General features: G+C 71.4%; 50 protein-coding genes and 2 pseudogenes (2 of these 52 cut by a window edge). 26 read left to right on the plus strand and 26 right to left on the minus strand.

What is annotated here, in order from left to right; genetic code table 11:
* Positions 1-472: the 3' portion of a winged helix-turn-helix domain-containing protein gene (locus FEF34_RS03135; protein WP_138051751.1), read on the plus strand. 122 nt of this gene lie to the left of the window's left edge; the window shows 472 of its 594 coding nt (coding positions 123-594); its start codon lies off the left edge, out of view; the stop codon is at positions 470-472.
* A 33-nt stretch (positions 473-505) separates the two neighbouring features.
* A complete protein-coding gene (locus FEF34_RS03140) occupies positions 506-1,777 on the plus strand; it encodes an MFS transporter (RefSeq protein WP_138051752.1) in 1,272 nt (423 codons plus the stop codon).
* A 14-nt stretch (positions 1,778-1,791) separates the two neighbouring features.
* Here FEF34_RS03140 and FEF34_RS03145 read toward each other — a convergent pair.
* Positions 1,792-2,033, minus strand: a pseudogene (locus tag FEF34_RS03145) (Tn3 family transposase); the annotation flags it as partial.
* A 442-nt stretch (positions 2,034-2,475) separates the two neighbouring features.
* Between FEF34_RS03145 and FEF34_RS03150 the strand changes: the two are divergent.
* Complete coding sequence (locus tag FEF34_RS03150) at positions 2,476-3,213, plus strand: dienelactone hydrolase family protein (RefSeq protein ID WP_138051753.1); 738 nt, start codon at positions 2,476-2,478, stop codon at positions 3,211-3,213.
* A gap of 506 nt (positions 3,214-3,719) precedes the next feature.
* Here the strand turns inward: FEF34_RS03150 and FEF34_RS03155 are convergent.
* Both FEF34_RS03155 and ctaD read right to left on the minus strand, forming a co-directional pair.
* Entirely contained in the window at positions 3,720-4,088 is a 369-nt protein-coding gene (locus FEF34_RS03155; RefSeq protein WP_234042252.1) for a hypothetical protein, read from the minus strand.
* Positions 4,085-5,833, minus strand: coding sequence for an aa3-type cytochrome oxidase subunit I (ctaD, locus tag FEF34_RS03160; protein WP_138051754.1), 1,749 nt, complete (start codon positions 5,831-5,833; stop codon positions 4,085-4,087). Before ctaD ends, FEF34_RS03155 begins: the two co-directional genes overlap by 4 nt.
* Positions 5,834-6,112: 279 nt before the next feature.
* Between ctaD and FEF34_RS03165 the strand changes: the two genes are divergently transcribed.
* Genes FEF34_RS03165 through FEF34_RS03175 form a run of 3 tightly spaced genes read left to right on the plus strand, consistent with a single transcriptional unit; the run spans position 6,113 to position 10,019 of the window.
* On the plus strand, positions 6,113-6,973 hold the full coding sequence (locus tag FEF34_RS03165) for an ABC transporter ATP-binding protein (RefSeq protein WP_138051755.1): 861 nt from the start codon (positions 6,113-6,115) through the stop codon (positions 6,971-6,973).
* Entirely contained in the window at positions 6,970-7,947 is a 978-nt protein-coding gene (locus FEF34_RS03170) for an ABC transporter substrate-binding protein (RefSeq protein ID WP_138051756.1), read from the plus strand. Before FEF34_RS03165 ends, FEF34_RS03170 begins: the two co-directional genes overlap by 4 nt.
* A gap of 5 nt (positions 7,948-7,952) precedes the next feature.
* A complete protein-coding gene (locus FEF34_RS03175; protein WP_138051757.1) occupies positions 7,953-10,019 on the plus strand; it encodes an iron ABC transporter permease in 2,067 nt (688 codons plus the stop codon).
* Between the two features lie 198 nt (positions 10,020-10,217).
* On the opposite strand, the gene FEF34_RS03180 is transcribed toward FEF34_RS03175, so the two are convergent.
* Positions 10,218-11,027, minus strand: a complete 810-nt coding sequence (locus tag FEF34_RS03180) for a thioesterase II family protein (RefSeq protein WP_234042253.1) — start codon at positions 11,025-11,027, stop codon at positions 10,218-10,220.
* A 349-nt stretch (positions 11,028-11,376) separates the two neighbouring features.
* Complete coding sequence (locus FEF34_RS03185) at positions 11,377-13,779, minus strand: ATP-binding cassette domain-containing protein (RefSeq protein WP_138051758.1); 2,403 nt, start codon at positions 13,777-13,779, stop codon at positions 11,377-11,379.
* A 735-nt stretch (positions 13,780-14,514) separates the two neighbouring features.
* Between FEF34_RS03185 and FEF34_RS03200 the strand changes: the two genes are divergently transcribed.
* Complete coding sequence (locus tag FEF34_RS03200) at positions 14,515-14,988, plus strand: carboxymuconolactone decarboxylase family protein (RefSeq protein WP_138051759.1); 474 nt, start codon at positions 14,515-14,517, stop codon at positions 14,986-14,988.
* Between the two features lie 675 nt (positions 14,989-15,663).
* A complete protein-coding gene (locus FEF34_RS03205) occupies positions 15,664-16,836 on the plus strand; it encodes a PP2C family protein-serine/threonine phosphatase (RefSeq protein WP_138051760.1) in 1,173 nt (390 codons plus the stop codon).
* Between the two features lie 25 nt (positions 16,837-16,861).
* Here FEF34_RS03205 and FEF34_RS03210 read toward each other — a convergent pair whose 3' ends face one another.
* Both FEF34_RS03210 and FEF34_RS03215 read right to left on the minus strand, forming a co-directional pair.
* A complete protein-coding gene (locus FEF34_RS03210) occupies positions 16,862-18,088 on the minus strand; it encodes an amino acid aminotransferase (protein WP_138051761.1) in 1,227 nt (408 codons plus the stop codon).
* The gene (locus FEF34_RS03215) at positions 18,081-18,956 is read right to left on the minus strand and encodes a DMT family transporter (RefSeq protein WP_138051762.1); all 876 of its coding nucleotides are present in this window, start codon (positions 18,954-18,956) and stop codon (positions 18,081-18,083) included. The genes FEF34_RS03210 and FEF34_RS03215 overlap by 8 nt, the downstream gene beginning before the upstream one ends.
* A 258-nt stretch (positions 18,957-19,214) precedes the next feature.
* Here FEF34_RS03215 and FEF34_RS03220 point away from each other — a divergent pair, with 258 nt between their 5' ends.
* A complete protein-coding gene (locus tag FEF34_RS03220; RefSeq protein WP_138051763.1) occupies positions 19,215-19,703 on the plus strand; it encodes an Lrp/AsnC family transcriptional regulator in 489 nt (162 codons plus the stop codon).
* An 88-nt stretch (positions 19,704-19,791) separates the two neighbouring features.
* On the opposite strand, the gene putP is transcribed toward FEF34_RS03220, so the two are convergent.
* Positions 19,792-23,373 carry a sodium/proline symporter PutP gene (gene putP, locus FEF34_RS03225; RefSeq protein WP_138051764.1) on the minus strand — a complete coding sequence of 1,194 codons (3,582 nt, stop codon included), beginning with the start codon at positions 23,371-23,373 and terminating at the stop codon, positions 19,792-19,794.
* A gap of 411 nt (positions 23,374-23,784) precedes the next feature.
* On the opposite strand from putP, the gene FEF34_RS03230 reads away from it, so the two are divergent.
* The 5 genes from FEF34_RS03230 to FEF34_RS03250 all read left to right on the plus strand — a co-directional run bounded on the left by FEF34_RS03230 (position 23,785) and on the right by FEF34_RS03250 (position 28,749).
* Positions 23,785-24,006 carry a hypothetical protein gene (locus FEF34_RS03230; protein WP_138051765.1) on the plus strand — a complete coding sequence of 74 codons (222 nt, stop codon included), beginning with the start codon at positions 23,785-23,787 and terminating at the stop codon, positions 24,004-24,006.
* 1,377 nt (positions 24,007-25,383) lie between these two features.
* Positions 25,384-25,563 carry a DUF1015 domain-containing protein gene (locus tag FEF34_RS42505; protein ID WP_234042254.1) on the plus strand — a complete coding sequence of 60 codons (180 nt, stop codon included), beginning with the start codon at positions 25,384-25,386 and terminating at the stop codon, positions 25,561-25,563.
* Positions 25,551-25,721, plus strand: coding sequence for a hypothetical protein (locus tag FEF34_RS42510; protein ID WP_407698250.1), 171 nt, complete (start codon positions 25,551-25,553; stop codon positions 25,719-25,721). The genes FEF34_RS42505 and FEF34_RS42510 overlap by 13 nt, the downstream gene beginning before the upstream one ends.
* Positions 25,722-25,766: 45 nt before the next feature.
* Positions 25,767-26,498, plus strand: a complete 732-nt coding sequence (locus tag FEF34_RS03240; RefSeq protein WP_138051767.1) for a hypothetical protein — start codon at positions 25,767-25,769, stop codon at positions 26,496-26,498.
* A gap of 523 nt (positions 26,499-27,021) precedes the next feature.
* A complete protein-coding gene (locus FEF34_RS03250; RefSeq protein ID WP_138051768.1) occupies positions 27,022-28,749 on the plus strand; it encodes an IS1634 family transposase in 1,728 nt (575 codons plus the stop codon).
* A gap of 230 nt (positions 28,750-28,979) precedes the next feature.
* Here FEF34_RS03250 and FEF34_RS03255 read toward each other — a convergent pair whose 3' ends face one another.
* From FEF34_RS03255 to FEF34_RS41940, 4 genes are all read right to left on the minus strand, one after another.
* On the minus strand, positions 28,980-30,134 hold the full coding sequence (locus FEF34_RS03255) for an aminotransferase class V-fold PLP-dependent enzyme (protein WP_234042255.1): 1,155 nt from the start codon (positions 30,132-30,134) through the stop codon (positions 28,980-28,982).
* A gap of 442 nt (positions 30,135-30,576) precedes the next feature.
* Positions 30,577-32,187, minus strand: a complete 1,611-nt coding sequence (locus FEF34_RS03260) for a multicopper oxidase family protein (protein ID WP_138051769.1) — start codon at positions 32,185-32,187, stop codon at positions 30,577-30,579.
* Between the two features lie 83 nt (positions 32,188-32,270).
* Positions 32,271-32,687 (minus strand): hypothetical protein, encoded by a 417-nt coding sequence (locus tag FEF34_RS03265; protein ID WP_138051770.1) that lies wholly within the window; start codon positions 32,685-32,687, stop codon positions 32,271-32,273.
* Between the two features lie 291 nt (positions 32,688-32,978).
* A complete protein-coding gene (locus tag FEF34_RS41940; RefSeq protein WP_199800635.1) occupies positions 32,979-33,341 on the minus strand; it encodes an SbtR family transcriptional regulator in 363 nt (120 codons plus the stop codon).
* A gap of 191 nt (positions 33,342-33,532) precedes the next feature.
* On the opposite strand from FEF34_RS41940, the pseudogene FEF34_RS42515 reads away from it, so the two are divergent.
* Positions 33,533-33,658, plus strand: a pseudogene (locus tag FEF34_RS42515) (two-component sensor histidine kinase); the annotation flags it as partial.
* 169 nt (positions 33,659-33,827) lie between these two features.
* Here FEF34_RS42515 and FEF34_RS03280 read toward each other — a convergent pair.
* Positions 33,828-34,601, minus strand: coding sequence for a CbtA family protein (locus FEF34_RS03280; RefSeq protein WP_138051771.1), 774 nt, complete (start codon positions 34,599-34,601; stop codon positions 33,828-33,830).
* Between the two features lie 22 nt (positions 34,602-34,623).
* Complete coding sequence (locus tag FEF34_RS03285) at positions 34,624-34,845, minus strand: CbtB domain-containing protein (protein WP_138051772.1); 222 nt, start codon at positions 34,843-34,845, stop codon at positions 34,624-34,626.
* A 320-nt stretch (positions 34,846-35,165) separates the two neighbouring features.
* On the opposite strand from FEF34_RS03285, the gene FEF34_RS03290 reads away from it, so the two are divergent.
* Together FEF34_RS03290 and FEF34_RS03295 are read left to right on the plus strand one after the other, a co-directional pair.
* Positions 35,166-35,762, plus strand: coding sequence for a histidine phosphatase family protein (locus FEF34_RS03290; protein ID WP_138051773.1), 597 nt, complete (start codon positions 35,166-35,168; stop codon positions 35,760-35,762).
* A gap of 4 nt (positions 35,763-35,766) precedes the next feature.
* On the plus strand, positions 35,767-36,279 hold the full coding sequence (locus FEF34_RS03295; protein ID WP_267905174.1) for an IS630 family transposase: 513 nt from the start codon (positions 35,767-35,769) through the stop codon (positions 36,277-36,279).
* Positions 36,280-36,690: 411 nt separating this feature from the next.
* On the opposite strand, the gene FEF34_RS03300 is transcribed toward FEF34_RS03295, so the two are convergent.
* Positions 36,691-37,656 (minus strand): pirin family protein, encoded by a 966-nt coding sequence (locus tag FEF34_RS03300; protein WP_138051774.1) that lies wholly within the window; start codon positions 37,654-37,656, stop codon positions 36,691-36,693.
* A 146-nt stretch (positions 37,657-37,802) separates the two neighbouring features.
* Here FEF34_RS03300 and FEF34_RS03305 point away from each other — a divergent pair, with 146 nt between their 5' ends.
* A complete protein-coding gene (locus FEF34_RS03305) occupies positions 37,803-38,153 on the plus strand; it encodes a tetratricopeptide repeat protein (RefSeq protein WP_138051775.1) in 351 nt (116 codons plus the stop codon).
* A gap of 68 nt (positions 38,154-38,221) precedes the next feature.
* Here FEF34_RS03305 and FEF34_RS03310 read toward each other — a convergent pair whose 3' ends face one another.
* A complete protein-coding gene (locus FEF34_RS03310; RefSeq protein ID WP_138051776.1) occupies positions 38,222-39,673 on the minus strand; it encodes a dihydrolipoyl dehydrogenase family protein in 1,452 nt (483 codons plus the stop codon).
* Between the two features lie 151 nt (positions 39,674-39,824).
* Here FEF34_RS03310 and trxA point away from each other — a divergent pair, with 151 nt between their 5' ends.
* Positions 39,825-40,205, plus strand: coding sequence for a thioredoxin (gene trxA / locus FEF34_RS03315; protein WP_138051777.1), 381 nt, complete (start codon positions 39,825-39,827; stop codon positions 40,203-40,205).
* Between the two features lie 148 nt (positions 40,206-40,353).
* On the opposite strand, the gene FEF34_RS03320 is transcribed toward trxA, so the two are convergent.
* From FEF34_RS03320 to FEF34_RS03330, 3 genes are all read right to left on the minus strand, one after another.
* The gene (locus FEF34_RS03320; protein WP_138051778.1) at positions 40,354-40,623 is read right to left on the minus strand and encodes a hypothetical protein; all 270 of its coding nucleotides are present in this window, start codon (positions 40,621-40,623) and stop codon (positions 40,354-40,356) included.
* Positions 40,624-40,746: 123 nt separating this feature from the next.
* A complete protein-coding gene (locus tag FEF34_RS03325; protein ID WP_138051779.1) occupies positions 40,747-41,769 on the minus strand; it encodes a LacI family DNA-binding transcriptional regulator in 1,023 nt (340 codons plus the stop codon).
* Positions 41,770-41,906: 137 nt separating this feature from the next.
* Positions 41,907-42,752 carry a TIGR02452 family protein gene (locus FEF34_RS03330; protein WP_138051780.1) on the minus strand — a complete coding sequence of 282 codons (846 nt, stop codon included), beginning with the start codon at positions 42,750-42,752 and terminating at the stop codon, positions 41,907-41,909.
* A gap of 157 nt (positions 42,753-42,909) precedes the next feature.
* Between FEF34_RS03330 and egtA the strand changes: the two genes are divergently transcribed.
* The 4 genes from egtA to egtD are packed head-to-tail and all read left to right on the plus strand — an operon-like array spanning position 42,910 to position 47,202.
* Positions 42,910-44,178, plus strand: a complete 1,269-nt coding sequence (gene egtA / locus FEF34_RS03335; RefSeq protein WP_138051781.1) for an ergothioneine biosynthesis glutamate--cysteine ligase EgtA — start codon at positions 42,910-42,912, stop codon at positions 44,176-44,178.
* Positions 44,175-45,488: an ergothioneine biosynthesis protein EgtB gene (egtB, locus tag FEF34_RS03340; protein WP_138051782.1), complete on the plus strand. Its 1,314-nt coding sequence runs from the start codon at positions 44,175-44,177 to the stop codon at positions 45,486-45,488. Before egtA ends, egtB begins: the two co-directional genes overlap by 4 nt.
* Positions 45,488-46,243 (plus strand): ergothioneine biosynthesis protein EgtC, encoded by a 756-nt coding sequence (gene egtC, locus FEF34_RS03345; protein WP_138051783.1) that lies wholly within the window; start codon positions 45,488-45,490, stop codon positions 46,241-46,243. The genes egtB and egtC overlap by 1 nt, the downstream gene beginning before the upstream one ends.
* Positions 46,240-47,202, plus strand: a complete 963-nt coding sequence (gene egtD / locus FEF34_RS03350; RefSeq protein WP_138051784.1) for an L-histidine N(alpha)-methyltransferase — start codon at positions 46,240-46,242, stop codon at positions 47,200-47,202. The genes egtC and egtD overlap by 4 nt, the downstream gene beginning before the upstream one ends.
* Here egtD and FEF34_RS03355 read toward each other — a convergent pair.
* The 4 genes from FEF34_RS03355 to FEF34_RS03370 all read right to left on the minus strand — a co-directional run bounded on the left by FEF34_RS03355 (position 47,097) and on the right by FEF34_RS03370 (position 51,218).
* Positions 47,097-48,059, minus strand: coding sequence for a lysophospholipid acyltransferase family protein (locus FEF34_RS03355; RefSeq protein ID WP_138051785.1), 963 nt, complete (start codon positions 48,057-48,059; stop codon positions 47,097-47,099). The genes egtD and FEF34_RS03355 overlap by 106 nt on opposite strands.
* A complete protein-coding gene (locus FEF34_RS03360; RefSeq protein WP_138051786.1) occupies positions 48,056-48,832 on the minus strand; it encodes a GNAT family N-acetyltransferase in 777 nt (258 codons plus the stop codon). Before FEF34_RS03360 ends, FEF34_RS03355 begins: the two co-directional genes overlap by 4 nt.
* 194 nt (positions 48,833-49,026) lie before the next feature.
* Positions 49,027-49,575 (minus strand): hypothetical protein, encoded by a 549-nt coding sequence (locus FEF34_RS03365; RefSeq protein WP_138051787.1) that lies wholly within the window; start codon positions 49,573-49,575, stop codon positions 49,027-49,029.
* Positions 49,576-49,964: 389 nt separating this feature from the next.
* Complete coding sequence (locus tag FEF34_RS03370; protein ID WP_138051788.1) at positions 49,965-51,218, minus strand: extracellular solute-binding protein; 1,254 nt, start codon at positions 51,216-51,218, stop codon at positions 49,965-49,967.
* Between the two features lie 198 nt (positions 51,219-51,416).
* On the opposite strand from FEF34_RS03370, the gene FEF34_RS03375 reads away from it, so the two are divergent.
* On the plus strand, positions 51,417-51,641 hold the full coding sequence (locus FEF34_RS03375) for a dodecin (RefSeq protein ID WP_138051789.1): 225 nt from the start codon (positions 51,417-51,419) through the stop codon (positions 51,639-51,641).
* A gap of 233 nt (positions 51,642-51,874) precedes the next feature.
* Here FEF34_RS03375 and FEF34_RS03380 read toward each other — a convergent pair whose 3' ends face one another.
* On the minus strand, positions 51,875-52,381 hold the full coding sequence (locus FEF34_RS03380; protein WP_456113506.1) for a phosphatase domain-containing protein: 507 nt from the start codon (positions 52,379-52,381) through the stop codon (positions 51,875-51,877).
* Between the two features lie 667 nt (positions 52,382-53,048).
* Here FEF34_RS03380 and FEF34_RS03385 point away from each other — a divergent pair.
* On the plus strand, positions 53,049-53,786 hold the full coding sequence (locus FEF34_RS03385) for an SDR family oxidoreductase (RefSeq protein WP_138051791.1): 738 nt from the start codon (positions 53,049-53,051) through the stop codon (positions 53,784-53,786).
* A 160-nt stretch (positions 53,787-53,946) separates the two neighbouring features.
* Here FEF34_RS03385 and melC2 read toward each other — a convergent pair whose 3' ends face one another.
* Positions 53,947-54,774 carry a tyrosinase MelC2 gene (gene melC2, locus FEF34_RS03390; protein WP_138051792.1) on the minus strand — a complete coding sequence of 276 codons (828 nt, stop codon included), beginning with the start codon at positions 54,772-54,774 and terminating at the stop codon, positions 53,947-53,949.
* 17 nt (positions 54,775-54,791) lie between these two features.
* The gene (melC1, locus tag FEF34_RS03395; protein ID WP_138051793.1) at positions 54,792-55,199 is read right to left on the minus strand and encodes an apotyrosinase chaperone MelC1; all 408 of its coding nucleotides are present in this window, start codon (positions 55,197-55,199) and stop codon (positions 54,792-54,794) included.
* A 433-nt stretch (positions 55,200-55,632) separates the two neighbouring features.
* On the opposite strand from melC1, the gene FEF34_RS03400 reads away from it, so the two are divergent.
* Positions 55,633-56,320, plus strand: the 5' portion of a protein-coding gene (locus FEF34_RS03400) for a crotonase/enoyl-CoA hydratase family protein (RefSeq protein WP_138051794.1). It continues 92 nt past the right edge of the window; 688 of the gene's 780 nt are visible here — the first part of the coding sequence; its start codon is at positions 55,633-55,635; its stop codon lies beyond the right edge, outside the window.

Genomic DNA, 56,320 nt, shown 5'->3' on the forward strand with positions numbered 1-56,320 from the left:
GCTCGCCGAGCATGTCGACGAGACGCCTTCGCTGGTCAGTTACCACCTGCGCAAACTGGCCGAGCACGGCTTCGTGGCCCAGACGAGCGGTGAGAGCACCGACGGACGCGAGCGTTGGTGGAAGGTGGCGTCCGAGGAGGGCTGGGGCTTTCGCGACTCGGACTTCGCAGACACTCCGGAGGGCGCCGCCGCCGTCGGCGCGGTGACCCGAGGGATCTTCGATACCCGCGTCGCCCAGTACCGCGCGTATCTCGACCAGAAGTCCGCCTGGGGGAAGACGTGGACTGACGCGGCCTTCAGCTCAGAGTGGCTGCTCGACCTCACCCCCGCCGAACTCGACGAGATGAACGACGAGCTTGAGGCGTTGGCCCGGCGCTGGCGGGAGCGCGGCAAGGCCGCCAAGACTGCCGGCGACACCGAGGACCGCGAGCACGTCTCCGTGCACCTCTACGGCTTCCCCTTCCGGCCCTGACCCGGCCCATATCCCCACTTACCGGAGCCTGCCATGGCCACCTCAGAGACAATCCTGCCCGAACGCGCCACCACACCGGCCCACAGGGACGGCAACGTGCTGCGATGGCTCGCCGCGTACACCACCTCCCTCATCGGCGACAGCGTGTACTTCGTCGCCCTGGGCTGGTCCGCACAGAAGGTCGCCGGACCTACCGAAGTCGGCCTCGTCATGGCTTCGGGGGCGCTACCACGGGCGTTACTCATGCTCGGCGGGGGTGTGGTGGCCGACCGGTTCGACCCCCGTCGGGTAATCCTCGGCAGTGACGCGCTGCGCTGCCTCCTGATCCTGACGGCCGCCGCGGCCGTCGCGCTGACGGCACCGGCCGTGTGGATCCTGATCACCGTGGCGCTCGTCTTCGGTGCCGTGGACGCACTGTTCGTGCCGGCTGTCGGCGCCCTCCCGCCGCTCATCACCAGCCCTGACCAACTGGCCCGGGTCACCGGCATGCGCTCGCTGTCGATGCGCCTCAGCCAGATCGCGGGCCCGCCGATCGGCGGCTTGGCCATGGGACTCGGTGGACCTGCCGCCGCGTTCACCGCGGCCGGCCTGTTCATCGCCCTGTCCCTGCCACTTCTGCTGACGACACGGATACGGTCACTCGGGGCACGCAAGGCCGAGAAGCCGGAGCCCGGCACCGCGCGGCAGGACCTGCTCGACGGTCTGCGCTACATCCGCCGCCACCGGCTCATCGGCCCGCTCGTCGCCGTCGGCGCCATCTGCGAACTCGGGCTCGTCAGCACCCTCAACGTCGGCATGGTACTCCTCAACGCCGAACGCGGCTGGGGCCCTTCCGGCTACGGCTGGATCGTCAGCAGCTTCAGTGCAGGAGCTGCGGCCAGCGCCGCACTGCTCGCCATCGCCGGTCGGCTGCCCCGTGCCGGCCTGATGCTGGCCGGGACACTGCTCGTGGGCTGCGCGGGCGCAGCAGCCATCGCACTGGTGCCCACGCTCTGGCTCGCCGCGGTGCTGGCCGCGGTCATCGGGCTGACTGCGGGGGTCTTCGGCAGTCTGGACCACGCCCTCATACAGACCGCGGCGGACCCGGCCTATCTCGGCCGGGTCACCTCCGTCGTCATGCTCACCATGGTCGGTCTCGCGCCCCTCAGCTACCCGGTGGTCGGCGCTGCCATCGGAGTCTGGGGATCCGCTTCGGTATTCGTCGGCTGCGGCATCTTCGCCAGCCTGGGCGTCATCATCGCCCTGGCATCCGGCGCGGTGCGGCACGCCGAACTCCCCCGGCAGCGGCCAGGCGTGACCGCCTGAACAGCCCAACCCCAGCGGTCGATGTGCCACACCTTCTGGTCCGGCAGACCGTTCGTTGCGGCGCGTACGCGAACCCGGCCAGGGTGAGCAGGCCGAAGACGACGCCGCTGTACGAGGCAGTGTCCGTGACGATCGTCTCCGGGCGCTCGCCGCCGTCCCGGTCGTAGAGGGCATCCAGCACATACGGCGAGTCCCGCGGGGTGTCGGCCACCACCTTCCCACCCGGTCCCGCCGCCTGGTCGTTGATCATGTTCAGCGCGTACGCGGCGGCTTGCGCCTCCGTCAGAAACTCGACCGGCACCCGGACCTCCACACAGCCAATGATCAACACGGCTGTCGAAGGTTCCGCCCTTACAGAAGTCCAGGTCAGCCCTCTCGGACGCGCGAAGGGCTCAGCGCCGGTCTTCGTTCCGAAGTTCCTCAACCCCCGAGAGGTCCGTGGGTTCAGGGAAAGTGAAGGTTGTTCACCGCGAACCCACGGGTGGATCTCCTGATTCCGGCGGTTGGGCCCGCGGGTTCGTGGTCAACCCGCTGGGCCGGACTCGGGGTGTGACCGAGATACGCGCCAAAGGGGCAACGGGATGCTCTTGAAGTCCTGAGCGCCGGGCCCGTCCCGTATTTGAGAGGACACCGGTGCTGTTCCGCCAGCGGCAGAACACCGGCCGGACCGGGCTCGACGATCACTACAGTCCAGTCGCATGACGAAGATCACGACGCGTACGGTCGAGTACCCGGCCGACGGTTTGGCGATGATCGGGCACCTCGCGCTCCCGGCCGGTGTCGACCGCCGGCCCGCGGTGCTGCTCGGACCAGAGGGCATGGGGCTCAGCGACGTCGAGCGCCGCCGGGCCGACGCTCTCGCCGAGCTGGGATATGTAGCGCTGGCCTTCGACCTTCATGGCGGGCGCTATTTGGGTGACCCCGAGGAGATGCTGGCCCGTTGCATGCCCCTGCTCGCTGATCCCGACCGGATGCGGGGGATCGGCCATGCGGCGCTCGACGTGTTGCGCGCCGAGCCCCGGACCGACCCCGACCGGATCGCCACCGTCGGCTACGGAACCGGGGGCGCCGTCGGGCTGGAACTCGGGCGCGGCGGCGTCAACCTGCGCGCGATCGGGACAGTCAACGCACTGACCACGGGCCGACCGGGCGAGGCGGCGCGCATTCGCTGCCCGGTGTGGGCCGGGGTCGGGTCGGAAGACCCGATCATGCCGCCCGCGCAACGGAACGCGTTTACCGCTGAGATGCAGGCCGCGGGGGTCGACTGGCGCCTCGCGGTCTACGGCGGAGCCTTGCACGCCTTCCACCACCCGCCGGTCGACCACCCCGTGGTCCCCGGCGTCGGCTACCACCGACAGCACGCGCAGCGAGCCTGGCGCGACGTCGTCGACCTGCTCGCCGAGTGCCTGCCCGTGACGGAGGACCCGGGGGCATGACCCAAGCAGACATGCTGGTGCCAGGCCTGGTCGGCGTCGCGCACTGCCAGTCTCCTCCCCGCAAGCCCTCACAGCAGACCCGCATGCGGACAGTTGCACGGTCGCGGAGACGTATTCCCAACTACCGCAGTAGATACCGGATTCACTGCGGCGCAGCCCTGGCCGTGATCGTCGCGACCCGCGGCGGACCGTTCCGGCTGGCAGGGCGAGATGTACGCATTTACTGCGGCGTCACTGTGCTGACCGCGCGTAAAGCCGCATCAGGATCTACTCATTGCCCCCTTGCCGCGTCTCTCGGCCGACCCCCGACTCGGCGGCCTGTTCCAGCAGGGCTCGTGCGGAGTCCTCCTAGCACGTCGGGGTCTTCTCGTCGAGCCCGAAGACCTCCGCGATACGCGGAGGAGGGCGCGTCGCCGGAGCCGGCCGGCCGGGCCGAGGGCGCCGCGGGCGGCGAACCCGGGCCCGTCCCCGCGGTGCGGGTCGACAGGCCGGCACCGGCGACGCCGTCACCGGAGGACGGAGAGGACGACGGTGGTCGCGCAGAGCGCGAGGCAGGCGGCGAGGCAGGCGACTGTCCGGCACAGGAGGCGGCGCCTCAGTTGCCGGTAGCGGGCGTCGTACTGGGCCTCCAGTTCGCGCGCCCGTCCCGCCACCGCCTCGAACTGCTCCCGGGACGCCTGGATGCGGTCCGCGGTGCTGAGGCGTACGAGCTCCGTACGCTCGTCGGCCGTCAGCCAGGGCATCCGGTCGGCGAGCCCTTCGGCCGCCGTCCGGGCCGCGACGACATGGGCGTTGGCCATCAGATACCCCTCCAGCCGGGCGAAGCCCGCCGCCATGTCGGCGCTGTCGCGGGCTCCGCCCCCCGCACCCCTCACCGGCCGTCCTTGTCGTCGCCGAGCGGAGGTGCCGCGCCCCTGCCCGGTTCGACCACGTCCCGGTAGCCGGTGACGATCGCCTCGTCGCTCGACGCGACCTCCGGGTGGTGCAGATCGAACGCCGGGGATTCCGAGCGGATCCGCGGCAGGGTGAGGAAGTTGTGCCGCGGCGGCGGGCAGGACGTCGCCCATTCCAGCGACCGCCCGAAGCCCCACGGGTCGTCGACCTCGATCTGCTTGCCGTACTTGGCCGTCTTCCACACGTTGTAGAGGAACGGGAGGATCGACAGGCCGAGCAGGAACGAACTGATCGTCGAGACGGTGTTCAACGCGGTGAAGCCGTCGACGGCCAGGTAGTCCGCGTAGCGGCGCGGCATGCCCTCGGCGCCCAGCCAGTGCTGGACCAGGAACGTGCCCTGGAAGCCGATGAACAGCGCCCAGAAGGTCATCTTGCCGAGGCGCTCGTCCAGCATCTTGCCGGTGAACTTCGGCCACCAGAAGTGGAATCCGGCGAACATCGCGAACACCACGGTGCCGAAGACGACGTAGTGGAAGTGGGCGACCACGAAGTACGAGTCGGAGACGTGGAAGTCCATCGGGGGCGAGGCCAGGATGACACCGGTCAGGCCACCGAAGGTGAAGGTGATCAGGAAGCCGATCACCCAGAGCATCGGGGTCTCGAAGGACAACGAGCCCTTCCACATCGTGCCGACCCAGTTGAAGATCTTCACACCCGTGGGGATGGCGATCAGGAAGGTCATGAAGGAGAAGAACGGCAGCAGCACTGCGCCGGTAACGTACATGTGGTGGGCCCACACGGTCACGGACAAACCGGCGATCGCGATGGTCGCGGCCACCAGGCCGATGTAACCGAAGATCGGCTTGCGGCTGAAGACGGGCACGACTTCCGAGATGATGCCGAAGAACGGCAGCGCGATGATGTACACCTCCGGATGGCCGAAGAACCAGAAGAGGTGCTGCCACAGCAGGGCGCCGCCGTTGGCCGCGTCGAAGATGTGGGCGCCGAACTTGCGGTCCGCCTCCAGCGCGAACAGGGCCGCGGCGAGCACCGGGAAGGCCAGCAGGACCAGCACACCGGTCAGCAGCACGGTCCAGCAGAACACTGGCATGCGGAACATCGTCATACCCGGGGCCCGCATGCAGATGATCGTGGTGATGAAATTGACCGAACCGAGGATCGTGCCGAAGCCGGAGAAGGCCAGACCCATGATCCAGAGATCGGCGCCGACGTTCGGAGTGTGAACGGCGTTCGACAGCGGGGAGTAGGCGAACCAGCCGAAGTCGGGCGCCCCGTTCGGGGTGAGGAAGCCGCCCAGGGCGATGAGCGAGCCGAAGAGGTACAGCCAGTACGCGAACATGTTCAGCCGCGGGAACGCCACGTCGGGCGCGCCGATCTGCAGCGGCATGATCCAGTTGGTGAATCCGGCGAACAGCGGCGTCGCGAACATCAGCAGCATCACGGTGCCGTGCATCGTGAACGCCTGGTTGAACTGCTCGTTCGACATGATCTGCGTACCCGGACGGGCGAGTTCGGCGCGCATGAAGAGCGCCATGATCCCGCCGATGCAGAAAAAGAAGAACGAGGTCGCCAGGTAGAGCGTGCCGATCGTCTTGTGGTCGGTGGTGGTGAGCCACTTCACGACCACGTTGCCGGGCCGTCGGCGCCGGACGGGAAGTTCGTCTTCGTAGGTGTCCGTGCCGAGCGCCTCGGACGACTTGTGCATGGCCACGTTGTTGCTCTCTCGGATGAGGAAGTTGCAGGAGGAAGCATGCCGTGACGAGAGGTGACCCGGCCCCAACCCGTCTCTCGGCGAGTCGTTCCCCCCGGCCCGTTCAGCTTCGTGGGTGCGTGTGCCCGTCCGGCGGCCGCAGGATCCGGCCGCGCTTCGGCAGATCCGCCGTTCCGGCCGACAGCGAATGCCGCATTCGGTGAGGTACGGCCGGTTTTCCCCTTACGCCCCCACCCTTCCCGGCGATTGTAAGGTTAGGCTAACCTTTGTCCCGTGAGAGTCGGTGAAGAGAACTCAGCGGCCCCCGGCCCCCGCGGTCATGAGCTGTCGGCCACGGGTGTCACCGTGGCCTACGACCGTGTCGACGTCGTGCACGACGCGTCCCTGACGCTTCGGCCCGGCGAGGTGACCGTCCTGGTGGGACCGAACGGCAGCGGGAAGTCCACGCTGCTGCGCACCCTGGCGCGGCTCCAACGCCCCAGGACCGCGACCATCGTCATCGACGCCGGTGCGGACGGGCTGGCCATGACGCCCCGCCAGTTCTCGCGTCATGTCGCCCTGCTGACCCAGGGGCGCCCCACGCCCAGCGGGCTCACCGTGCGGGACGTCGTCGAGTTCGGCCGGTACCCGTACCGGAGCCGCTGGGGCAAGGCGGACCCGGGCGGGCGGGCCGCGGTGGACCGCGCGCTCGCCATGACCGGCGTCGCGGAACTCGCCGACCGGGGAGCGGAGTACCTTTCCGGCGGCCAGCTGCAGCGCGTATGGCTCGCCTGCTGCCTCGCCCAGGAGACCGGCGTGGTGCTCCTCGACGAACCGACCACGTATCTCGACCTGCGCTACCAGGTCGAACTCCTGGACCTCGTGCGCGACCTCGCCGACGAGCACGGCATCGCCGTCGGCACCGTCCTGCACGACCTCGACCAGGCCGCGGCCGTGGCCGACCGGATCGTGCTGCTCCACGAGGGCCGGATCATCGCCGACGGACTCCCCGAGGTCGTCCTCACCGCCGGGCGGCTGACCGGCACCTACGGCATCCGCATCGAGGTCGACACCGACCCCCTGACCGGCCGGCTGCGTACCCGCGCCATCGGCCGGCACCACTCGCGAACCGAAAGGCTCAGTGCCACCTCATGAGACGCCTCTTCCTCACCGCCGCGGTCGCGTCCGCGGCGGCCCTCACCCTGACCGCCTGCGGGACGACCGAGCCCGCCGCCGACGACGCGAAGAAGACCGCCGGGCCGATCACTCTCACCGACGCGACCGGCGCGAAGGTGAAGCTCGACGGACCCGCCGAGAAGGTCGTCGGCACCGAGTGGAACGTCGTCGAGAGCCTGGTGTCGCTGGGCGTCGACCCCGTCGGTGTCGCCGACGTCAAGGGCTACAAGACCTGGGACACCGCGGTCCCGCTGAGGAACGAGCCCAAGGACATCGGCACGCGCGGCGAGCCGAGCATGGACACCATCGCGTCCCTGTCGCCCGACCTGATCGTCGCGACGAGCGACCTGCCGCCGGCCGCCGTGAAACAGCTGCGCAAGGTCGCCCCCGTGCTGGAGCTCCGCGCCGCCGACGCGGCGGACCCGATCGGCCGGATGACCGGGAACCTCGACCTCATCGCGAAGGCCACCGGCACCACGGACCGGGCCGAGAAGCTCAGGAAGGACTTCCACGCCAAGCTCGCCGAGGGCGGGAAGGCCCTCGCCGACGCCGGTCTCGCCGGCGCGAAGTACGCCTTCGCCGACGGCTACGTCGTCTCCAACCAGGTCTCGATCCGGCCGTACACCAGAGGCTCGCTCGTCGGCGCCGTCAACGAGAAGCTCGGCCTGAGGAACGCCTGGACGGTCAAGGGCGACCCGAGCTACGGGCTCGCCGCGACCGACGTGGAGGGCCTCACCCAACTCGGCGACGTGCAGTTCGCCTACATCGGCAGCGACGGCGACAAGGCGAGCACGCCGTTCACCGGCGTCCTCGCCGAGGACTCCGTGTGGAAGTCGCTGCCGTTCGTGAAGAAGGGCAACGTCCACCGGCTGCCCGACGGCATCTGGATGTTCGGCGGCCCCGAGTCGATGGGCGCGTACGTCGACGCCACGGTCCGGGCGCTGACGAAGTAACGCCCATGGCCGTCACCGCTTCCCCACCCGCCACCCGTCCGTCGGCGGTCCCGTCCCGCACGGGCACGGCCGCGGTGACGGCCGCACTGCTCCTCCTCGTCACAGCCCTCGCGGTCGTCGACATCACCCAGGGCACGGCCGCCGTCGGTGCGCCCGAGGTCTGGAAGGCGCTCACCGGGCGCGCCGACCCGGACGACGCGTCCGTCATCATCGCCTCCAGACTGCCCCGCATGACCGCGGGGCTCCTCGTCGGGGCCGTGCTCGGCATGGCGGGCGCCGCCCTCCAAGCGGTCAGCCGCAACGTCCTCGCCTCCCCCGACACCCTCGCGGTGAACGCCGGTTCCTATCTGGCCCTCGGCCTGGCCGCCGTCACCGGTGTCTCGCTGCCGCTCCTCGCCTCCTCCGGTGTGGCGTTCGCCGGCGGTCTCGTGGCGGCGGCCGTCGTGCTCGGGCTGTCGGGACTGGGCACCGGCACCGTCCGGCTCGTCCTCGCGGGCAGTGCCCTCATGCTCGGGCTGACCGCGATCACCGAGGCGCTGCTGCTGCTGTTCCCCCAGCAGACGGAGGGGCTCTACCGATGGAACCAGGGCAGCATCTCCCAGAACGGTTTCGACGGCGTGCTGCAGATGGTGCCGCTCGGTGTCATCGGCCTCGTCGGGCTGCTGCTCCTCGCCCCCAGGATCGACGCGCTGGCGCTCGGCGAGGACGCCGCGCGCGGACTCGGCGTCCCCGTCCGGGCGACCCGTGTCACCGTGGTCGTGCTCGCGGCGCTGCTCTCGGCGGCGGCGGTGACGCTCGCCGGGCCGATCGGTTTCGTGGGGCTGTGCGCCCCCGCTCTCGTCCGGCCCCTGGCACGCAGGTTCCGCGGGTACTCCCGGGCGCGTGCCGGCATTCCCGTCGCCGGACTGGCAGGTGCCGTGCTCGTCCTCGGCTCGGACGTGCTCCTGCGCGCCGTCGTTCCCGCCGATGTGGCGGTCGCCGTGCCGACGGGCGTGGCCACCAGCCTCGTCGGAGCCTTGTTCCTGGTCGTGATGGCCGCCCGGGTCAGGGACAGCGCGGGCGCCGCGGCCACCGACCGGCTGCGCGTCCGCAGCCGGACCGCCTTCCTGACGGTGGCGGCCGTGCTGGTGGCCGTGCTCGTCGGAGTGACGATCGCCGCCGTGCTGCTGGGCGACAGCAAGCTGCTGCTCGGCGACGTGGTGAACTGGGCCCAGGGCAGGGCCGGTCGCACGGTCGGGTTCGTCCTGGACACCCGCGTGCCCCGGGTCCTCGCGGCGCTTTCCGCGGGCGCGGCGCTCGCCCTGGCCGGGACGCTCGTCCAGGCCGTGACCCGCAACCCCCTGGCCGAGCCCGCCGTCCTGGGCGTATCCGGCGGCGCCGCGCTGGGTGCCGTCCTCCTCGTGACGACCGTGGCCTCGGCCGGGCCGTGGAGCGTGGCCGGCGCGGCGTTCGCGGGCGCGGCGGCCGGTTCCGTCGTCGTCTTCGGACTCGCCGCGCGGGGCGGCTTCCGGCAGAACCGGCTCGTCCTCGTCGGCTTCGGAACCGCCACCGGGTCTGCCGCGCTGATCAGCCTGCTCATCGTGCTCACCGACCCCTTCAACGCGACGAAGGCGCTGACCTGGCTGTCGGGTTCCACCTACGGGCGGACCGCGGTCGACGTGGTTCCGCTCGCGGCCGTGCTGGCGGTGGGCGTCATCGTCGCGGTCGTGCGGCGCACCGAACTCGACCTGCTGTCGCTGGACGAGGACACGCCGAAGCTGCTGGGGCTCGATCCGGCACGGGGGCGTCTGGGCTTCCTCGTCCTGAGCGTCCTGCTCACGGCCACCGCCGTGGCCGCCGCCGGCACGATCGGCTTCGTGGGGCTCGTCGCACCGCACGCGGCGCGGGCGCTGGTGGGCCGGCAGCACGTCCGGGTGGTTCCGGTGGCGGTACTCCTCGGCGCCTCGCTCGTGTGCGTCGCCGACCTGCTGGGCCGTACCGTGATCGCCCCGGCGCAGCTCGGCGCCGGCCTGATGACGGCGGTGATCGGCACACCGTACTTTCTGCAACTGCTCGTCCGCACCCGCCGGTAGGGACCGCGTCCGCGCGGACGGACGCGTCACGTGACCTCCAGGCCGCCGTCGACGGTCAGGACCTGGCCGGTGAGCCGTTCCGTCGTCGGGCCGGGGGCTGCGGCGTCTCGCCGACCATCTCACCCGCCACTGCGAGGACGAGCCGGAGGGCCGGGCGGAGTTCGGTGCCGATCCGGCGGCGCGCCCGAGTCGCCCCGCTCAACCCGCGGACGCGGGGAGCATGCCGCGGATCAGCGCGGCCACCTCCCCCACGTGGTCGTTCAGGAAGAAGTGCCCGCCCTCGAACACACGCGTGCGGAAGTCGCCCGAGGTGCATTCCCGCCAGGCCCGGAGGTCCTCGACGGGCACCTCGGCATCCCGGTCCCCCGTCAGGGCCACGACGGGGCAGGAGAGCGTCCGGCCGGGGGTCGGCTCGTACGAGGCGAGCGCCCGGTAGTCCCCGCGCAGCGCGGGCAGGATCACGCCGAGCAGTTCGGGGTCGTCGAGGAGTGCGGACTCCGTACCGCCCAGCGTCCGTACGCGGGCGATCAGTTCGGCGTCGTCCCGCGGCCAGTCCCGGGGCCGCCTCCGGGCGGCGTCGGGCGCGCGACGGCACGACAGCACGAGCAGAAGCGGCTCGCGTCCGGGCACGCGCGCCAGCCGGACGGCCACCTCGTAGGCGAGCGAGGCACCCATACTGTGCCCGAGCAGCGCCCGGGGGCGCTCGCCCTGCGGCCCCAGCTCCGCGACGACCAGGTCCGCGAGCCGATGGAGATCCTCGACGGGCGCCTCGTGCAGACGGTCGAGCCGCCCCGGGTACTGCACCGCCAGGACGTCCACCGCCGGGGCGAGTTCCGCGGCGAGCCCACGCCAGTAGGCGGCGGAGCCGCCGGCGTGCGGGAAACAGATCAACTCGAACGCCGGTTCCCCGGCGGGCCCGTCGCCGCGTTCCACCGTGTGGAAGCGCCGCAACCACAGGTTCCGCTCCTGACTCACCCCGACCAACTCCGCACCTCGAAGCTCCTCCACCGCACGTCCGTGGCGGACGCCCGGCGTGTCCGCACCTCACCGGACCTGCCCGAACGCACCGAACGCACCGAACCAGGTTCGCACGTCCGCGGATTCACCCCGCATCTTCGCACTCGCCCCGTGAATGTCGCTCCCCCATCGACATGAACGTGATCATCACGACAGCGACCACGACCATGACGGCGCCCACGACCACTACGGCGGGAGACCCTGCGGCGCTGCGACGCCATCGGGGTCTCCCGAGGTGCCGCGCGGGCCTCGCCGCCCGGCACCGGGGCCCCGGTCGGGCCCCGGTCGGGCGTCGGACGGGCGCCGGACGTGCTCGGCGCGGCCCGGTCAGGTGCCGGTGTCAGGCACCGACGTACTCCGCGAGGTGCTGGCCGGTAAGGGTGGAACGGGCGGCGACGAGGTCGTTCGGAGTGCCTTCGAAGACGACCCGACCGCCGTCGTGACCGGCGCCGGGGCCGAGGTCGATGATCCAGTCGGCGTGCGCCATGACCGCCTGGTGGTGCTCGATGACGATGACCGACTTGCCGGAGTCGACGAGGCGGTCGAGCAGTCCGAGCAACTGGTCGACGTCGGCGAGGTGGAGGCCGGTCGTCGGCTCGTCCAGGACGTAGACGCCGCCCTTGTCCGCCATGTGGGTGGCCAGCTTGAGCCGCTGCCGCTCGCCGCCGGACAGCGTGGTGAGCGGCTGGCCGAGGCTGAGATAGCCCAGCCCGACGTCGGCGAGCCGCTCGAGGATCTTGTGCGCGGCAGGCGTGCGCGCCTCGCCCGCGCCGAAGAACTCCTCGGCCTCGGTCACCGACATCGCGAGCACCTCGCTGATGTCGCGGCCGCCGAGGTGGTACCCCAGTACGGAGGGCTGGAAGCGCTTCCCCTCGCAGTCCTCGCAGGTGGTGGCGACCCCGGCCATCATCGCCAGGTCGGTGTAGATCACACCGGCGCCGTTGCAGGTGGGGCAGGCACCCTCGGAGTTGGCGCTGAACAGTGCCGGCTTCACACTGTTGGCCTTGGCGAACGCCTTGCGGATCGGGTCGAGCAGCCCGGTGTACGTCGCCGGGTTGCTGCGGCGGGAACCGCGGATCGGGCTCTGGTCGACCGACACCACGCCCTCGGCCCCCGCCTGCCGGGGCAGCGACCCGTGGACGAGCGAGCTCTTGCCGGAACCGGCGACACCGGTGACCACGGTGAGCACCCCGAGCGGGACGTCGACGTCGACGCCCCGCAGGTTGTTGGCCTCCGCGCCGCGGATCCGCAGCGCGCCCGTGGGAGTGCGCACGGTCTCCTTGAGGGTGGCCCGGTCGTCGAGGTGGCGTCCGGTGACGGTGTCGCTGGTCCGCAGCCCCTCGACGGTGCCCTCGAAGCAGACGGTGCCGCCCGCCGTGCCGGCGCCCGGCCCGAGGTCCACGACGTGGTCGGCGATCGCGATCGCCTCCGGCTTGTGCTCGACGACGAGGACGGTGTTGCCCTTGTCCCGCAGCCGCAGCAGCAGGTCGTTCATCCGCCGGATGTCGTGGGGGTGCAGGCCGATGGTCGGCTCGTCGAAGACGTAGGTGACGTCGGTGAGCGAGGAACCGAGGTGGCGGATCATCTTGACGCGCTGCGCCTCGCCGCCGGACAGCGTGCCCGCGGGACGGTCGAGCGAGAGGTACCCGAGGCCGATCTCGGTGAAGGAGTCGAGGGTGCCCTGGAGCGCGGTGAGCAGCGGCGTCACCGACGGTTCGTCGAGGCCGCGGACCCACTCCGCGAGGTCGCGGATCTCCATCGCGCAGGCGTCGGCGATGCTGATCTCGTTGATCTTCGACGACCTGGCCCCCTCACCGAGCCGGGTGCCGTCGCACTCGGGGCAGGTGGTGAAGGTGACCGCCCGCTCCACGAACGCCCGGACGTGCGGCTGCATCGACTCCTTGTCCTTGGACAGGAACGACTTCTGGATCTTGGGGACCAGTCCTTCGTAGGTGAGGTTGATCCCCTTGACCTTCACCTTCGTCGGCTCGCGGTAGAGGAAGTCGTGCATCTCCTTCTTGGTGAACCTGCGGATCGGCTTGTGCGGATCGAGGAATCCCGACTCGGCGTAGATCCCCACGGTCCAGACGTTGTCGGACTTCCAGCCGGGGATGGTGAACGCGCCCTCGGCGATCGACTTGCAGTCGTCGTAGAGCTGCGTGAGGTCGATGTCGGAGACCGTACCGCGGCCCTCGCAGCGGTTGCACATGCCGCCGGTGCGCTCGTAGGTGGCTTTCTCGGCCTTGGTCCTGGCGCCGCGCTCGACGGTGATCGCGCCGCTCGCCCGGACCGAGGCGACGTTGAAGGAGTAGGCGCTCGGCGGGCCGATGTGCGGTTGACCGAGCCGGCTGAAGAGGATGCGCAGCATCGCGTTGGCGTCGGTGGCGGTGCCCACCGTGGAGCGGGGGTCGCCGCCCATCCGCTGCTGGTCGACGGTGATCGCGGTGGTCAGACCGTCGAGGACGTCGACCTCGGGGCGCGCCGCCGTCGGCATGAAGCCCTGGACGAAGGCGCTGTACGTCTCGTTGATCATCCGCTGCGACTCGGCGGCGATCGTGTCGAACACGAGGGAACTCTTGCCCGACCCGGAAACGCCCGTGAACACCGTCAGTCTGCGTTTCGGAATCTCGACGCTGACGTCCTTGAGGTTGTTCTCGCGCGCTCCGTGCACACGGATCAGGTCGTGGCTGTCGGCGGGGTGCGGCTCGGACGACTGCGGGTCGGTCCTCGTGGCCTTGCTCATCTTCTCTCCATCCGTCGGGCGCCCTCGCGGCCCTTCGTCGGCGTCGCCGGGTCCGGTCCGACCGTCCCCGAGCAGTATGTCCGGTGGTTCCCCGGCGGTGCGGATCACGGATTCGCCGCGAGGTGCGGGCCGGTCCCGGCGACCGGTACGAGGACGGCCGCGCCGGCCGTTCAGGGGTGGGACGGTTCGGGGTCAGGGGCCGTGCGGAGTGTACGGGGACAGCGTCCGCGGGGGTCGTGCCGCGGCAGCGCGATCGCTCTCCGCGGCCCCTGGACACGGACGGGACCTCCCGCGGGATCGCGGACGGCGCGGTCGCGCACACCGTACGGCTGCTCGGCCGGCTCCCGGGCGGCCGCTGCGGCCGCCTCCGCGTCGTCCCGCGGGAGGCAGCTCGCGTGAAGGGCGATGTCCATGGCCGTCACGCTAGCCGCGGCCCGCCGCCGGATGCTTCTCCGATTCTGACCGGTGCGGTTCTGGTCGGTCCGATTCCCGTCGGTCCGGTTCTGGTCGGTCCGGTTCTGGTCGGTCCGGTTCTGGTCGGTCCGGTTCTGGTCGGTCCGCCCGGGATCCCCGGGCGGACCCCGCCGGCCGTGAGTACGCGCGCACCCGTCCGGCTCCGGCTCCTCGGCCGGCCGGCCGAGCAGCGAGACACAGGTCACTCCCGTCCGGCTGTCACGTCTCGCCGAGCTGTCCGGTCAGCAGTGTGTATCTGCCACTCGGCCCCGGGAGAACGACATGGAAGCGCGTCTCGACTTCTTCGGCAACGCCCCTGCGGGCAAGGTGCTTCGGCACCTCAACTCGGCCGGCAAGGCCGCCTCGGACCCGGGACTTCCGGTCGTCACCCAGGGACTGGTGAAGATCCGCGCCGGCCAGATCAACGGCTGCGGCTCCTGCACCGACATGCACACCAAGGACGCCTCCGTCGCCGGTGGGACCCCGCTGCGCCCCGACCCGGTCGCCACCTGGCGGGAGGCCACGGCCTTCACGGACGCGGAGCGCGCGGCCCTGCAGCTGGCGGAGCAGGGTACCCGGATCGCCGAATCGGCCGGTGGTGTCACCGACGATGCCTGGGCCGACGCGTCCCAGCACTACGACGAGGACCAGCTCGCCGCCCTGATGTCGCTCATCGCCGTCATCAACGCCTACAACCGCATCAACGTGATCAACCGGCAGCCTGCGGACGGCTGCCAACCCGGCCAGTTCGGCTGACCGAGGACGCCGGCACCGCCGGAAGCGAACGGCCGTCTCCGCGTCGCCGAAACCTTCCGGCGGAGAAGTGGGACCCCGGCACCGGCCGGTCCGTCCCAACTCGCCGCAGGAACTCAGCGGACCATCAGCGAACATGACGCCTCGTCAGTTCTGAGCGGCCGGGTCACGGCCGCCGGACCACGGTGCTCGACCGCTCCCTCCGCCGGCGGCCCGTCGATACCGGCTGCAGCTCGGCGCAACGGCCTCGGCCTTCCCCACCTCGCCTCGCACCGGTTCCGGGACGCTGCCCCGGGTGACGGCCGAGTGCGCCGCACGCACCCCGTGGCACATCGCGTCCGGTCGCCCATTCACGCAGACCTCCTCGCCGAGGAACGCACACAGCTCGCGTCACTTCTCCGGGGCCGACCGAGGCGGCGCGCAGGGGCTGACGAGGCGCATCCGCAACCGGGAAAGGCGCGCGACCGGGCACGAGCGAGGTCGCGTTCAGCCCCGGCAGCCGATCCCGCTGAGCCGCCGCGTGCCCGCGCGGAGCGACGGGGCGGGCCGCAGGCGCTCTCTGCCCGCGGCTGTGAGCCCGTGTCGGCGTTCACGCCCTTACCCGCGCACCACGGCTCGCCACCGGGCGAGAGGCGCCGGCTGCCCGGCACCGGGCGCCGGGTCGGTTACGGTGCTCGCATGGGCACCACAGCACGGACCCGAACCGGCGGTGCCGACGACGCGGGTGCCGACACGCTGTGGACCGCCACGCCACCGCTGTGGCTGCGTTCGCTGCCTGTCGCCCTGCTGGCCGCACTGGTCCTGGCCCAGGGAGTCACGCCCAACGAGGTGGAACTGGGCGCTTACTACGCGGCCGTCGCGCCGCTCGCGGCCCTTGCGTACGGAGCACCGGGTACCGCGATCACCGGCGCCGCCGTGCTCGGCATCATGCTGCTGCCCCGCGTCGGGGCCGGCAGCCTGGTCGCCGACGAATTCGGGGCCGTCGCCGTGATCGCCGCGCTGAGTGTGGTGATCGCCGGTGTGCGGCAGCACTTCCGCGGCCGCCTGAAAGTGGCCGGTTCGGTCGCCGAGGCCGCCCAGCTCGCAGTCCTCACCCCGGTTGCCGACCGTGTGGGCGAGCTGCGCTGCGCCGCCCTCTACCGGGCCGCACAGCGGGGTGCCCTGGTCGGCGGGGACCTCTACGACGTACGGCCGGGGCCCTACGGAGTACGGGCCCTGGTCGCCGACGTCCAGGGTCATGGGCTCGCCGCCGTCGGCACCGTCGCGGCCCTGCTCGGAGCCTTCCGCGAAGCCGTCCTCGACCAGCCGGACCTGCAGGGGGTGGCGGCGCGGCTGGAACGGCGGCTGACACTCGATGCCGTGGCCGGGGACGGCAGCGAACTGTTCGCCACCGCGCTCCTGATGGAGTTCCCGGCAGACGGTTCACACGTGCGCATCCTCAGTCAGGGGCATCCCCCGGCCCTGCTGCTGCGTGGCCGCACGGTGCTGGAAATGCGCTGCGATCCGGGCCCGCCGCTCGGCACCGGGCTGCCGGGGCTGCCGGCGGCCACCCCCACGACGGTGCCGCTCCAGCCCGGCGACGTGATTCTCGCGTACACCGACGGTGTCACGGAGGCGCGGGACTCCTCCGGCACCTTCTACCCGCTGGACGACCGGCTCGCCGCCCTGCTCGCGGAGGGCTCGGTTGCCTCACCGCGCGCCGTGGTCGACGCGGTGTGGGGAGACCTGCAGCGGCGCACGGGTGCGATGGACGACGACGTGGCGCTGCTGGCGCTCGCGGCCCCGGGTGCCGCCACCACGACCGGTGATCGAGCAGGGTCTCGACGCCCCGACCCTGGTCCGCCGCCGTGACGGGCACGGCGGGCGACCCGCTCCGTCAACGCGCCGGCGGGGCGGCCGGCGCCGCGCCTGACGCGTCGGCGGTTGCGTACACCGCCGCGATGCCCTGCGCCAGGTAGGGGATCCGGTGCGCCGGGACCCCGGCGATGTTGATGCGCCCCGAGGCCGTGCCGTAGACGGCGAACCGCCTGCGCAGTCGGCGCATGTCGTCCGGCACGAGCGGCAGCATCGAGAACATGCCCTTCTGCCGCGCGAGCGAGTTCGCCAGGGTGCCGCAGCCCAGCGCGTCGAGGTGGGCGACCAGGTCCGACCTGTTGGCGGTGATCCGGTCGCGCATGGCGTCGAGTTCGGCCCGCCAAGCGGCCCGCAGCTCCGTGTCCTGGAGGATGGTGGTGACGACGGCGGCTCCGTGCTCCGGGGGCATCGAGTACAGGGTCCGTGCGGCGTTCTGCAGGGCCGTTTCCACGTGCCGCAGCGCCGGGCCCGACGAGCCGAGGACGATCGCGCAACCGGTGCGGTCGCTGTAGAGGCCGAAGTTCTTGGAGCAGCTGACGGCGATCAGCATCTCCGGAAGGCGGTCCGCCAGCATCCGGGTGGGCCGCAGGTCGGCCTCGAGGCCGTCGCCGAGTCCGTGGTAGGCGAGGTCGATGAAGGGTACCCAGCCGTTCGTCGCGGCGAGCCCGGCCATCGCCTCCCAGGTCTCGAGGGAGGGGTCGACACCAGTGGGATTGTGGCAGCAGCCCTGGAGGAGGACCACGTCGTTGCGTCCCGCGCCACGCAGGTCGTCCAGCATGCCCGTCGTGTCGGGGAGTCCTTCGCGGTCGATCCGGCCGTAGGTCCGGACCTTCAGCCCGGCTGCCTGGAGGATGGGCCGGTGGTTGACGTAGGCGGGCTCGCTGATCCACACCGTCGCACCCGGCCTGGTCTGGCGCACCAGGTCGGCCAGCAGGCGCAGTGCCCCGGTACCCGCCACCGTCTGGACGGCCGTGGCCCGTGCTGTCAGGGCTTCGGCGCCCAGAACCGTGGACATCATGGCGCGGTTGAAGGCGGTGTTGCCCGAGAGCCCGCGGTACTCCTTGGAGGCGGAACGTTCCGCCAGGCGCATCTCGGCCTCTCTGACCGCCGACATGACGGGCGTCGATCCCGTGTGGTCCCGATACACACCGAGGACGAGGTTCAGGCGCTCCGGGCGCGTGTCGGCCTCGAACTCGGCAGCCAGATCCCACAGCGGGTCGGCGGGCGGGGAAGCGAGAAGTTCAAGCATCTGCGGAAACCTTGGCTCGGGGGCGTCGATTGGCGAGAACGACGCCGACGGTGATGAGGGGCACGCCGACCACGACGGGCAGGGTCGGCGCCTCGTCCAGCAGGGGGATGGCGAACAGGACGACGGCGACCGGGCTGAGGCTGCCGACGACCGAGCTGCGCTGCGGTCCCAGCCGCCGGATCGCGAACGCGTACAGCAGGCCGGCGCACAGGCCGACGCCCAGCCCCTGAACGACGAGGAACAGCACGAGGTCGCCGCCGGTCGCCCGGGCGAGGTTGGTGGGCAGGACGCCGGTCAGGACCAGGGCCGAGATGACGGCGAACGACGGAAGGCACAGCAGCCCTATGGATCCGACCGGATCGAGGTCCACTTCGCGCAGCCCCACCGTGTACAGGGCCCACAGGCCGCTGGCGACGAGCAGGGTGCCAGAACCCAGTAGGACATCCGTGTCCAGAACCACGGTGTGGCGGAGGACCAGCGCGATGACTCCGGCGACGATCAGCACCAGCCCGGCCGTCTGCGTTCCCCGCGGAGCACCGCGCCCGCTCGCGACAAGGAGGGCGGAGACGAACAACGGGACCATCCCCGGGACGATCGCACCGACGAAGGCCGCCGACGTCAGCGATCCTCCGTACATCGCCGCGAGGAAGAACGGCACCCCCGCACCGCAGATGATCTTGGCGGCGGGACCCGGTCGCACAGCGGCCAGCCGGCGCCGGCGCCGCCACAGAGCGGGCGCGAGGACGACGAGGGGCACACCGAACCTCAGCACGGCCGCGTCGGCGGGCAGCAGGGTGGAGGCGCTGAGGGCGCGGGCGCTCAGCGCGAACGCGGCCCAGATCGCCACGGTCAGCAGCAGTGCCAGCATGCCCACCGCCTGTGGAGAGAGTCCTCCGCGCCGCGCGGCGGCTGACGTGGGTGCGGTGCTCCCGGCCTGCGAGGGCGCCGGCTCCGCGGCCGTGTTCGTCGCGACCACCAAGGATCCTCCCACCCATGGAACTGACCTGACGGGCAGCACCACGCCACCCGCGACAACGACGGCAACGTTAGATCACACACCAGGGCAGACGATTGCCACTTGTGCCCTCCAGGCATAGCTTTGAGGCAGAATCTGCCAAGGAGGCCCATGGACGCCGTCGATCTCAAGATCCTTCACGAGCTGCAGGCGGACGGTCGCCTGTCCAACCAGGACCTCGCGGACCGGGTGCGGCTGTCGCCCTCGCCCTGCCTGCGCCGGGTCCGCCGCCTCGAGGAGTCGGGTCTGATCAGCGGCTACACCGCCATGGTGGACCAGGTCGCCTTCGGCCTCCCGATCACCGTCTTCGTACGGGTCAGTCTGGAACGCCACACCGCCGAGGCGGTCAACGTGTTCGAGCGGCACGTCGGGCTCATCGAGCACATCCAGGACTGCTACCTGATGGCGGGCAGCAGCGACTACCTGCTCAGAGTCGTCATCGAAAGCCTTGAGGCGTACGAGGTCCTGGTGCGCACGCAGATCCACGCCATCCCCGGAATCGCGTCGATCGAGTCCAGCTTCGCGTTCGGGAGCGTCAAGCAGTCCAGGGTGTACCCCCGCCCCGGCGCACCGTCCCGCCCGGCGGCAGGTCCTCGTTGACCTGCCGCACGGGGATCCGCGGGCCGAGGAGGGACGAGGCGAGCCCCGGGTGCGGTCCGTGCGGCAGCACGCGCGGCTCCCGCGGGGCTCACCTCGTCCCTCCGCCGGGAATCGCCTGTTCCGCCCAGATGATCTTGCCTGTCTTCGTGTAGCGCGTGCCCCACCGTCGGGCGAGCTGAGCGACGATCAGCAGCCCCCGCCCTCCCTCGTCGGTGGTCCTGGCGTGGCGCAGTCGCGGCGAGGTGCTGCTGGCGTCGGAAACCTCGCAGATCAGGCCGCGGTCCCGGATCAGACGAAGACCGATCGGTCCGGTCCCGTGGCGGATGGCGTTGGTGACCAGCTCACTGACGATCAGCTCGATGGTGAACACGAGATCGTCCATTCCCCAATCGGACAACTGCCGTCCGGCGAGACCGCGGGCATGCGCGACGGCGGCGGGGTCGGAGGGCAGGTCCCAGGTGGCAACCTGGTCGGAACCCAGGGTGCGGGTCCGGGCGAGGAGCAGCGCGGCGTCGTCGGACGGCGGACCGGTGAGCAGGGCGTCGACCGCGTTCTCGCCGGTCTCCTCAAGCGTCGGACCGGGGACCGCGAGAGCGCTGCCCAGCAGGGAGAGACCGACGTCGACGTCCCGGTCGGGGGCCTCGATGAGGCCGTCGGTGTAGAGCCCGATCAGGCTGCCCTCGGCCAGCTCGAGTTCGACGGATTCGAAGGGCAGCGATCCCAGACCGAGCGGCGGTCCCGCGGGCAGGTCCAGGAAGTCGGCGGTGCCGTCGGGGGCGACGACCACGGGCGGGAGGTGACCGGCCCGGGCGAGCGCGCACTGCCTGCTGACCGGGTCGTACACGGCGTACAGGCAGGTGGCCCCCATCAGCGCGGCCCCCACGCTGTCGCTCTCGGACGTCGCCGACTCGTCACTGCCGGGCGCCTCCATGAGGCCGATGACCAGGTCGTCCAGATGGGCCAGCAACTCGTCGGGGGGAAGGTCCAGGTTGGCGAGCGTGCGCACCGCCGTCCGCAGCCGCCCCATGGTGGCCGCGGCATTGATCCCGTGGCCGACCACGTCCCCGACGACCAGTGCGACCCGGGCCCCGGACAGCGGAATCACGTCGAACCAGTCACCCCCCACGCCACTGGGCGCGTGTGCCGGGAAGTACCAGGAGGCCACCTCCAGAGCGGATCCTCCCGTCAGCTCCTGCGGAAGCAGATAGCGCTGCATCGAGCGGGCCGCGGTGCGCTCGCGGGTGTAGCGGCGCGCGTTGTCGACACACACCGCAGCACGGGAGACCAGCTCCTCGGCGAGACGTGCGTCGCCCTCCTCGAAGGGGCCCAGGCGCCGGGAGCGGACGAACGTCGCCGCGCCCAGGGTGATGCCGCGGGCCCGTACCGGCACCACCATGATCGAGCGGAACTTGTACTCGCGGATGACGGCGCCCAGCGTCGGGTCCATGGCCACCCACGCGCTGGTGGAGGCGTCCAGGATCGGCTCCACCAGGGTCCGGCTTTCCAGCAGGCACCGGGCGACAGGGGACGAGGGGGTGCGCTGGACCGTCTCCCCCACGGCCAGTCTCGCCTCCGGAGCGCCCTCACGCACCGACTTCTGCGCCGCACGGCGGATGACGGGGCTGGAGTCGACGGGCCCCGGGGCGGGTTCCTCACCCCTCATGACGGAGTCCAGCAGGTCGACTGCGACGAAGTCGGCGAGGGACGGCACGGCGTCGTCGGCCAGTTCCTGTGCCGTTCGGGTGACATCCAGCGTGCTGCCGATCCGGGCGCCGGCGTCGCTCAGCAGGGCCAGTCGCTCCTGGGCCCGCCAGCGCTCGGTGACGTTGATGATCATGTACCAGACGCCCACGTGGCGACCGTGGCGGTCCTTCATCCCGAAGAACGAGGCCGAGTACGCACGCTCCTGGTGGGGATCGGCGTAGCTGGGCCCGCGGAACTCGTAGTCCATCACCGGAGCCCCGGTCCGGAGGACCGTCCGCATCCTCTCCTCGAACGCCTCCGCCTCCAGCTCGGGCAGCACTTCCTTGACCTGCCGCCCGAGCCGCCGTTCGAGGGGGATCAGCCGCCCCAGCACGTCGTTCACCCAGACGTACCGCAGATCCGTGTCGAGGACCGCCACGCCGACCGGTGCGTGCGCGAGAAACGGCTCGAGCCTCAGCTGGCTCACCCCGCCCCCCGGCATCCGCCAGAAGGCACGCTCCGGCGGCCGGCCGACGAACCTGCCGAAGAACAGCGCGGCGGCCGTGGCGACCAGCACGCCCGGCACCATCTCGTAGATGCCCGAATCGAGCGGCCCGAGCAGCGGACTGATCTCCTTCCAGAGGAGCACCGTGGCCGCGCCCGACACGATTCCCGCCATGGCCCCCGCCCATGTCATCCGCGGCCAGTACAGCGAGAGGAGGACGACCGGCCCGAAGGCCGCTCCGAAGCCGGCCCAGGCATAGGCGACGATGTTCAGCACTCCGCCACCCTTGAGGGCGATCAGGCAGGCGACCAGGATCACCACCACCACGGCGCCGCGACCGACCCACACCAGCACCTTGTCCGAGGCCCGCCGGCTGAGCAGGGCCCGGTAGAAGTCCTCCGTGAGAGCGACTGACGACACGAGGAGCTGGCTGTCCGCGGTCGACATGATCGCGGCCAGTACGGCGACCAGCATCACCCCGGCGATCCAGGGGTTGAGCAGGGTCTGGGTCAGGGCGATGTAGACGGTCTCCGGATTGTCCAGTGGCGTGTCGAGCTGCCCGATGCCCACGAGGCCGACGAGCACGGCACCGCCGAGCACGACGAGCACCCAGCCCGTGCCGATGCGCCGGGCCGCCGGGACGGCGAGGGCGCTGCGGATGCCCATGAAGCGGGCCAGGATGTGCGGCTGGCCGAAGTAGCCGAGGCCCCAGGCGAGCAGCGAGATGATGGCGACGGCGCCGAGCGGCCCCCCGGCCGTCCACCGGCCGTCGGCATAGTCGGCCTCGGCCCCCACTTCCAGCAGGGTCGGCGTCTTCTCGCCGAGGGCGTTCTCCAGCGCCCCGAAGCCCCCGAGCGCCCCGATACCGATCACGGGGAGCACCAGCAGGGCGAGGAACATCAGGGTTCCCTGCATCACGTGCGTCGTGCTCACGGCGAGGAAGCCGCCGAGGCACGAGTACACCACGATCACCAGGGCCGTCAGCGACACGCCGAGCTCGAAGTCGACGCCGAAGACCTTCTCGAACAGCAGCCCGCCGGCCACCAGTCCACTCGCGACGTAGACGGTGAAGAACACGACGGTGACCGCCGCCGAGACCATCCGGAGCATCCGGGTGCGGTCCTCGAACCTCTCCTCCAGGTAGGCCGACAGGCTCACGGCGTTACCGGCGCGCTCGGTGTAGGTGCGCAGCCTCGGCGCGACGAACAGCCAGTTGAGGTAGGTGCCGATCGCCAGGCCGACAGCGATCCAGCCGGCCCCGATCCCGGCCGCGTAGACGGCTCCGGGAAGCGCCAGGAACAGCCAGCCGGACATGTCGCTGGCGCCCGCGGACAGCGCGGCGACCGGCGCGCTGAGCCTGCGGCCGCCCAGGGCGAAGTCGGCGAAGGTGCGGGTGCGGGTGTACGCCCAGACACCTACTGCGATCACAGCGACCACGTAGACGATGAACGTGGCCGTGATCGGCGGGTTCACATCGGACATGTCTTCCTCGCCTGCGAGGCTGACGAGCACGGGCGCAACACATCGGCCGGTCTGCGGCACCTTTCGCCCTGGCAAACAAATCTACCGATTCCGAGCCGGCGAGGGCCGATCGGAGTCCTCCTCACGGGTGCCGCCGCGTCGGGCCCCGGCCGGTCCCGCCGGGCTTCCCCGCGCGGGGTGGCTGCATCACCATGCCCGTGTGGCGCGGCGCCGGCCGCGATGACTGTGGACGGCGTGGATGCTGTTCACCGGCCGTGGCTGGGGCAAGTCCCGGACGGCGGCCGAGATTGGCGCATCGTTCACGCGACGCGCGGGAAGCGGGCACGGGCGGCCCCGGCAGCGCAACTGTACGAGCAGGCTCGGATGTCACGTGTCGCCCCGGCTCGGCGGTTCGCTGAGCCGGAGCAGCATATGACCACGTTCGTCGTCCAAGGCGGGACGGAGGACTCGCCGGACCTGCTCGACACTGCCGTGTGGGCGTTGGGGGATCTGTTCCTCGACCCGACGATGCCGCCCCCGCGCGGCGAGGACGACCAACGGCTGAGCGGTGCCGGTAACACCGGGGCCACGCGATGCGCTCGCTCGGACTCGGAGCGTAACAGTGATGTGCAGCGGCACGACTGCCGGCAGTGACGCAATGATGCACCGGAACGGACCACCCTGGCGGCCCTCGGCCATGCAGACCGGTGAGGCTATGAGGAAGGTCACGATCGGTCGCGGAGCGATGTCGCGGTGAACCCACGCGGAGGTGAGTGGGCGGGGTGACCTGCGGTCTCTCCCTCCAGTAGGCGGATCGAAGGGCGTTGTGCCCACTGTTTCGTGGGGGCGTGGTGTGCGGCGCGTCAAGTCGGTGTTCAAGGGGAGGTTGTGTCGCGCGGACGCGTGGCGGTTAACATCACGGCATGGTTACGGCCTGGTCTGCCTCCAGCACGCCGCGGGCCCGCTCTTCAGCGGGACCGCTGCGCCTGCTGTGGCTGGCCGCGCTGCTGCTCAGCATCGTGTTCACGCACGGGGCGAGCGCGGAGAGCGCCGAGAGCCATCTGACACCCGGTGCAGTCGGGCCGGTGCACGCCTTCACCGACCTTCACGAAGGTCACACCAGCGGGACCGACGACAGTGACGATGCCACGGACGCGCCTATCGAGGTTGCGACCGCCCACGACCCCCACGAGGGTGACGGCTCGTCTCATCCCGCTCAGGAGTGCTTGTCCAGCCAGCCGCAGCAAGGCGTGGATCTGGCTGCTCCTTGTCTGACCTCACTGAACTGGGCGATGCCCACGCAAGCGACGGGGTCCGCCCGCCCGTCCCGGCCGGAGGCAGCCGTTCCTCCATCGACGGGTTCGAGAGATTCGGTAGTTCAGCAGGTCTAGATTCCGGCGTCCCCGACTGGTCGCCGCCACCCGAGAACCGACAGCCGCCCGCCCTGCTCGGCGGCTTGGCCTGATGCGGCCAGTTCCCAGCACTCAGAAGCCCGTGCTCCGCGCCTTCGCGCGCTGAGACGGATCCCTGGTGCCTTCCCGGAACCCTGCTGATCCCTGTTTCCCGCCTCTCCCCGCGACGTAGGGAGAGGTGGCCGCCCGGAGGAACCATGCCGTTCCACCCTGTGCCTCATCTTCACCGCAGCCGCCGTGCTGCCCATGCCTCGTGGCTGCTCCGTCTGATGGCCCTCGCTCTGGGAGGGTTGCTCCTGTGGGCATGCGCCTGCTCTGCCGCGCATGACGGCGACAGCCACGCGCACGAGCGCGCACCGGTGTCGTCCGGCCATCTCGCAAGCGCGGTAGGGGCCGTCGAGGGGGAGCTGTCCCATGAGCCGCCCCCACGTCCCGGTTCTGTTTGTGCGCCGGACGTACTCAACTGGGCTGCACCGCACCGGCCGCCTCGCGCCGCCACCCATGCGCAAGGCCCAGCCCGAGCGCGTGACGGCCTGACCGACGGTTCGCGCCGGAGGGGTGGGCGGGTTCGCCCTCGTTCCCCCCTCCGCCCGCCCGCGCACACTTCCAGGAGCAATCGATGCCAACTCATGCTCTGCCGCACTCAACCGGCCTGCAGCTGCGGCCCTTTCAAGCCATGCGCTACGACCCGGTCCAGGTCGGCGACCTGTCCCACGTGGTCTGCCCGCCGTACGACGACATCGGACCCGTCCGTGCACGCTCCCTGCGCGCGACGCGGATCAGGCCGTGGCCACCGTGACCGCACCGGGCAACGGCACTGCGGTTCTACTGCCCACGGTCACCGAGGACTCCGTGTGGGACCTGGCCGCTGCCGGAGTGCTACTGCCCCGCAAATCAACGTCCTTCGGCCCCGGACCAGCCGCCGGGCTCGCCCTGCGCGTCATCGACGCACCGTAGGCGAAACCACCATCAACACCCCGTCCTTGTAAGGAGCAGTGTTCCTTGTCCCTGTCCCAACTCGCCGACCGCCCCGCTGCCCCCGTCGAGCAGCCAGACCACAACAACCCCAGACCCGGCCGCGCCGCCATGCGACGAGCTCGCGCCCGGAAAACCTCCCTGGCGGCTCGCTATGTCGGCTACGTCGGCTACTTCGTCGGCGCCGGACTCATCAGCGGAGCAGTCGTGCACCACCCGCTCGACCCGGCCCGCTACACCCGGATCGCCGCCTACGGCGTCCTCGTCTTCCTCGCCGCCACCGTGCTCAACGAGTTCTTCCTCGCCCGCGACAAGCCCGGTCTGCCGAGGATGCTGCTGGTCATCGGCGCCTCACTGCTGCTCTCGTTCGGCATCGGCATGCTCAGCGGCGGCCTTCAGCACTTCGAGGACTTCCCGGCCCGCGGCGCCGTGCTCGTACCCCTGGGGATAACCGTCTCCTTCCTCGCCTACGTGGTGAAGGACGCCGAAACCTCCTGGCGACGTATCTTCAGCCCCGTGGGCCTGGCAGTCCTGCTGACCGCCCTGATCAGCTTCGCCGGACTGCGCTACGTGGCCGCCGGCATGAGCGAGCAGGCGGAAGGAGGGGGGCACAGTCATGGCGGCGCAGAGGAAAGGGAAGAGGAACTGCCGCACGAGCCCGCCCCCACGACCGGCACAGCGCAACCCGAAGCCGGTCCCACAAACGGCGATGCTGCCGACGAGCCCGCAAACGACGACGGCGGCGGCCACGCTCACTGACCCTGACGGCCCTGAGTCCCACTCCCGGGAAGACCTGGCCTCTGCGATGTGTGAGGTCGCCGCAGGCCGGGCGCCGCAGGCCGCCTTCGGTGCGAGCGGGCCAGGTGCGCTGGTCCGGCTGGGTCGGATCCTCAACCCTTGGGCCAGGCCGCGCCGCATGACCTGGCTCGGGAGCATCGCCGCCGTTGCTGCACCGGTCCTGCCGCTGCTCGTCGGCTGCGGGCCTGCGGTCGGCTGACTCCTGTAGTGACTGTCCGGCGCCGGTACTTGGCCGACGCCGGACTCCTCATCGCAACCACTCGCCGGGAGCCCTTCCGTTGGCATGACGGGGTCGGAAGGTCTCCCGTTTTGGAGCGGGGCCCATACCCTGCGTTCCGCGTAATTCGGGGGTTCTGGAGTCCCTACCGGGCTGAAGGTGCAGGTCAGCGGGCTGGAGGCTGGTGACGCGGGCAGATTCGCCTAGAGACGCGATTCTGCGGATTCGCCTGCGCTGACCTCGAGTTGCTCCGTAGGGTCTGGAGTCGTGTATGTGAAGACGACGAAGCGGGAGAACAAGTCCGGCACGGTCCGGTACCTGCACCTGGCCCACAACGAGTGGGATCCGGTAAAGGGCCGGGCGGTCCCGAAGGTGCTGTTCACGTTCGGCCGTGAGGACGACCTCGACCGGGACGCAGTGAGGCGCCTGGTCGCGTCTCTATCGAGGCTGCTGGAGCCGGGTGAGGCACTGGCGTCGACGGCGGCGGGTGACCTGGAGTTCGTCTCGTCGGTCCCGTTCGGCGGCACCTATGTCCTCGATCATCTCTGGCGTCGGCTGAGGATCGACAGGATCGTCGGGCAGGTCGGGCAGCCCAAACGGGGCCGGCGCCGGGACATGTCGATGACCGAGCGGGTGCTGTTCTCCCTGGTCGCGAACCGGGCCCTGGCTCCGTCGTCCAAGCTGGCCGCCGCGGACTGGGTCACGCACGACGTGCATGTCGAGGGCCTGCCGGCCATCGACGACGACGCCTGCTACCGGGCGATGGACTGGCTCCACGAGGTGACCGACGACCTGGAGAAGCGGGTGTTCGACGAGGTCGCGAACCTCCTCAACCTCGAGGTCGACCTGCTGTTCTTCGACACCACCAGCACCTACTTCGAACTGGAGGAGGCCGACGGACCCGTCGCCCGCGACGACAAGGGCCGCCTCCTGACGGACGACCGCCCACCCGCTGAAGAGGACGGCGAGAGCGCGGATCAGGCCGGGTTCCGTGCCTTCGGCAAGTCGAAGGACTCCCGCGACGACCTGCCGCAGATCGTGATCGGGATGGCCGTCACGAGGGACGGGATCCCGGTCCGCGTCTGGTCCTGGCCCGGCAACACCGGTGACAGCAAGCTGATCCGGCAGGTCAAGGACGACATGCGGGACTGGACCCTCAGCAAGATCGTGTGGGTCACCGACCGGGGATTCTCCAGCGAACGCAACCGCCGCTACCTCCGCCAGGGCGACAACGCCTACATCGTCGGCGAGAAACTCCGCTCAGGCAGCCCGGAGGTGAAGGCCGCCCTGTCCCGCCAGGGCCGCTACGGCGAGATCGCCCAGAACATGCGGGTCAAGGAGGTGCGGATCTCCGACACCGAACGGTTCGTGATCTGCCACAACCCCGAAGCCGCCACCCGTGACCAGCACATACGCGAACAACTCGTCTCCCAGCTCACGACCCTGATCGAAGACACCGACAAGCTCAGCGACTTCAAGCGTGGCGAACTCCGCGGCAAGATCGCCGACAAGCCCGGCCTCAACCGCTACCTCCGCACCACCCCGTCCGGCAAGCTCCGCATCGACACCGCGAAGATCAAGACCGAGGAGAACCTCGACGGCAAGTACCTGCTGCGATGCTCCGACCCGGACCTGTCCGCCGAGGACATCGCACTCGGATACAAGCAGCTCCTCGAAGTCGAGCGGGGCTGGCGGGACATGAAGCAGATCATCGACCTGCGGCCCGTCTATCACCGGCTCGAGGAACGCATACGCGCACACGTCGTCCTCTGCTGGCTCGCCCTCCTGTTGATCCGCATCATCGAGACCAGCGCCGACGCGACCTGGACGACCGTCCGCCGCGAGCTCGACCGGCTCCACCTCGGTACGTTCACCGGCCCTACCGGCCTGTTCCGCCAGGTCACCGCCCTCACCAAGCCCCAGAGGGACCTGCTGGCCAAGCTCAACATCCCCGCACCGAAGCAGATCATCGCGCTCGAACCCGCACCCCGCTGACCAGCACGAACACCAGCGCCTAGAGAAACGCCTCTCAGGCGCCCTCACCCATGTCCGCGCAGGTCAGACCCCAGATTCGTGACTCTAGGACGCTGAATTACGCGGAACGCAGGCATACCGGGCCAGCGTATTGTTGACTTGCTTGGCTGTTCACTGGTTCGCGATGCCGGAAGTCCTCTGTCGGACGAGCGAACGCCCCAGCGACGCCCGGGGGAAGCCCAGAACGGCTTTCAGCGGGTGAGATCAGCCAGGCTGCTGAGTGCGGTGTCGATCTCTGCTGGAGTGTTGATGACGGCGGTGCCGATGCGGGTGTAGGCCGACGTGGACAGCCGCACGCGGTCGGCGGCGGCGTGGTCGACGACCTGCTGATGGGTGTGGCCTGCCACACTGAAACAGTTGATGCCCGCTGACAGTTCCGGGGCGGCAGGAGTGTGCACGGTGACCCCGCGGATACGGCTCAGTCCTTGTTTCGCCTGGGTCGACAGCTGTGTGATGCGAGCGGCGACGCGTGCTCGGCCCAGCTGCTCATGCAGTGCCACGGCCACCGGAAGGGCGAAGGCATGCTCGAACGCCAGAAACCCGCCGGGCGACAGAGGCGCTGCTCCCCCGCCCTTGATGAAGCTCACGAACGTGGGCCGCAGTTGCTCGAGGACATCCGGTGCCACCCAGACCAGCCCCGTTCCTCTCGGACCGAACAGCCATTTGTGAGTTCCGGCGATCACTACGTCCGCGCCCAGGCCGGCGGCATCCTCGTCGACCGCCGCCAGCCCGTGCACGCCGTCGACGACCAGCAGGCACCGGTCGGCAGGACTGCGTCCTTCATTGGCCCGGCGCACCACCTCGGCCACCGCACGCACCGGCATCCGAAGCCCCGTGCTGGACTGCACCCAGGTGATCCCCACGACTCTGGTGTTCGGGCGGATCGCCTCGCCGACCGCCGCCGCGATGCCATCCACCGTCGCGGTGGCCGGATCCGCGAACCAGGAGACCAGCCGCACCGTGTTGCCGTGCTTTTCGGCGGCGAGCCGGGCGGCGGTGCGATGGGAGATGTGGTCATACTCCGTCAACAGGAACTCCTGTCCCGGACGGGTCGCGACGCCGTTGTAGACGACACCCAGCCCGATACTCGTGCTCGCCGTCATCGCGATGTCCTCGGCCCGGCCTCCCAGATAGGCCGCGAGCGCCTGCCGTACCCGGGGCCATCCGGTCGGACCGTCGGGCAGCGCCAAGCCCGAGGGCACCGACAGCGGATTGGCGTCGACCTGTGCGCTCAGATGATCCACCGCATCCCGCACCACCCTCGGATGCGAGGCCAGGTAGAACAACGCAAGGTTCACCCATCCCGGCTCCAGACGAAACTGCGCCCGCAAGGCGTCCCAGTCCACGCGCCCATCGGGCGTAGTGACCGGCCGCTCCCGCGGTGTGCTCACCCTTGCCGCGCAGGAGCTGGGCACGAGGGTGACCGCCACCGCTCCCGCAGATCTCGCCAGCAGATCACGCCGACTCGTCATCGACATCCAGCACCCCTTTCCACCGCTACCGGCGGAGCGGTGGCGGAATGGTCGGTGCATTTCTGGTAACGAGGCTACGCGAGGTGGCCGCGGGTGCCGACAGCACCATCACCCGAACGGCCCCCGCCCATGAAGCGCTGTCGAGACAGACACAGGCGTACGGCAGGGCAGGACTCCATCGACGAGATCCGCGCCGACGAGACGCACACGGCGCCGCGAGCTACGGGCGGCCTTCCTGTACGGCTGTCTCCTGCCGTTCGGGAGAGGGCCCGCACAGGCGCGCGGGCCCCCACATGACGGCGATCCTCTGCCTCGGTCACGCCTGTTTGCGGTACCCGAGGACGGTCATCATCCCGGATTCGGCGTGGTACACGTTGTGGCAGTGGATCATCCACAGGCCCGGGTTGTCGGCGTCGAAGTCGACGTCCAGTGTCTTGCCCGGCAGCACGATCGCGGTGTCTTTGCGCGGGCCGCCGTCCGCAAGCGCGAACGTGTGGCCGTGCAGGTGCATGGGGTGCCACATCTCGGTGTCGTTGACGAATGACAGCCGCACGCGCTCGCCCGAGCGGACCGGGTGCCTCTGTGCCGGGTCGTACTTCTTGCCGTTGATGGCCCAGTCGTACTTGGCCATACCTCCGGTGAGCTTCAACTCGAGCGTACGGTCGGGCTTGCCGGCCTTCAGACGGACCACGTCGGCCGCCTTCAACTGGCCCGCTCGGAGTACTTTCCCGCTGAGTTCCTTGGGGCGTACGGACGGTGTGGGCGCCGCGCCTGCGCCAGTGCGCAGGATCGCCATCCCGTTCTGTAGCTTGCCCTCGGCGAGTGCGGTGAGCGGGAAGACGCCGTCCTTCGCGGTGACCAGGACGTCGTAGCGTTCGCCCATGCCGAGCAGCAGCGCGTCGGTGGTGGCGTGCTCGACGGGGAAGCCGTCGGTGTGGGTGATGGTCATGGCGTGGCCGCCGAGGGCGATGCGGAAGGCGGTGTCACCCCCCGCGTTGATGATGCGTAGCCGGATGCGGTCGCCGGGCTTGGCCTGGAACGTCTGCGGGTCGTGCGACGTGCGTCCGTTGACCAGGTAGTAGGGGTAGGCGACGTCGCCCGCGTCACCACCGAGGAGAGTGCTGGTGGCGCCCATCATCATCCGGGGCGGGCCTGATGGCTTGGGGGAGGGCGCCTTTTCAGTGGTCGTCGACATGGTGCCCATGTCGTGTCCGCTGCCGTGGTCCATGCCGCCCGAGTCATCCATGTCCATCCCGCCCATGCCCTTGCTGAGCTCGGCGAGGACGGTATCCGGAGTGGTGCCGTCGACCCCGTCGACCCAGTCGTCGAGAACGACGACCCACTCCTTGTCGTATTGCAGCGGCTCCTTGGGGTCCTCGACGATGAGCGGGGCGTACAGGCCGCGGTCCTGCTGGACGCCGGAATGCGGGTGGAACCAGTAGGTGCCGGGGTGGGTGACCGCGAAGCGGTAGTCGAAGGACGCGCCCGGCTTGATACCGCGCTGGGTGAGGCCGGGTACGCCGTCCATGTCGTTGCGCATCGCCAGGCCGTGCCAGTGGATGGACGTGGTCTGCGGCAGGTGGTTGGCGAGTGTGAGGGCGAGCGTGTCACCCGCGGTGACACGGACTTCCTGGCCCGGCAGCCGGTCTCCATACGCCCAGGACCTGACGGTACGGCCGCCGAGGTCAAGCGGGGTCTCGACGGCGGTGAGCTTCACCTTCCGCTGAGGACCGGGCTTGCGCTTGGCTTCACCGTCGGCGACCTCCTGGCCGTCAGGGGTCACATAGCCTTCTGGGGCGGCCGATGAACCGGCGTCATGGCCGGAGTGGTCCATACCGCTCATGGAGCCGGAGCAGGCGTTCAGTAGTCCGGTGCCGGCGATGGCGAGTCCCGCGCCGAGTACGGCGCGTCGGTTGGGCGTGCGCATGAGTGGGTGCACCTCGTATCGGTGTCGATGCGTGAAGGAGTTGGCTCGTATGCCGTTCCATGCCGGAGCGGCCGGGCGCCGTCCTATATGCGCAGTACCGACAGCTGTGCGAGCAGGGTCCTGCGGCCGTCCGGCGGCGGGATCGGCCACAGCGCGTGCCACAGTCGTGCGAGAGCGGAGGCCGTCAGGTCTGCCGGTCGACACGAGGACGCTCCGGCCAGCAGCGCGATGGTCCACACGGTGAGTACGGCCAAGCAGACGGGCATCGGGTCCATCCCACCGAGAGGTGCCGGGACGTCGGCTCGAGGCGTATGGGTCGCCGTCGGCTCCATGGTGTCTGCGGGCATGGATGCGGCGGTCATGACTCTGCTGCCGGGCATGTGCGCAGAGCTGTGCTCGACGGGGTGGTCGAGGGTGTGCATCGTGACGATGCCGAGCAACAGCGCGGCGAACAGCAGTACCCTGCCGCACCAGGCGGTGGTTCCCCGCTGTCCGCTCATCGCATCCCTCTGAAGCCCAGGACTGACAGTCGCACTATACCGCGTGGGGGTATCCGCCTCCTCTTGCTCAGTGCGGCGTACTCTGGGCTTGGCCGGTGCAGCTTCCGTCGCTACGGGTTGCCCGCCAGCCACGGGACGGCCCGCGCTCGGGGGACGGTAGCTCGGGTGCCACCCGTCGACACCGTCGACTTCACGTCGGCTCGGTGCACTCGCCGGCCAGCCCGCGCTGCACTGCGCCGGTGATCCGCGGAGCGTCTTCCACGAGCAGGATCCGCATGGGCACTGTTCCGCTCAGTGCGCGGGGCGCAGCCCGGTCAGAGTGACCGCTACGAGTCGCCGGACCGCGGCTTCGGACGGCAGGCTGCCGGCCGCGGTGAGGGCGTGGAGGCAGTAGGTCGCGAGTTCGGCGGGCGTGACGTCGTCCCGCAGTTGTCCTGCGGCGGCAACGTCGATCAGCAGGTCCCGGAAGAGGTCGGTGAGTTGCTGCTGCGCGTGGGCGACTCGCTCCCCTCGGTGCAGGAACGAGCAGCGGGTACGGCAACAACCGGCGGCCAGGGAGGGCCAAGCATCTGACTCGGCGGCTCGCTGACGCCGGGAAGCGCGGAGCGGCTGCGCCGTGATGGGCGGCTCGCCCCAGGACGGACACCACGGCACCGACGGACACCGCAGCATGGACTGAGCTGGAGCCAACACGACCGAGGCCCGACGCGTCGCGGCGGGCCTCCTTCGTGCTGCGCGCGCCAGGGCACCGGACTCATGGGGCGTAGCCGATCATGCCGTCGGCAGTGAAACCGGATGCCCGCTTCCGGTGGCGGTCACGCCGGCTCCCCGCCGGCCTCCCGGGGCACTATGGCTTGGTCGGCCTCCGCCAGCGCGCCGAACTCCTCGGCGGCACCGTCACCACCGGCCCGACGTCCACCGGTGGGTGCGAAGTTCGATGCGAGCTTCCAGTGGAACGCCATGACCGGTGAAGTGAGGATGTGTCGATCGGCATCGGTGTGGTGCTGTAGAGAACGTCGTAGTCAGATCCCCGGCACTTCGCTGTCCGGACTCCGGGACGTTCGGCGTGCGCGCTACGCATGCGTGTGGGACCCGCCGGGCGCGCCCCGGGCGGGTCCCACACAAGCGTTCCCCGCAGCGTCAGTGTGCCGGAGCCGATGCGGGCGGCGCCGTCGGGTCCTCCGACGTCGGCCGCTGCGCGCCCCGGGGTTCCAGGACCCGTGCCGCGAGCGGGCCGAGGATCAGCCCCAGGGCTGCCCAGAGCAGTGCCTGGACACCCAGCGAGGCGAGCCGGAACTCCCAAAGCACCGCGGCCGGGAAGTGCTCGGGGAGCGCATCCCCGGCCGGGAGGAACGCCATGGCGACCGCAAGGACCGTTACGAACGCGGCGCCTGCCGCCACCGCGGCGTTCCAGGAGCCCCAGCGCGGTGCGAGGCCACGGCCGAGCAGCAGCGCGCCGACCGCCAGCAGCACGCTGAGGGCGATCATCAGGAGGAACAGCGCGGTGCGCTGGTCGAGGGTCGCCGGGTCGCCGACGGCGGGCGGGCTGGCAGGGTACTTCAGGAAGGGCACCAGAGCGACGGTGACGAAGCCGCCCAGGGCGATCAGGGCCGCGGTGGCCCTGGCGCCGAAGCGGCCGATGCGACCCATTGCGAAGCAGAACGCCAGGGCGGTGATACCGCCGAGAGCGATGCCGTAGACGAGGGCGGCCGTGGCCAGTCCCGCGGTCGACTGCAAGGCGCGGCTGACCAGTTCCTCTTCGCCGTGTTCCTGGGAGTGCGCGGACTCGAAGGCGATGGCGGCGTCAACGCTCGGTTCGCCCACCAGGAAGGCGAAGCCGAAGGCGGCCAGTCCGGCCAGGACTCCCGCGATCATGCCACGTACCAACAGGGCGCGAACGGTGGCGGAGTTCATCTGTAGTTGCGTCCGTCCCTTGTCAGTGGCAGGGGAAGCCCAGCAGGTGTCGGCCGTCGTGCACCCACTCGTGGACGTTCTCGCCGGAGAACACGGAGAGGGCGCCCTGCTCCGCGCCCACGAAGTAGAGCAGCACGAGCATCAGCAGGCCGAAGAAGGCGGCCCAGGGCAGGACGGCCCGCGCCGGCAGTTTCGCCACGGGGGGCGGGGCAAGGGGGGCAGGGGTGATGGCGGGCTGAGCCACGGCGTACCTCCTCGGGAACACGCGTCCCGCATTGTGTGGAGCACATGACGACGGCAGCGGGTCTGACTCACCGGGCAGCCCTCCCGCAGGGGGAGTTGCCGCTCGGCTCACAGTGGCGCGACCGTGCCGGGTTCTCACCGGGCTTCCGTAGCGCCGTCGTCCTTCCGCAGCAGAGGGTACAGAAGGCGGCACGGCACGTCGATACCGCCTGCGACCAGGCGGCGGTGACTCTCAACCCCCTGGCATCATCAGGCGCACCACACCCGCACGACCCACGCAGGGCTCGGCACGCGGGGACGACGACGGGAAGGTTTCCGGCCATGACGATCCGGCTCTCCCTGCTGTGCGCCGCCGCGGGCCCTGCGGTGCGCGAGGCCCGGTTCGGCCACGGTCTGCTGGACGAGCGGGGGATGCAAGAGGCCCGCACGGTGGCGGGCGCGCTGCCTGAGGCGTCGCTGCGTTACAGGGCGCCCTCAGCACGGTGCGAGCAGACCACAAAGGCGGTGGGAATCCCCGCAGCCGTCGAGCCCGCCCTGCGCGACTGTGACTTCGGCCGCTGGAGCGGCCGCAAGCTGGAGGACGTGGCCGCGACCGATCCCGAGGGCATCTCCGCATGGATGACTGATCCGGACGCGACACCGCACGGTGGAGAGTCCATGTCCTCCCTCCTCCTGCGCGTCGGCATCTGGATGGACAGCCTGCCCGAAGACTCCGGACGGGTTCTCGCTGTCGTGGAGCCCGCCGTCGTACGCGCCGCAGCCGTTCACGCCCTGAACGCTCCGCCCGCGGCTTTGTGGCGCGTTGACGTGCCCCCGCTGTCCCTTCTCACGCTCACCGGGCGAGCGGGACGCTGGAACCTGCGGCTGAGCGTGGTTTGCCCTCTGCCCGGGGCGCCGTCACCCGGCCTCTCTCCATAGGCCGATGCGACAGCCGGGCCCGGTGGTGGCCAGAACGCCCATCGTGCGGCGTAGCGGGAATCGGTTCTCCGTGAACGCGATGTCCGCGATCAGCACCAAGGGCCGCATGCACTTCATGGTCTTCACTGAGAGCTTCACCGCGGAGGTGATGTGCCGCTTCCTGGACCGGCTCGCCGGCCACTTCGGCCAAAGGGTCCACCTCGTCGTCGACGGACACTCCGCCCACCGGTCCAAGAAGGTGCGCGACTGGCTCACCGCCCACCCCGACGACGTTGAGCTGCACTTCCTCCCCGCCTACTCGCCCGAGCTGAACCCCGACGAGCTGGTCAACGCCGACCTCAAGCACAGCCTGCCCCGCCAGCACCGAGCCCGCGATCAAGCCGAACTCGCCGCCGAAACCCGCCGCTTCTTCCGCCGACGCCAGCGCCAGCGCCAGCGCCAGCCGCACATCGTCCGCGGATACTTCGGCAGCCCACACGTCCGCTACGTCCTGAACGAGAACCCCATGAGTTTCTGATCAATAGGGATGCCTGGATGCTCGAGCGCGCAGTCAGGGCCTGTCGGAGCCGTTCAATCTCCAGATGCTGGGCGGCGATTCGGGACAGGGCGCGTTGGCGAATGCGGCCTGGGAGCGGATGCGCTCGGGGTTGTCGCCGACGGCGGCATGGTCCCTGAAGCCCCCCACCGACCGACTCGTGGCAGGTATGGGAACAGCGAGAAAATGAAACTCACCGCCCTGACGACCCATCAGTAGAGTCGGCATTGGTCAGCATTGGGTCTACTCGACCTGCCTACAGATGACCACACCCGGTGCTGCCGACAGCACCGGGTGTGGTCATCAGAGGAGTGATGCGCCACTCTCCGTTTGGCGGGAACGGGGGCGGACGTACCGCGCTCGGCAGGGCGACCAGCCTTTCATCACCCCAGGTCAGCGCACCCTACCCCGTGGTTTCAGTGCAACAGGCGGGAGTTCGGGGGCAGCCAGCCGACCGCCGTCATAACCCTCCACTACGCCGAAACGGGAGCCGCTCACCCACTCTTCGCGAGCGTTTGCGATGTCCTCGTGGGACCGTCCGATGAAGTTCCACCACATGATGAGTTCCTCCTCGAACGGCTCCCCGCCGAGGAGCATCAGACCGGCGTCCGACTCCGCTCGGAGGGGCAGTTCACGGCGGCCGCAGCCGAGGTAGAGCATCGAGCCGGGGAGCACGGGAACACCGTCGACACGGGCATCGCCGGACATGGAGAGGACGGCGTACTCGAAGTCCGGTTCGAGCGGGACGGCGGTCTCGGTGCCGCGGGCGAGGGCGAGGTCGGCTCCCACGATCGGCGTGTACGTGGAGCCCGGCGACACGGTGCCGTCGAGCTCGCCGAGGATGACCGTGGCGGTCAGGCCGGGGCCGGTGACCTGCGGGAGCTCGGCGTGGTGCTGGAAGTGGGGTTCCATGTGGCGGTGGGCGTCGGGCAGGGCCACCCACAACTGGGCTCCGTGGAGGAAGCGGGCGTGGCTCTTCGGGCTCTCCTCGGAGTGGCTGATCGCCCGCCCCGAGGTCATCAGCCCGAGCTCCTTCGGCCGGATCGTCTGGAGGCTGCCGACGCTGTCCCGGTGCAGCACCTCTCCCTCGTGCAGCCAGCTCACGGTCTGCAGGCCCGTGTGCGGGTGGGGCGGGACCTGCATCCCGGGCTCGTCGGCGATGTCGTCGGGACCGTAGTGGTCGACGAAGCACCAGGCACCGACCATCCGGCGGCCGAGGTTGGGGAGCAGCCGGCGGACCTCGGTGGACTCACCGAGCGGCACTCGGCGGGGGGTGAGGAGTTCACGCACCGGATCGGCGACGACGAAGCCCTTGCCGCCGCACACGGAGAGCGCAGCCTGACGATCAAGATTGCTCATGGCGCCCAACCTAGTCCTGTGTGGTGCCGATGCGCCGCAGCACGCGAATGTGGAATATTCAACCACCCTCTCGGGGTTGACGGCCTGACGGGGTGGCGGGGCAGCGGACCTTCGAGAGATCCCCGGACGACGGAGAGGAAGATGAAGTGAGCGACACCTACTACGAGTTCGGGACACCGGCGGAGCGGTGGGACCGCGCGCGGTTCTTCTTCGACGCCAAGGAGTACATGACGGCCGCGCGGATCCTCGACGGCCTCGTCGCCGAGGCGCCGGAGCAGGTCGCACCGCGGCTGCTGCTGGCCCGCGCCTACTACCACTCGGCCCGACTCGGCAGGGCCGAGACCGAGCTCCTGGCGGTGCTGGAGCGCGACCCGGTCGAGCACTACGCCCGCCTGATGCTGGGCCGCACGCTGGAGCGGCAGGGCAGGCGCACCGAGGCCGCGCCGCATCTGCGGATGGCGGCGGCGATGTCCGGGGACCTACCCGACGTGCGGTGAGGCCCGGACCGCGCCCCGGCCCGGCCCGGGACGGGACGGGACGGGACGGGACGGGACGGCTGAGCCGGTCAGCCGCCCTGGCCGTCCCCGCCGTCCCGGTACGCCTCCAGCAGACGCAGCCACACCTCGCTGATCGTCGGGTACGACGGCACCGCGTGCCACAGCCGGTCGATCGGCACCTCCCCGGCCACCGCGATCGTGGCCGAGTGGAGCAGCTCGCCGACGCCCGGCCCGACGAACGTGACGCCGAGCAGGATCTCCCGGTCGAGGTCGACGACCATACGGGCGCGGCCGCGGTAGTTGTCCACGAACAGGCTCGCGCCGGCGACGGCGGCGAGGTCCTTGTCGACGGCGCGCACACGGTGCCCGGCAGCCCGGGCCTCGGCCAGCGACAGGCCGACCGCGGCCGCCTCCGGGTCGGTGAAGACGACCTGGGGAACGGCGTCGTGGTCGGCCGTCGCCGTGTGCGCACCCCAGCGGTCCGTCTCCAGCAGAGGGGTGTGCCGGGCGCGCGCAACGATCGCCGCCCCGGCGATCCGGGCCTGGTACTTGCCCTGATGGGTGAGGAGGGCACGGTGGTTGACGTCGCCGACCCCGTACAGCCACTCGTGGCCGTCCACCCGGCAGCTGTCGTCCACCGCGAGCCAGGAGCCGGGCTCCAGGCCCACCGTCTCCAGACCGATGTCCTCGGTGCGCGGGGCGCGGCCGGTGGCGAACAGCACCTCGTCCGCCTCGATCATCTCCCCGTCGTCGAGGACGACGGTGACCGGACCGCCGGAGTCGGGCCGGTTGACCGCCGCCACCCGCACGCCGGTCCGTACGGTCGCCCCGGCCTCGGTCAGCGACTCGGCGACGTGCTCACCGACGAACGGCTCCATACGCGGCAACAGCCCCCCGCCGCGCACCAGCAGGGTCACTTGCGAGCCGAGCCCCTGCCAGGCGGTGGCCATCTCCGTGCCGACGACTCCCCCGCCCACCACGACGAGCCGGTTCGGCGCCTCGTGCGCGCTGGTCGCCTCGCGGCTGGTCCATGCCCCGGCCCCGGTGAGACCCGGCAGATCCGGCAGGGCCGCGCGGCTGCCCGTGCACACGGCCACGGCGTGCCGCGCGGTCAGCACATGGTGCTCGCCCTCCGGTCCCTCGACGACGACCTTGCGGGGTCCGTGCAGCCGGCCCTGGCCGCGGTACAGGCGGGCGCCGATCCCGTCCAGCCAGGAGACCTGGCCGTCGTCCTTCCAGTGCGAGGTCATCTCGTCGCGGTGGGAGAGGACGGCCTCCGTGTCGAGCGGGCCCTGCACCGACCGGCGCACACCGGGCACCCTGCGCGCGTCGGAGCGTGTGATCACGGGCCGCAGCAGCGCCTTGCTCGGCATGCACGCCCAGTACGAGCACTCGCCGCCGACCAGCTCGCCCTCCACCACCGCCGTGCTCAGACCGGCGGCCCGTGTGCGGTCCGCGACGTTCTCGCCGGTCGGCCCGGCCCCCAGCACCACCACGTCGTACTCCACGGCTTCCGTCATACGGACAGTCTGGTGCCACGTGTGGAGCGTGGCCACATGGGCAGGCGGAATACGGCCGTACTCCGCGCCTGTTGTGGCGGACGTCCATCCGGGCCGCGAGGGCGCCGGAGGGACGGGGCCGACCGGACACCCCAGGAAGAGGTAGTAAGTAATGAGCACTGTCGAGCTCACCAAGGAAAACTTCGATCAGGTCGTCTCCGAGAACGACTTCGTCCTGATCGACTTCTGGGCTTCCTGGTGCGGTCCGTGTCGCCAGTTCGCCCCGGTGTACGAAAGTGCCTCCGAGCGCCACGAGGACCTCGTCTTCGCGAAGGTCGACACGGAGGCGCAGCCGGAGCTGGCGGCGGCGTTCGACATCCGTTCCATCCCGACGCTGATGATCGTCCGGGACAACGTCGCGGTCTTCGCGCAGCCGGGCGCGCTGCCCGAGCCCGTCCTGGAGGACGTGATCGGCCAGGCGCGCGGCCTGGACATGGACGAGGTGCGCAAGTCCATCGAGGACGCGCAGAAGAACGAGGCCACGCAGCAGTGACGCACGCGGGGCGGGCCCGGCCGCGGACACCGCAGGCCGGGCGCGCCCGCGTACTCGGGCACCCCTCCCCCGATGTCCCCGGTGTCCCGACCGCGGCCCGCGGTGCCCGTCGCCCCGGGGCCCGTGCCTGCCGTGGCTGCGGCCCCCCTCAGTCGGGCTGCCAGTCCCTGACCAGCGCCGTCAGCCCGTAGTCGAGCTCCGAGCCGTCCACGAGCAGCGCCTCCACCGTGCGGGTGTCGGGGTCGACGTCCGCGACGATGCCGTGGCCCGCGTAGCGCGGATAGCCCGACGCGCCCAGCTCCCCGGTCGTCTCGACCACAGCCGTGCGGACCGCGCTGTCCTCGACCGCGGCGCCACCGCGGTCCTCGACGTGCTCCGGCACGAGCAGGATCTCGAAGCGCCGCGGAACAGTGCTCATGCCATGACGCTAGTCAGGCCCGGCGCGTCACGCATGCCGGGCCCCGCCCTCCGGCCGGATCCCCCTTGAGGACACCGCTCCACCCGCTGGTGGCACCACGCCGGCCGCAGCCGGTCCCACGCCTCAGGTCGACTCGCGCCGCACCACCCTCGTCGCCATCACGTCGTGGCGTTCGGGTGCCCCGTCGGGGTCCCGGACCGCGCGGTCCACGAGCCCGGCGAGGTACTGCCCGGTCACCACGTCGATGCGCAAGGTGCTCAGCCGCGGCCGCAGCAGCCGCCCGAGCAGCAGGTCGTCCGCTCCGATCACGGCGGTGTCCCCGGGGATGGAGAGGCCGACGTCCTGCAGGGCGCGCATCAGGAGCATGGCGTACTCGTCGTTGTACGCGTAGACCGCGTCCAGCCCAAGCTCCCGCCAGCCCGCCGCGAGCGCCTCGGCGGCCCTCTCCTCGCACGCGAGCGGCACGGCCCGGACGGTCGCCCCGTGCGGCTCCGCCGCACGGCGGACACCGGTGAGACGCAGCTCGGAGAAGAGTCCGGGGCCGGGCTCCTCGGGCATGATCACGCCGAGACGGCGGTGACCGCGCTCCAGCAGGTGTTCCGCCGCCCTCGCACCGATCTGCCGCTGGTCCATGAGGAGGGAGTGCGCGCCCTCCACGGCGCGGGTACCCAGCGTGATCACGGCCCTGACGCCCGAGCGCTTGAGCAACCGCACGCTGTGGGGGGTCAGGACGGTCTCCCCGAGGGAGACGACGGCCGCGGGCCGCAGCTCCGCCCAGGCGCGGGCCGCGGAGTCGCCGTCGAGGCCCATGCTGCCGTACTGGACGACGGTGTAGTCGAGGCCGCGGAGCGCCCACTGGAGTTCGTCGAGGAAGCGGCTGTGGGGCGGGCAGGCGGAAACGTGCGCGGTGGGCAGCAGCACCATACGGCTGTGTCCGGCGCGCAGACTGCGCGCGGCCGCGTGGGGCACGTACCCCAGTTCCTCCGCGGCCCGGCGGACTCTTCGGCGGGTGGGTTCGCTGATGCGTACCGCCGAAGCGTTGTTCAGCACGTACGAGACGGTCGCCCGGGACACTCCCGCCAGCCGGGCGACGTCGGCACTGGTCGGAACGGAGCGTTCTCGTGACTCTCTGGATGTGTGGCTCATCGCGCCCGGAATCCTTCCAGACCGTTTCCGCGGTCGGCCCGGGGGTTGGCCTGAAGTGATCGCCGCCGGGGCGGAACGGGGACGGAACCGACCGGGCCCGGACCGGGGCCGGTGCCGGTCGCGACGCGGGCCCGGGCTCAGGATGCCTGAGCAGGCGACGAGCCCGCCGGGAAGGCCGCCTGGAACGCCCCGAGCGTCCTCGTCTCCCGGGTCCGGTCCAGCACCGCGAAGACGATCTCGTCGAAGTGCCCGGAGAAGCGCCCGTCCCCGGTGAGCAGCGCCCGGAACGCCCCCGCGACCTGCGCCGGGTCGTTGCGGAAGACCCCACAGCCCCAGGCGCCCAGGACGAGCCTTCGGTAGCCCGTCACCGCAGCCGTCTCCAGGACCCGCTCGGCCCGGGAGGCCAGGGCCGCCGGGATACGGTCGGCCAGCTCAGGCGTGCGGCCGGTGATCACGCCCGCGTTGGGCGCCGGCGAGGTGAGGAAGCCGACCGTGAACGGGGTGTCGAGGAGCCCGCCTCGCTCGTCCCGGAACACCGGCACTCCGGGCGAGTGGATCACCCGGTCGGAGTAGAACGGGTCCCGGACCTCACGGTGGTGGGCGTAGAACCCGGGCACGGCCAGCAGCGTGGTGTAGAGCGCGGAGTCGCGGCAGAGCGCTTCCTCCTGCGCCTGGGCGCCGTTGAGGTACCCGCCCCCGGGATTGCGGGCCGAGGCGAAGTTCAGGACCGCGACCGGACCGGCGCTCCGGCCGGTCAACCGCCGCGCGGCCGCCAGGCTGCTCTCCCCGGTCACCTCGCATAGGCTGAAACGGTCCGTGTCGGGGACCATCGGCACGGGCCCGGGCCCGAACATCCGTGTCCCCTCGACCGCGGCGGACAGATCCCCGCCGATCGTCACCGTGTGGCCGCCCGGTGCCCGGTAACGGCCCGCTTCGACGATCTCCTGGGTCTGCCGTGCGACCCCACGCAAGCGTGCACTCATGCCCCGAATCCTCAGTGATCAAGGAGGCGCCCGGCAAGCCTGTATTCGCCCCGCTCACCTCGCCGGAAGCAGAGCCGCCCCACTCGAGGGGCAGTCTTGTGCGAACCGCAGCGGTGGCATTAGGTGGACGGAACGCCTTCGACAGGAGGATTCGACCATGGCAGCACCCGGCCACGCGGGCAGCACCCCGCCCCTCTCCGAGGACGACGCCGAAGCACTGCTCCGGTGTATCTGCTTCAAGACGGGCCCGCCCCGCACCGTCGGCGTGGAGCTGGAATGGCTCGTGCACGACCGGTACCTACCGCATCTGCCCGTCGACGAGGCCCGTCTCGACCGGGCCTTCGCCGGACTCCGGGGCCTGGCCCTCGGTTCGGCGCTCACCTTCGAACCGGGCGGGCAGCTGGAGCTCAGCTCGCGGCCCGCCGCGTCGCTGATGGAGTGCATCGACTCCACGGCGGCTGATCTGACCACCGTCCGGACCGCACTGGCCCGGTCCGGGCTGACTCTGACCGGATACGGTCACGACCCCTGGAACCCGCCCCGCCGGCTGCTGCGCGAGCCGCGGTACGACGCCATGGAGGCGTGCTTCGACCGCACCGGCCCCGCCGGCCGGTCCATGATGTGCTCCTCCGCGTCCGTCCAGGTGTGCCTGGACGCCGGGCACGAGGAGCCCGGCCCGCTCGGCCTCGGCCGCCGCTGGCAGCTCGCGCACCTGCTGGGGGCGGTGCTCGTCGCAGCCTTCGCCAACTCCCCGGCCGGGGCCGGCGAGCCCACCGGATGGCGCTCGACCCGGCAGTCGCTGTGGGCCGGCCTGGACCCGGCACGGGCCCTGGCACCGCCCACGGGCGCACCGCCGCGCGACGCCTGGGTCGCGCACGTGCTGGACACGCCGGTGATGTGCATCCGGGCCGCGGACGGTCCCTGGCCGGTGCCGGACGGGCTGACGTTCCGGCAGTGGATCCGGTCCGGGAAGCCCCGGCCGCCCACCCGCGCCGACCTCGAGTACCACATGACCACGCTCTTCCCTCCGGTGCGGCCGCGCGGGCATCTCGAACTGCGCATGATCGACGCGCAGCCGGGGGAGACGGGATGGATGGTTCCGCTCGCCGTCACCATGGCGCTGTTCGACGACCCGGAGGCCGCGGAGACCGCCTACCGCACGGTCAAGCCGCTCGCCGAGACCGCCGGCACCCGGCCCGCGCCCCGCAACCCCCTGTGGGAGAGCGCCGCGCGGAACGGGCTCACCGACCCCGAACTGCACGGTGCGGCCGTCAGCTGCTTCGCCGTCGCCCTGGAGGCCCTGCCCCGGCTGGGCGCCTCACAGGCCGTGCAGGACGCGGTCGCCGCGTTCCACGACCGCCATGTCCTGCCGGGCCGCTGCCCGGCCGACGGCTTCTCGCTCCTCAGCAAGGAGACCAGCTCATGACCGAGACCCCGGTGGCCGCGGACGACGTGCTCAGGAAGCGCGCGCTGGAGGCGCTCACCACGGCCCGGGCCCGCACCAGGCTGCTGACGGAGTGCGTCGAGGACGACGAGCTCACCGCCCAGCACTCGCCCCTGATGTCCCCGCTCGTCTGGGACCTGGCGCACATCGGCAACCAGGAGGAGCAGTGGCTCCTGCGGACCGTCGCCGGACGGGACGCGATCCGGCCCGAGATCGACTCGGTGTACGACGCCTTCGAGCACCCGCGTGCCGAGCGCCCGACACTGCCGCTGCTGTCCCCCGCCGAGTCCCGGACGTACGCCTCCGACATCCGCGGCCGGGTGCTGGACGTACTGGAGGCGCACCCGCTGCACGGCAGCCCGCTCGTGGACGCCGCCTTCGCCTTCGGGATGATCGCGCAGCACGAGCAGCAGCACGACGAGACCATGCTCATCACCCACCAGCTGCGGCGCGGCCCGGCGGCGCTCGACGCGCCGGAACCGCCCGGCGGCGGCACGGCCGGGCTGCCGGCCGAAGTGCTGGTGCCGGCGGGCCCGTTCACGATGGGCACCTCCACGGAGCCGTGGGCCCTGGACAACGAACGGCCCGCGCACCACCGCCGTGTGGACGCCTTCCACATCGACACCACCCCCGTCACGAACGGGGCGTTCCAGGCGTTCGTGGCGGACGGCGGCTACACCGACGAGCGCTGGTGGGCGCCCGAGGGCTGGGACCAGATCCGCAGGCACGACATCGGCGCGCCGCTGTTCTGGCGGCGCGAGGGCGGCCAGTGGCTGCGCCGCCGGTTCGGGGTGACCGAGCCGGTGCCCGAGGACGAGCCGGTGCTGCACGTCAGCTGGTTCGAGGCGGACGCCTACGCGCGCTGGGCGGGACGGCGGCTGCCGACGGAGGCGGAGTGGGAGAAGGCCGCCCGGCACGACCCCGCGTCCGGCCGCTCGCAGCGCTACCCGTGGGGCGACGAGGACCCGACGCCCGAGCGGGCGAACCTGGGGCAGCGGCATCTGCGGCCCGCACCCGCCGGGGCGTACCCGGAGGGCGCCTCACCGCTCGGGGTGCGGCAGCTGATCGGCGACGTGTGGGAGTGGACGTCGAGCGACTTCCTGCCGTACCCGGGTTTCGCGGCCTTCCCCTACCGCGAGTACTCGGAGGTGTTCTTCGGCCCCGGGTACAAGGTGCTGCGGGGCGGTTCGTTCGCCGTGGACGCCGTGGCCTGCCGGGGCACCTTCCGCAACTGGGACCTGCCGGTGCGCCGGCAGATCTTCTGCGGGTTCCGTACCGCGCGGGACGCGTGATGTGCCGCCATATCGCCTTCCTGGGGCGGCCGACGGCACTGGGTGAGCTGCTGGTGCGCCCGCCGCATGCGCTGCTGCGGCAGTCGTGGGCGCCACGCCGGCAGCGGTACGGGACGGTGAACGCGGACGGTTTCGGCGTGGGCTGGTACGCCGAGGGCGATCCGGTGCCGGCGCGCTACCGGCGTTCCGGCCCCGTCTGGGCCGACCTGTCCTTCGCCGATCTGGCCCGGGTGGTCCGCAGCGAGGCTCTGCTGGCCGCCGTGCGCGACGCCACCGAGGCCGGCGCGGACGGCGAGGCCGCGGCCGCCCCGTTCGCCACCGGGCCCTGGCTGTTCAGCCACAACGGCGCCGTGAGGGGCTGGCCCGGCAGCGTTGCCGCGCTCGCCACCGCACTGCCCGCGACGGAACTGCTGTCGCTGGAGGCGCGCTGCGACTCCGCGCTGCTGTGGGCGCTGGTGCTGCACCGGCTGCGGGACGGTGACGAGCCGGGGCAGGCCGTGGCCGACACCGTGCTCGACGTGGCCCGGGCCGCGCCGGACTCCCGGCTCAACCTGCTGCTGACCGACGGCGTGACGATCGCCGCGACCGCCTGGGGCGACACGCTCTGGTACCTGGCCGAACCCGGCCGGGGCACGGTCGTGGCGTCGGAGCCGTACGACGACGATCCCCGCTGGTGCGAGGTGCCCGACCGAGCGCTGCTCACGGCGACCCGTACCGACGTACTACTGACCCCGCTCAAGGAGCCGTCCGCGTGAGCCCGTTCCAGCTGACCCGCACCCTGCCCGAGGACGCCACGAGTGCCGCGCTGCGCGCCGATGTGCAGCACGGCCTGACCCGCAGTCCCAAGGAGCTGCCGCCGAAGTGGTTCTACGACTCCCGCGGCAGCGAGCTGTTCGAGGAGATCACCCGGCTTCCCGAGTACTACCCGACGCGTGCCGAGCGGGAGATCCTCGCCGGCCGGGCCCGGGACATCGCCGCCGCGACCGGCGCCCGCACCCTGGTGGAGCTCGGCTCCGGCTCGTCGGAGAAGACCCGTTTCCTGCTGGACGCCCTGCCCGGACTGCACAGCTACCTCCCGGTGGACGTGAGCGAGAGCGCACTGACCGGGGCCGGGGAGTCGCTGCCCGCGGATCGCCCCGGGCTCCATGTGCACGCGCTGGTGGCGGACTTCACCCGGGTGCTGGCCCTGCCGGACACCCCGGGCCCGCGGCTGGTCGCCTTCCTCGGCGGCACGATCGGCAATCTGCTGCCCGGCGAGCGCGCGGACTTCCTGCGGTCCGTGCGCGCGCTCCTGTCGCCCGGGGACGCGCTGCTGCTCGGCACGGACCTCGTGAAGGACGAGGGGGTGCTGGTCGCCGCGTACGACGACGCGGCGGGAGTCACGGCGGAGTTCAACAAGAACGTGCTCGCCGTGGTCAACCGGGAGCTGGGCGCGGACTTCCCGCTCGACGGCTTCGACCACGTGGCCGTCTGGAACGCGCGGGAGGAGTGGATCGAGATGCGCCTGCGCGCACGCGAGGCGGCGAAGGTGAGGATCCGCGAGCTGGACCTCGTCGTGCCGTTCGAGGCGGGCGAGGAGATCCGTACGGAGGTGTCGGCGAAGTTCCGTCAGGAGGGCGTGCGTTCGGAACTCGCGGCCGCCGGAATGGAACTCACCGAGTGGTGGACGGACCCCGAGGGCAGGTTCGCGCTGTCGCTTTCGACCGCGGTCTGAGTGGTGCCCTTGCGGGGCCCGGGGAGTGCCCGGTGCGGGGCGGTGGCGGCCTCGGGCGCCGCCGCCCCGCAGAGGGCGTGATGAGCGGCCCCGGCCAGTGCCCGCCGGTCGGGGTGGGCGGCGGCGGGGATCGGCGGCAGGACCGTGATCTCCGCGGTCAGCCCGGCGGTGGCCGCCACCCGCCAGAGCGAGGCGCCCAGCGCGTCGTCGCCGACGAACGCGGCCGCGCCGACCGGCCGGTAGGCGATCCGCACGGGCTGTACGGCCGCGCCGGCATCGAGGGCGGCCTGGAACGCGGCATGCCGGAAGCGGCCCCGCTCCCGTCCGCACCAGGTCGAGCCCTCGGGGAACACGATCACCCGCGAACCGCGCCGGAGCGCACCGGCCACCGCCCCGACGACGCCGGGGAGCTCCCGCAGCCGGTCGCGGTCGACGAACAGGGTTCCGCCGAACCGGGCGAGCGGTCCGAGCACGGGCCACTGCCGCACCTCCCGCTTGGCCAGCATCCGCCCGGGCAGGACCGAGGCGACGAGCGGGACGTCCAGCCAGGAGATGTGGTTGGGGACGACGAGGGTGCCCGGCCCGGGAAGCCCGGGCCCCCGCTGCCCCGGGAAGGCGCCTGTCACCCGGACCCGTACGCCGAAGGCCCGGATCACCGCGCGGCACCACAGCCCGACGAGACGGGCGCGGCCGGCCGGTCCCAGGAGGGTCGCCGCCGGGGCGAGAACGACGCCCGCGAGCACCGCCGCCGTACCGGTGATCAGGCGGAGGACCGCGGTGGTCCGGCGCGCGGCCGGCCACCGCGGGGACGCGCAGTCGGCGGGCGTGCAGGGAGCGGTGGGCAGCCAGACGCTCATTTCACCGGCGCCAGGGAGAGGAAGTGACGCAGGTAGCGGGGGTTGGTACGGCGCAGCGACAGCAGGACGTAGAGGTCGGCGACGCCGAAGTCGGGGTCGTGGGCGGGCGCACCGCAGATCCAGGCGCCGAGACGGAGGTAGCCGCGCAGCAGCGGCGGGAGTTCGGTGCGGCCCTCGGGGCGGGCGATGCCGTCGGCGCTCCAGAGCTTGTGCGGAGTGACCCAGTAGTCCTCCGGCGCGAGGTGCTTGGCCTTGACGGCGTCCCAGGTCGCGGCGGCGAGGGCACCGCCGTCGGCGAGCGGCACCGAGCAGCAGCCGGACAGCCAGGTGTGGCCGGTGCGGGTCATGTAGCGGGCGAGCCCGGCCCAGACGAGGGCGATGACGGCACCGTTGCGGTGGGCGGGGTGGACGCAGGAGCGGCCCACCTCGACCAGGTCGTCGCGGATGGGGGCGAGCCGGGACAGGTCGAACTCGGTCTCGGAGTAGAGCCGTCCGGCGACCCGGGCGCGCTCGGGCGTCAGCACGCGGTAGGTGCCGACGACCTCGCCGGTGTCCTCGTGGCGCACCAGGATGTGGTCGCAGTACGCGTCGAAGGCGTCTATGTCCAGTCCGGGTTCCGGGCCTTCGAGGCGGGCGCCCATCTCCCCGGCGAACACCTGGTGGCGCAGCCGCTGCGCGGCCCGTACGTCCTCCTGGTCCCTGGCGAGCGACACCACGTAGCGGGGCTCGGCGGCGACGAGGGGCGCGGGGACGACAGCTGGCGATGCGGGCATGGCGGTCTCCTCTGCCGGAACGGTGGGACCGGACCGCGGCTGCGGCGGTCCGCCCCTAACTAATTCCGTGACCGGCTGGATTCGACATGACGGCGGTGCGGAGCGGGGATGTGCGCAGTCTGAACGCCCGCCCTCCCCGTACGGGGAGGGCGGGAGGTGAGGACGTACCCTGCGGCGGGGATGGCCGCTTCGCGTCACACCTTGACCCGATCGGCCGCGGCGACCGCCCCGGCGACGGACTCCGGCGCGGACGCCACCTTGCCGTCCGGGGCGTTGATCTTCAGCTCCGGCAGCGAAGCCACAGCGACGTCCTTGGCACCGGCCTTCGCCGCAGGCACCGAAGCCACAGCAATGTCCCCGGCACCAGCCTTCGCCGCAGGCACCGAAGCCACAGCGACGTCCCCGGCACCAGCCTTCGCCGCAGGCACCGAAGCCACAGCGACGTCCCCGGCACCAGCCTTCGCCGCAGGCACCGAAGCCACAGCAATGTCCCCGGCACCAGCCTTCAGCGCAGACACCGAAGCCACAGCGACGTCCTTGCCGGCCTTCGCCGCAGGCACCGAAGCCACAGCGACGTCCCCGGCAACGGCCTTCGGCGCAGGCCGGGAGGCGGCGGCGACGTCCGAGGCAACGGCGCCCGTGGGTGCTGCCGCCTTCGCCTGTGCGCTGGCGACGGCCGCGCCTCCGAGAGTGAGCGCTCCCGCGGCAGCGGTGGCCAGTGCGGACTTGACGATGACGTTCATAGCGATCTTCCTTTCTCGTGGTGCGGCGGGTCCGCCGGTTCCGTGTCCCCCGGCGGGTCCGACCGGTGGTCTCCACGCTAGGAAGCGCGGCCTGCCGCCGTGGTCCCCTGGGTGGCCCGTGTGACGGAGGAATCGTGTACTCCGATCGGGGGACACACGCCCGTCCCCCGGTGGACACGCCGCTCACGGTGGTGCGCCCGCGTCGCGGCCTCGCCAGCGAAGGGGGCGGGGCAGCGGAGCGCGAGGGCCGCCGCAGCGAGGACCCGGGCGGTCCGGGAGGCGCCCCCTGGGTTTCGCCGGTGGCTCCCTCCCTACGCGAACCAGATCCGGAAGGCACCATGCGCACGGCCGCGGCGGGCTCGGCCGACGCGGGTTCCGCCCCCGCCGGCTCAGCTGCCGGCGAGGGCGGTGGTGATGCGCTCGGAGGCGGCCCGGCCCGCGGTGGCGGGGGCGGCGCCGCCCAGCACGGCGGTCATGTACGGCTTGATCGGGTTGTCCTCCTCGACCTCGGCCCAGTGCGGCGAGTTCGGCGTGGCCCGGCCCTGTGCGGCCCCGGCGGCCATCGCGGCGGTGCCCTCCTGGCCCTCGATGACGGAGGCGAGGCCGGTCTTGTTGGGCACGTAGCTCATGGTCCTCGCGAGATCGGTCTGCCAGCGTTCCCCCGCCAGCGCCTTGACCACTTCGATCGCGGCGGCGCGCTGCCCGGCCTTCTCGGGGATGATCAGGTCCGAACCGCCGGTGAACACGGCACCCGGCTTCCCGGCGGATTTCCCGGGGACGGGGAAGAAACCGATCCTGCCCTCGAGCGCCGGGTTCTCCTTCACGACGAGGGTGGCGGCGGACGGGGTCGCGATGATCTGGGCGACGTCGCCCTCGGCGAAGACCCCGGTCTGCGGCGGGGTCATCTCGTCGGCGTTCTCGGGCCCGTCCCCGAGGGCCTGGAGCTTCTTGTAGAACGTCATCCCGCGGACGGCGCCGGGCTCGTGCAGGGTGCCCTGCCAGACGCCGCCCCGGTCGACGGCGAGGTCGCCGCCCTCGTCCCAGACGAAGCCGGCGAGGGTGTACCAGTCCTGTCCGGAGAGGTATATGCCCTGCCTTCCCCCCGTGTTGAGCCTCTCGGTGTCCTCGAGCCACTCGGCGCGGGTCTTGGGAGGGCGGCTGATCCCGGCCTCCTCGAAGAGGTCCTTGTTGTAGACGACCACGCGGTTGGCCGCGTACCAGGGGACGCCGTACTGCGTACCGTGGACCCGGCCGGGCTCGGCGAGCCCGGGCAGCCAGTCCTCGCTGCCGAGGTCGCGGACGGACTCCAGGGTGAGGTCGAGGAGCCCCTCGCTCTCGGCGTACTGGGCGACCTGGGTGTTGCCGACCTCGATGACGTCGGGGGCGTCGTCGCTCTCCAGCGCCGCGAGGACCCTCTTCCCGATGCCCGTCCACTCGTGGAAGGTGACGTCCAGCCGGACGCCGGGGTGGGTCTGCTCGAACTCGGCGGCGAAGCGCTCGAGGAAGTCGTCGGAGACGCTGTCCTTCATCAGCCAGACGGTGACCGTACGGTCGCCCGAACCGCCGCCCGGGAGAAGCCCGCATCCCGTCAGGGCGGTTGCGGACACGACGGCGACGGCGCCGGCCAGTAAAGGGTTCATCACGTAGGTCACCTTCTGCGTGAGGGCACGGGGAAGTGAGCACGACGTGGGGGGAGCGAACGGGATTCGAGGCGGTTGCGCGTGGTGGGAATTCTGGTCTGGACCAAGTTCCGGGGTCAAGCCCCGATGTCTCGCGGAGCCGCACGGGCTGGGGCACGGTGGAGTGGAGCGAGCCACACGGCTGAGAGGAGAACGGCCCTCATGTCCCACCACACCTACCGGGTCACCGAGATCGTCGGCACGTCGCACGAGGGCGTCGACCAGGCCATCCGGAACGGCATCGCCCGAGCCGGGCAAACACTGCGCGGCCTCGACTGGTTCGAGGTCACGCAGGTGCGCGGCAACATCGAGAACGGCGCGGTCGAGCACTTTCAAGTCGGCCTGAAGGTCGGGTTCCGGATCGAGGACGCGGAGGGCGCGGGCTGACACCATCACCCGAACGGCCGCACGGCCCCCGTGGATCGTCGGCCCGCACCGACCGGGACCGGTCTTGTGTGACACCCCGTCCGGGCCGGGCGAGAGACGCGATGCGCGCCGGGGCCGGGGCCGTCAGCCGGACGACCGGCCGTGCATGCGAGCGAGGACCCTGCGCGGCCGCCCTCCGTCGGGTACGCCTCGGATACGTCCCGCGTGCGCATCTCCGTCAGGTACGGGCCCCGTCAGGTACGGCCCTCCGTCTGCTGGGCCGCCCGCATCGCCGTGGAGGTCGTGGCCCAGTGGGCTCGGACGACACGGAAGCCCGCGCGTTGCGCCGCGTCGCAGACGAGTTCGTCGTCGTCGACGAGCATCCGGATCTCCCGGGTCCGCCCGAGGCGCCGCAGGACCTCCAGCTTGGTCGTACGCGCCGGGCGGCGGTCGTGGTCGCGCCGCATCCAGATGCGGCCGAGGGGCAGGCCGTGGCGCTCCAGCCACTCCACGGTGTCCGCGCGGCAGCGCTCGGGACGGCCGGTGAGGTACCCCACCTCGCACTCCCCCATGACCTCCGCGACCAGTCGCAGCCCCTCCGCGAGCGGTGCGTCGTCGGGCGCCGCGGCGAAGAAGCCGGCCCAGTCGCGCGGCCTGCGCTCCAGGAAGTGCTGCCGGTGGCCGGTTTCGGCGAGGGTCCCGTCCAGGTCGAAGACCGCGAGCGGCCTGCCACCCCGGATCGTCTGCGTCTGCTGCGTCACGGGCCCCAAGGGTACGGCCCGTCCGCACACCGCCGGCCGTCAGGACGGTCTGGGCGCCTTCCTGGCCTTGCGCTGCTCCGGTTCCTGTCCGCCGGGGCTCCGGTCACCGGATCGTCGTTCGCCCTCACACCACCTCCGTCCGGGCGTGCCTGCACGGAGGGCCGATCGTCGTACCACGGGTGGCCGCGCCACACGCAACGGCCTCGGCCGATCCGGCGCGGGCCTCGTCTCGTCTCATGGACCGGTCAACCGCCGACCGCGGGCCGACGCGACGCGCCGAAGCGGCCGGGCGTTGGGGTTCAGCCCACTCCGACCGCCTACCTGCCACCGCTCGTCTCCCGGTTGTCGGCACCGCCCTCACCCTGTCCCGGCGCCGCCCGACGGCGGCCGCCGGTCACCGGCGCGCTCCGGCCCCTCCGGCCGTGCTGCGGCCGCCACGCGGTGGGGCGTACCGTGGTCAAGGGCGACTCGAAGGCCGGGCGCGCACTGCGCGAAGGCGGCACCGACGGGCGCCGTGCGCGGCGAGGGCCCGCCCCGGGCTCCTGGCGCCCTGCGCGGGACGCCCACTCGGCCCGCGAGGGGCCGGCCTGCCCACAACAGGCAGGCCGCTGCGAGCCGTTGCCGCGGTGACACCTCGGGGACACGAGCGGCCGACGAAAGGTGCGCCATGAAGTTCACAGTCCTGGGGGCAAGCGGCCTGATCGGCTCCCGATCGGTCGAACGGCTGACGGCGGCCGGGCACGACGTCGTGCCCGCCACGCGCTCCACCGGGGTCGACGTGGTCAGCGGCGAGGGCCTGCGGGAGGCCTTCTCCGGCTCCGACGTGGTGATCGACCTGACGAACTCCCCCGTGTTCGACGCCTCCTCCATCGACTTCTTCGAATCCTCCGCGAACGCCGTCGGGGCCGCGGCCGAGGAGGCCGGTGTGCGGCATCTGGTGGTCCTCTCGATCGTCGGCGTGGACCGGGTGCCCCAGCTCGACTACTACCGGGCCAAGACCGCGCAGGAGAACGTCGTCGCGAGCGGGCGCACCCCGTACTCGATCGTGCGGGCCACGCAGTTCTTCGAGTTCGTCGAACCGATCATGTCCTGGACGACCGACGGCGACGTCGTCCGGCTGCCCCGAACCCCCCTGCAGCCGATCGCCGCCTCCGATGTGTCCGCGGCGGTCGTGGGCGCCGCGTCCGGCACCCCGCTGCAGGGCATTCGCAACATCGGCGGCCCCGAGGTGTTCCCCCTGGACGAGCTGGGACGGATCACTCTGGCCGCGCGGCCCGACGGCCGCACCGTGGTCACCGACGACCAGGCGGGTCCGTTCGCGCTGGTGGCGGGAGACGTGCTGGTCGCGCCGGAGGACTCCGACCTGGGCCCGACGTACTACGGGGACTGGCTAGGGCGCCGATAGCGCCCGCTTCCGGCGCGCTCCCGGCTCCGGGGGCCTGTTTCGGCCTCGCCGGTCTCCGGGAGTGCGCCCAGGACAGACTCCTGCTCACTGACGAGGAACGGCTCACGCGCCGGCCGGTGACCGGCCGGCGCCACGCCGGGCGCGGGCCCGGCGGCCGGTGTCAGGCGGCCGTGTCGTACGTGTAGTACGGCCGGTGGTCGAGCATGTCCGCCGGCGTCACGTCGTTCCACGGGCGCATGGTGTCCCGGAGGTCCACGACGTGCGGAGTGCCGGCGGCCGGCAGGTAGGGGGAGTCGGGGTGGCGCCGCTGCCACTCGGACCAGAGCCTGTCGATGAAGGCGTGGTGGAGCCAGAACACCGGGTCGTTCGGGGAGACGCCGGTCGCCATCTGACCGCCGACCCAGACGTGGACGCGGTTGTGCAGATTGACGCCGCGCCAGCCCTCCAGGTGGTTGCGGAAGCCGTCCGAGGAGCTGTTCCACGGCGGGGCGTCGTAGGCGGGCATGGCCAGGACGGACTCGACCTCGGCCTTCGTCGGCAGCTGACGGCCGCCCGAGCCCAGGGCGCGACGGAGGAAGGTGCGGCCGTCGACGCGGACGTTGACGGTCCAGCCGCCGGAGGCGGCCGCGAAGGGGCCGTCCATGACCTGTCCGTCACGGGCGCGGCCGGTGCCGCCGAGGAAGTCGGCGGCCCACAGCGAGGAGACGGTGGTGCGGTCGGCCGTCCAGTCCCAGTACGGGAGCGCCACGGACGGGTCGACGGACTGCAGGGCCCGCTCGAACTGGATGAGGAATCTGCGGTGCCACGGGAGGAACGACGGCGAGCGGTGACCCACACGGTCTCCGTTGTCGGTATCGCTCATGATGAAGGCGTTGTGCGTGGTGACGAAGGAGTCGTACTGCCCGTTCCGCTTGAGAGCGAGGAGGGCGTTGACGAAACGCCGCTTCTCGTCGGCGGTGAGCTGGGCCTGGTTCTTGCGTACGGTCATGGCGGTGGCGCTCCGGTTCAGCCGAGGGCGAGCGGGACGAGGGCGGCGCCCTGGAGTTCGGTGACGGCCGCGCGGGCCAGCGCCTTCGGGGTGGCCTGCGGCTCGTAGTGGTTGATGACGCTGATCCAGGTGCCGTCCGCGTTCCGCATGACGTGGAGCTCCTCGCCGTCTATACGGACGGTGTAGCCGGCGCCGTGACCGCCGTGGTGCCCGCCGCCGTGGCCCCCGTCGTGCGTGCGACCGCCTTGTATACGGCGGCCCTTGTAGACCTCGTCGAACGAGCCCGGCGCGGCGGTGGCGCCCTGGGCGCCGTGCGCCGGTGGTTCGGCCTGCTGTACCGCGGCGTGCGCGGCTCCGGCCGCGACGAGGCCGGCGGCGCCGCCAGCGGCGACGCCCAGCGCCTTGCGGCGGGTGATTCCGGACATGCGTTACCCCCAAGTGGATGTGATGGAACGGCGGTTCCGGTGGTCGGGCCGGAACCGCCGTGACCATGCCTACAGACCGCCCGGCACCAAGCAGTAGTCGAGACGGACAGGTTGGCCGCCATACGGACAAGTCACCACACACAGTGCAGAGTTGCACAGCGTTGATCTTGCTGTTTGCGCCGTTCGCGAGCCGTCCCGACGCAAGAAAGGTGGCCGGATGTGACAGTCGTGTGAAAAATCTTCACACCGCGACCATCCGGCGTGCCCGGCACCACAGGGAGAATCTGTCCGGAAAATATGCCAAGAGCGCTGGTCTGAATACCCCCATGCAAAGCGTCTCGGGGTGGCCAGCCCCCTGGGGGTTGTGCCGCTGCCGGGCACCCGGGAGGATCCTCGACCGGACCAGGCGGGCACAACAGCGGGAGGACGAACGATGGGTGACACCCCGGCCGTACGGATCGAGCGCGACGGCCCCGTTCTCACCGTCGTCCTGAGCCGCCCCGAGGTGCGCAACGCCGTGGACGGCCCCACGGCGGCACTGCTGGCCGACGCCTTCCGGCGGTTCGAGGCGGACGAGGACGCCGCGGTCGCCGTGCTGTGGGGCGAGGGCGGCACCTTCTGCGCCGGCGCCGACTTGAAGGCCGTCGGCGGCGAGCGCGGCAACACGGTCGCCGCTGAAGGCGACGGCCCGATGGGCCCGACCCGGATGCGGCTCGGCAAGCCCGTGATCGCCGCGGTCTCCGGCCACGCCGTGGCCGGCGGTCTGGAGCTCGCTCTCTGGTGCGATCTGCGCGTGGCCGAACAGGACGCGGTCTTCGGGGTGTTCTGCCGCCGCTGGGGCGTCCCGCTGATCGACGGCGGCACGGTTCGGCTCCCGCGGCTGATCGGGGAGAGCCGCGCCATGGACCTGATCCTCACCGGTCGCCCCGTGCCGGCGGCCGAGGCCTACGACATGGGTCTCGCCAACCGGCTCGTCCCGCGCGGGGAGTCCCGGCGCGCCGCCGAGCGGCTCGCCCGCGAGATCGCCGCGTTCCCCCAGCTGTGCCTGCGCCACGACCGGCTGTCCGCGCTCGAACAGCACGGACTGCCCGAAGCAGAGGCGCTCGCCGGCGAGTACCGGC

The sequence above is a fragment of the Streptomyces marianii genome, from assembly GCF_005795905.1.
GTDB classification, from domain to species: domain Bacteria; phylum Actinomycetota; class Actinomycetes; order Streptomycetales; family Streptomycetaceae; genus Streptomyces; species Streptomyces marianii.

Coding starts and splice junctions, on each gene's coding strand:
- FEF34_RS03360 (WP_138051786.1), bottom strand. CDS start 48,832: ATGCCCGCATCGCCAGCTGTCGTCCCCGCGCCCCTCGTCGCCGCCGAG.
- FEF34_RS03300 (WP_138051774.1), bottom strand. CDS start 37,656: ATGAGCAATCTTGATCGTCAGGCTGCGCTCTCCGTGTGCGGCGGCAAG.
- FEF34_RS03325 (WP_138051779.1), bottom strand. CDS start 41,769: ATGAGCCACACATCCAGAGAGTCACGAGAACGCTCCGTTCCGACCAGT.
- FEF34_RS03265 (WP_138051770.1), bottom strand. CDS start 32,687: ATGAGCGGACAGCGGGGAACCACCGCCTGGTGCGGCAGGGTACTGCTG.
- ctaD (WP_138051754.1), bottom strand. CDS start 5,833: ATGCACAAGTCGTCCGAGGCGCTCGGCACGGACACCTACGAAGACGAA.
- egtC (WP_138051783.1), top strand. CDS start 45,488: ATGTGCCGCCATATCGCCTTCCTGGGGCGGCCGACGGCACTGGGTGAG.
- FEF34_RS03295 (WP_267905174.1), top strand. CDS start 35,767: ATGCGACAGCCGGGCCCGGTGGTGGCCAGAACGCCCATCGTGCGGCGT.
- FEF34_RS03185 (WP_138051758.1), bottom strand. CDS start 13,779: ATGAGCAAGGCCACGAGGACCGACCCGCAGTCGTCCGAGCCGCACCCC.
- trxA (WP_138051777.1), top strand. CDS start 39,825: ATGAGCACTGTCGAGCTCACCAAGGAAAACTTCGATCAGGTCGTCTCC.
- egtA (WP_138051781.1), top strand. CDS start 42,910: ATGGCAGCACCCGGCCACGCGGGCAGCACCCCGCCCCTCTCCGAGGAC.
- melC1 (WP_138051793.1), bottom strand. CDS start 55,199: ATGTCCGGAATCACCCGCCGCAAGGCGCTGGGCGTCGCCGCTGGCGGC.
- FEF34_RS03320 (WP_138051778.1), bottom strand. CDS start 40,623: ATGAGCACTGTTCCGCGGCGCTTCGAGATCCTGCTCGTGCCGGAGCAC.
- FEF34_RS03205 (WP_138051760.1), top strand. CDS start 15,664: ATGGGCACCACAGCACGGACCCGAACCGGCGGTGCCGACGACGCGGGT.
- FEF34_RS03260 (WP_138051769.1), bottom strand. CDS start 32,187: ATGCGCACGCCCAACCGACGCGCCGTACTCGGCGCGGGACTCGCCATC.
- FEF34_RS03310 (WP_138051776.1), bottom strand. CDS start 39,673: ATGACGGAAGCCGTGGAGTACGACGTGGTGGTGCTGGGGGCCGGGCCG.
- egtB (WP_138051782.1), top strand. CDS start 44,175: ATGACCGAGACCCCGGTGGCCGCGGACGACGTGCTCAGGAAGCGCGCG.
- FEF34_RS03140 (WP_138051752.1), top strand. CDS start 506: ATGGCCACCTCAGAGACAATCCTGCCCGAACGCGCCACCACACCGGCC.
- FEF34_RS03200 (WP_138051759.1), top strand. CDS start 14,515: ATGGAAGCGCGTCTCGACTTCTTCGGCAACGCCCCTGCGGGCAAGGTG.
- FEF34_RS42505 (WP_234042254.1), top strand. CDS start 25,384: ATGCCAACTCATGCTCTGCCGCACTCAACCGGCCTGCAGCTGCGGCCC.
- FEF34_RS03215 (WP_138051762.1), bottom strand. CDS start 18,956: ATGCTGGCACTGCTGCTGACCGTGGCGATCTGGGCCGCGTTCGCGCTG.
- FEF34_RS03175 (WP_138051757.1), top strand. CDS start 7,953: ATGGCCGTCACCGCTTCCCCACCCGCCACCCGTCCGTCGGCGGTCCCG.
- FEF34_RS03290 (WP_138051773.1), top strand. CDS start 35,166: ATGACGATCCGGCTCTCCCTGCTGTGCGCCGCCGCGGGCCCTGCGGTG.
- FEF34_RS03220 (WP_138051763.1), top strand. CDS start 19,215: ATGGACGCCGTCGATCTCAAGATCCTTCACGAGCTGCAGGCGGACGGT.
- putP (WP_138051764.1), bottom strand. CDS start 23,373: ATGTCCGATGTGAACCCGCCGATCACGGCCACGTTCATCGTCTACGTG.
- FEF34_RS03365 (WP_138051787.1), bottom strand. CDS start 49,575: ATGAACGTCATCGTCAAGTCCGCACTGGCCACCGCTGCCGCGGGAGCG.
- FEF34_RS03330 (WP_138051780.1), bottom strand. CDS start 42,752: ATGAGTGCACGCTTGCGTGGGGTCGCACGGCAGACCCAGGAGATCGTC.
- FEF34_RS03280 (WP_138051771.1), bottom strand. CDS start 34,601: ATGAACTCCGCCACCGTTCGCGCCCTGTTGGTACGTGGCATGATCGCG.
- melC2 (WP_138051792.1), bottom strand. CDS start 54,774: ATGACCGTACGCAAGAACCAGGCCCAGCTCACCGCCGACGAGAAGCGG.
- FEF34_RS03375 (WP_138051789.1), top strand. CDS start 51,417: ATGTCCCACCACACCTACCGGGTCACCGAGATCGTCGGCACGTCGCAC.
- FEF34_RS03150 (WP_138051753.1), top strand. CDS start 2,476: ATGACGAAGATCACGACGCGTACGGTCGAGTACCCGGCCGACGGTTTG.
- FEF34_RS03170 (WP_138051756.1), top strand. CDS start 6,970: ATGAGACGCCTCTTCCTCACCGCCGCGGTCGCGTCCGCGGCGGCCCTC.
- FEF34_RS03355 (WP_138051785.1), bottom strand. CDS start 48,059: ATGAGCGTCTGGCTGCCCACCGCTCCCTGCACGCCCGCCGACTGCGCG.
- FEF34_RS03230 (WP_138051765.1), top strand. CDS start 23,785: ATGACCACGTTCGTCGTCCAAGGCGGGACGGAGGACTCGCCGGACCTG.
- FEF34_RS03210 (WP_138051761.1), bottom strand. CDS start 18,088: ATGCTTGAACTTCTCGCTTCCCCGCCCGCCGACCCGCTGTGGGATCTG.
- FEF34_RS03385 (WP_138051791.1), top strand. CDS start 53,049: ATGAAGTTCACAGTCCTGGGGGCAAGCGGCCTGATCGGCTCCCGATCG.